The 40415-nt window shown below is 66.0% G+C and carries 31 protein-coding genes, 1 tRNA gene and 1 pseudogene; 17 read left to right on the top strand and 16 right to left on the bottom strand.

All coding sequences use genetic code 11. The annotated features are described in order from the left end of the window. Both P1X14_RS14035 and P1X14_RS14030 read left to right on the top strand, forming a co-directional pair. Positions 1-257 (top strand): annotated as a pseudogene (locus P1X14_RS14035) (hypothetical protein); the annotation flags it as partial. A gap of 48 nt (positions 258-305) precedes the next feature. Beyond that, positions 306-390, top strand: a tRNA-Leu gene (locus tag P1X14_RS14030). An 850-nt stretch (positions 391-1240) separates the two neighbouring features. Here the strand turns inward: P1X14_RS14030 and P1X14_RS14025 are convergent. Beyond that, entirely contained in the window at positions 1241-3160 is a 1920-nt protein-coding gene (locus P1X14_RS14025; protein ID WP_277316005.1) for an RHS repeat-associated core domain-containing protein, read from the bottom strand. 125 nt (positions 3161-3285) lie between these two features. Between P1X14_RS14025 and P1X14_RS14020 the strand changes: the two genes are divergently transcribed. Next, entirely contained in the window at positions 3286-4815 is a 1530-nt protein-coding gene (locus tag P1X14_RS14020) for a tryptophan halogenase family protein (RefSeq protein WP_277316004.1), read from the top strand. Between the two features lie 6 nt (positions 4816-4821). On the opposite strand, the gene P1X14_RS14015 is transcribed toward P1X14_RS14020, so the two are convergent. After that, complete coding sequence (locus P1X14_RS14015) at positions 4822-6030, bottom strand: alginate export family protein (protein ID WP_277316003.1); 1209 nt, start codon at positions 6028-6030, stop codon at positions 4822-4824. 82 nt (positions 6031-6112) lie between these two features. Then, the gene (locus tag P1X14_RS14010) at positions 6113-7471 is read right to left on the bottom strand and encodes a cation:proton antiporter (protein ID WP_277316006.1); all 1359 of its coding nucleotides are present in this window, start codon (positions 7469-7471) and stop codon (positions 6113-6115) included. Between the two features lie 191 nt (positions 7472-7662). Between P1X14_RS14010 and P1X14_RS14005 the strand changes: the two genes are divergently transcribed. Continuing rightward, a complete protein-coding gene (locus tag P1X14_RS14005) occupies positions 7663-7908 on the top strand; it encodes a type II toxin-antitoxin system Phd/YefM family antitoxin (protein ID WP_277316002.1) in 246 nt (81 codons plus the stop codon). Beyond that, positions 7908-8405: a type II toxin-antitoxin system VapC family toxin gene (locus P1X14_RS14000; RefSeq protein WP_277316001.1), complete on the top strand. Its 498-nt coding sequence runs from the start codon at positions 7908-7910 to the stop codon at positions 8403-8405. Before P1X14_RS14005 ends, P1X14_RS14000 begins: the two co-directional genes overlap by 1 nt. On the opposite strand, the gene P1X14_RS13995 is transcribed toward P1X14_RS14000, so the two are convergent. Beyond that, the gene (locus P1X14_RS13995) at positions 8406-9053 is read right to left on the bottom strand and encodes a heme-binding beta-barrel domain-containing protein (RefSeq protein ID WP_277316000.1); all 648 of its coding nucleotides are present in this window, start codon (positions 9051-9053) and stop codon (positions 8406-8408) included. It lies immediately after the preceding gene. An 81-nt stretch (positions 9054-9134) separates the two neighbouring features. After that, on the bottom strand, positions 9135-10013 hold the full coding sequence (locus P1X14_RS13990; protein ID WP_277315999.1) for a LysR substrate-binding domain-containing protein: 879 nt from the start codon (positions 10011-10013) through the stop codon (positions 9135-9137). A gap of 53 nt (positions 10014-10066) precedes the next feature. On the opposite strand from P1X14_RS13990, the gene P1X14_RS13985 reads away from it, so the two are divergent. From P1X14_RS13985 to P1X14_RS13975, 3 genes are all read left to right on the top strand, one after another. Further along, the gene (locus P1X14_RS13985) at positions 10067-11053 is read left to right on the top strand and encodes a LacI family DNA-binding transcriptional regulator (RefSeq protein WP_277315998.1); all 987 of its coding nucleotides are present in this window, start codon (positions 10067-10069) and stop codon (positions 11051-11053) included. A 413-nt stretch (positions 11054-11466) separates the two neighbouring features. Next, complete coding sequence (locus P1X14_RS13980) at positions 11467-14148, top strand: TonB-dependent receptor (protein ID WP_277315997.1); 2682 nt, start codon at positions 11467-11469, stop codon at positions 14146-14148. A 66-nt stretch (positions 14149-14214) separates the two neighbouring features. Continuing rightward, the gene (locus P1X14_RS13975; protein ID WP_277315996.1) at positions 14215-15390 is read left to right on the top strand and encodes a cytochrome P450; all 1176 of its coding nucleotides are present in this window, start codon (positions 14215-14217) and stop codon (positions 15388-15390) included. 274 nt (positions 15391-15664) lie between these two features. Here the strand turns inward: P1X14_RS13975 and P1X14_RS13970 are convergent, their stop codons facing one another. Genes P1X14_RS13970 through P1X14_RS13935 form a run of 8 tightly spaced genes read right to left on the bottom strand, consistent with a single transcriptional unit; the run spans position 15665 to position 25314 of the window. Next, a complete protein-coding gene (locus P1X14_RS13970) occupies positions 15665-17989 on the bottom strand; it encodes a 2-hydroxyacyl-CoA dehydratase family protein (RefSeq protein WP_277315995.1) in 2325 nt (774 codons plus the stop codon). Further along, a complete protein-coding gene (locus P1X14_RS13965) occupies positions 17986-19233 on the bottom strand; it encodes a CoA transferase (protein WP_277315994.1) in 1248 nt (415 codons plus the stop codon). The genes P1X14_RS13970 and P1X14_RS13965 overlap by 4 nt, the downstream gene beginning before the upstream one ends. Further along, the gene (locus tag P1X14_RS13960; protein ID WP_277315993.1) at positions 19230-20363 is read right to left on the bottom strand and encodes a CaiB/BaiF CoA-transferase family protein; all 1134 of its coding nucleotides are present in this window, start codon (positions 20361-20363) and stop codon (positions 19230-19232) included. Before P1X14_RS13960 ends, P1X14_RS13965 begins: the two co-directional genes overlap by 4 nt. Further along, entirely contained in the window at positions 20360-21370 is a 1011-nt protein-coding gene (locus P1X14_RS13955) for a CoA transferase (RefSeq protein ID WP_277315992.1), read from the bottom strand. Before P1X14_RS13955 ends, P1X14_RS13960 begins: the two co-directional genes overlap by 4 nt. Then, positions 21367-22497, bottom strand: a complete 1131-nt coding sequence (locus tag P1X14_RS13950; RefSeq protein ID WP_277315991.1) for a CoA transferase — start codon at positions 22495-22497, stop codon at positions 21367-21369. The genes P1X14_RS13955 and P1X14_RS13950 overlap by 4 nt, the downstream gene beginning before the upstream one ends. Beyond that, a complete protein-coding gene (gene dctP / locus P1X14_RS13945) occupies positions 22494-23522 on the bottom strand; it encodes a TRAP transporter substrate-binding protein DctP (protein ID WP_277315990.1) in 1029 nt (342 codons plus the stop codon). The genes P1X14_RS13950 and dctP overlap by 4 nt, the downstream gene beginning before the upstream one ends. A 5-nt stretch (positions 23523-23527) precedes the next feature. After that, on the bottom strand, positions 23528-24832 hold the full coding sequence (locus P1X14_RS13940) for a TRAP transporter large permease (RefSeq protein WP_277315989.1): 1305 nt from the start codon (positions 24830-24832) through the stop codon (positions 23528-23530). Further along, positions 24832-25314, bottom strand: a complete 483-nt coding sequence (locus P1X14_RS13935; protein ID WP_277315988.1) for a TRAP transporter small permease subunit — start codon at positions 25312-25314, stop codon at positions 24832-24834. Before P1X14_RS13935 ends, P1X14_RS13940 begins: the two co-directional genes overlap by 1 nt. A 169-nt stretch (positions 25315-25483) precedes the next feature. Here P1X14_RS13935 and P1X14_RS13930 point away from each other — a divergent pair, with 169 nt between their 5' ends. From P1X14_RS13930 to P1X14_RS13890, 9 genes are all read left to right on the top strand, one after another. Further along, entirely contained in the window at positions 25484-25963 is a 480-nt protein-coding gene (locus P1X14_RS13930) for a MarR family transcriptional regulator (RefSeq protein ID WP_277315987.1), read from the top strand. A gap of 102 nt (positions 25964-26065) precedes the next feature. Beyond that, positions 26066-27490: an aldehyde dehydrogenase gene (locus tag P1X14_RS13925; RefSeq protein WP_277315986.1), complete on the top strand. Its 1425-nt coding sequence runs from the start codon at positions 26066-26068 to the stop codon at positions 27488-27490. A 132-nt stretch (positions 27491-27622) separates the two neighbouring features. Next, the gene (locus P1X14_RS13920) at positions 27623-28459 is read left to right on the top strand and encodes a p-hydroxycinnamoyl CoA hydratase/lyase (protein ID WP_277315985.1); all 837 of its coding nucleotides are present in this window, start codon (positions 27623-27625) and stop codon (positions 28457-28459) included. Between the two features lie 3 nt (positions 28460-28462). Then, complete coding sequence (locus P1X14_RS13915) at positions 28463-30568, top strand: acetate--CoA ligase family protein (protein WP_277315984.1); 2106 nt, start codon at positions 28463-28465, stop codon at positions 30566-30568. Positions 30569-30573: 5 nt separating this feature from the next. Then, positions 30574-31455 (top strand): amidohydrolase family protein, encoded by an 882-nt coding sequence (locus P1X14_RS13910; RefSeq protein ID WP_277315983.1) that lies wholly within the window; start codon positions 30574-30576, stop codon positions 31453-31455. After that, positions 31455-32927, top strand: coding sequence for a hypothetical protein (locus P1X14_RS13905; RefSeq protein ID WP_277315982.1), 1473 nt, complete (start codon positions 31455-31457; stop codon positions 32925-32927). The genes P1X14_RS13910 and P1X14_RS13905 overlap by 1 nt, the downstream gene beginning before the upstream one ends. Next, the gene (locus P1X14_RS13900) at positions 32927-33679 is read left to right on the top strand and encodes a hypothetical protein (protein ID WP_277315981.1); all 753 of its coding nucleotides are present in this window, start codon (positions 32927-32929) and stop codon (positions 33677-33679) included. The genes P1X14_RS13905 and P1X14_RS13900 overlap by 1 nt, the downstream gene beginning before the upstream one ends. 18 nt (positions 33680-33697) lie before the next feature. Then, entirely contained in the window at positions 33698-35014 is a 1317-nt protein-coding gene (locus tag P1X14_RS13895) for an MFS transporter (RefSeq protein ID WP_277315980.1), read from the top strand. A gap of 31 nt (positions 35015-35045) precedes the next feature. Next, the gene (locus P1X14_RS13890) at positions 35046-35525 is read left to right on the top strand and encodes a MarR family transcriptional regulator (protein ID WP_277315979.1); all 480 of its coding nucleotides are present in this window, start codon (positions 35046-35048) and stop codon (positions 35523-35525) included. Between the two features lie 220 nt (positions 35526-35745). Here the strand turns inward: P1X14_RS13890 and P1X14_RS13885 are convergent, their stop codons facing one another. The 3 genes from P1X14_RS13885 to P1X14_RS13875 form a co-directional block, all read right to left on the bottom strand. Beyond that, positions 35746-37977 carry a TonB-dependent receptor gene (locus tag P1X14_RS13885; RefSeq protein ID WP_277315978.1) on the bottom strand — a complete coding sequence of 744 codons (2232 nt, stop codon included), beginning with the start codon at positions 37975-37977 and terminating at the stop codon, positions 35746-35748. Positions 37978-38092: 115 nt separating this feature from the next. Then, positions 38093-39439, bottom strand: a complete 1347-nt coding sequence (locus P1X14_RS13880; protein ID WP_277315977.1) for an MmgE/PrpD family protein — start codon at positions 39437-39439, stop codon at positions 38093-38095. Then, the coding region (locus P1X14_RS13875; RefSeq protein WP_277315976.1) for an MFS transporter at positions 39436-40415 on the bottom strand (980 nt) is incomplete at its 5' end. The genes P1X14_RS13880 and P1X14_RS13875, both read right to left, overlap by 4 nt.

Below are 40415 nucleotides of genomic sequence, written 5' to 3'. Positions count from 1 at the left end.
GTCCGCCCCAGACGCAAGGTCAGCCACAGGGCCAGCCACAAGGTCAGGGCCAGCCGCAATCGATGCCCTCGCCGACGTCGACACCGCCCAGCTTCCGCTCGCCCGCGCCCAATCGCGATCCGGTGCCCGCCCCGACCCCCGCGCCGACTTCGACACCCCGCCCGGTGCTGACCGACGGCCCGCCCCCGGGCCAGTCGCCCACGCCGTCTCCCAGCCCGACACCTACGCCGACACAGGGATACAAGCCGCCGAAGTGATCACAGGTTGATAGGCGGCGCGCGCTCGGCTAGGCACCTGCGCTCGCTGCCCCTGTGGCGAAATTGGTAGACGCATTCGACTCAAAATCGAACGCCGCAAGGCATGCTGGTTCGAGTCCGGCCAGGGGCACCATTTTCCGGTTCGCTAGAGCAGGCGGATGGCTGGGGAAGCGCGCAGAGGATGGCGCGCGGCCCGCGATCTGTTCCATGCCGTCATAGAAGAAGCGCTGCCCGACCGAGCTGACCTCGATCTTGTACAGGCGGCCCAGCGGATCATAGGACAGCGTCGAGCTGGTCGCGCCCACCGTTGCGCTGGTGAGCAGGTTTTCCGAGCTGTAGGTGAAGCTGTCGCTGCCCGACGCGTTCAGATTGCCACGGGCGTCATAGCCCAGGCTCGTGCCGCCCGCCGCGGTCAACTGGTTCAGCCCGTTCGAGCTATAGTTGCGGCCGACATTGTAGTGGCCGCCCCAGGCGTAGCTGTCATTGGTTCTGGTCTGGCCCGCGATCTGGCTGGCCGGGGTATAGCTGAAGCTGGTGGTGACGTCGTCGCCCGAGCCCGACAGATTGTGGCTCAGTGATGCAAAGCCCTAATTGGTGTATTCAGTAAACTGTCACCGTAATCTTAAATCATAAAAATGTATAAAAAATCCACACTTCCGTCTTAATGTAAGTCTTATTTTTTGAATCAAATTTCAATATAATTGAAATCTTTCTGTTCAATAGAAATTTATCAAGAGATGATTGTTTAGCAATTCCGGTGAATTGGTGCTGATATTGATCATCAACGGAATATTTTTCTGTATGCCTCCGCATGAATTGGTTCATTATGGGCATTTTAGATTTTGGTGGCACTTCGCTTTCGTCTAGAGTCATTATATGATTTCTAGTTCGTCCATCATAGATTGATAGAAAAATGGCTGGAACTAAGTAGAGGGATATTAAATAGCCTAAGATTATCAGGATTATTCTCATTTTTGACTTGCCTATGTGCATTTCATCGATGGATCGACATGGTGATATTTGTATCCTGGGGAGAACATTGCCGGTTCTGGAGGCTTGAATCCCATTCCGGAGAGAAGAGCCGCCGCGTAAGAATTGCTATTCTGAAAGAATCCTAGGTACGCGAGCTTGTTGTCATTTGTTACTTCTGCAAATGAAGTCATATACTGTGCGGCTTCATTGAAAGAAACATCCAGATATTCGACGGTTTGGATTCCCTTTACTGCCCCAAAATCCGGAAATCCAGCTTCAAACGGTCCGGACACTGCTATGAGCTGAAACGCAATTCCACCTCCGGGCCCTGACCCGGGTCCTCCGCGGGATGCAAATTTTTTACCGGTAGCTGGGTCAATCGCGACTATGAAAGCGTGACTGGTTCCATTTTTTACCGGGGTGTCTGTGAATCCCATTTGTATTATCAGGCCTTTACCTGATTGATTTGCGGCGGAGCAAGGGATGTTATTATTCTGGCCGTTGAACCAGCTATTTCCGAAAAACTCGGGTATGCAAAAAAGTATTTCAGTTGTAGTTGATAGCTCTCTAATTTGAGGGTCTTCGGGCCCGTATGATCTTTCAATCCAGCTTACTTCGATAGTTCTATTTATTCGTGAGGCACACTGCGAACTAAAGCCGGTAGGATCTCTACGATTGACTGAATCGTTGCCTGCATAAGCATACCAATTCATCCCATCGCTGTACCCGATCGGATCGGTCTGAACGAACCGCCCGAGCGTCGGCGAGTACATCCGGGCCTTGTAGTAATACATGCCCAGCTCAGGGATCCATGCCTGGCCGGTATATTGGAACCGTCCGGCATTGCTGCTGCCCGGGATGCCATATTCGTCATGGCTGTTGATCGCGGTCCTTGCACCGCTCGAGTCGCTGCGGGCGACGACCGAGCCGCGCTCGTCGGTCTGGAGGAAGGTGCGGTTGTTCGTGCCCGCGCCGGTATATTCCACCAGCACTTCGTCGGCGCCGGGGCCGCGGACATAACGGCGCTGCATGACGCCGGCATCGTTCATCTGGGCGATTTGCGCCATGCCATCATAGAAGAAGCGCTGTCCCACCGAGCTGACCTCGATCTTGTACAGGCGGCCCAGCGGGTCATAGGACAGGGTCGAACTGGTGGCCCCCACCGTCGCGCTGGTGAGCAGGTTTTCCGAGCTGTAGGTGAAGCTGTCGCTGCCCGACGCGTTCAGATTGCCGCGGGCGTCATAGCCAAGGCTCGTGCCGCCTGCGGCGGTCAGCTGGTTCAGGCCGTTCGAGCTATAGTTGCGGCCGACATTGTAATGGCCGCCCCAGGCATAGCTGTCATTGGTACGGGTCTGGCCCGCGATCTGGCTCGCGGGCGTGTAGCTGAAGCTGGTGGTGACGTCGTCGCCCGAACCCGACAGATTGTGGCTCAGCGATGCCAGCCGCGACACATTGTCCACCGTATAGGTGGTGACCACGCCATTGCCATAGGTCAGGCTCGTACGGCGGCCCAGATCGTCATAGGCATAGGTGGCAAGCACGCCCACGCCCGAACCCGCGCCATTCTCGCGGATCACGCTCGTCTCGCCGGTGACCAGATATTCGTAGGTGATGTACTGGCCATTCGGCCAGGTCATCTTCGTCCGCCGTCCCGCAATGTCATATTCGTAGGAGACGGTGCCGTCATAGCCGGAGGTATCGAACGCGTCGCTGTTGACGCTGAGCACACGATCCAGCGGGTCATAGGTGTAGGTCAGGGCGTTGCCGCTATGGCTGGCCCCGGTCATGCGGCCGAGCAGGTCATAGGTATAGGCGACGTCCGGCTCGCTGCCCGACAGGTTCTTCGCGGTCGGGCGGTTCAGCGTGTCATAGGTCGTCTTCTGTGCCCGGCGCACCAGCGCGCCTGCGCCATCGGGATCGGCGGAGATCACGCCGACCCGCCGGCGCGCGGCGTCGTAGCGGAAGGTGGTGGTGTCGTCCGACGGAGTGGCGGGAAATCTCGCGGCTGTTCCAGTGCGCGCTCGACGCTGTGGCGCGGCTGTTCTAGTCAGGTCGCATGGCTCGAAAGCGCAGCATCATGGTGGTCGGCGGGGGAACCGCGGGATGGCTGACCGCGGCCTATCTCGCGCGCTTCCTCGACATCGCCGACCGCGCGCAGATCGAGATCACCCTGCTCGAATCCCCGGAGGTGGGGATCATCGGCGTGGGCGAGGGGGCCTTTCCCACGATCCGGTCCACACTGAAATTCCTGGGCGTCGACGAGACCCGGTTCATTCGTGAGACTTCGGCGACGTTCAAGCAGGGCATCCGCTTCAACGACTGGCTGCATGCGCCCGAGGACGGCAAGCGGCACCGGTATCTCCACCCGTTCGAGCCGCCTTTCTATACCGAGGGGACCAGTCTGGTTCCCTATTGGCTGTTGCAGGACGAAGCGACGCGGCCCTCTTTCGCCGAAGCGGTGACGATCCAGAACCGCGTGGCGGAATCGCGCCGCGCGCCCAAGCGACCGGGCGAGGGAGCGTTCGCGGGGCCGCTCAACTATGCCTATCATTTCGATGCCGCGCGGCTGGCGCAAATCCTCGAGGAGCGCGCGCTCGAACTGGGCGTGACCCATCTGACCGGGCTGGTGACCGATGTGGTGCTGGCCGAGGACGGCAGCATCGACCATGTCGTCACCCGCGAGCAGGGCGAGCTGCGCGCCGATCTGTATATCGATTGCTCAGGCTTCCGCGCCGAGCTGATCGGGAAGGCGCTGGGCGCGCCGTTCAAATCGGTGAAGCACCAGCTGTTCACCGATAGGGCGCTGGCCTGCAAGATTCCGTACGACCGGCCCGACGCGCCGATCGAAAGCTATACCATTGCCGCGGCACATGCGGCGGGCTGGACCTGGGACATCGGGCTGGAAGGCGCGCGTGGGATCGGCTGCGTCTATTCGTCGGCGCATATGAGCGACGACGAAGCTGCGGACGTGCTGCGAACCTATATCGGGCATGACGATTATTCGGCGCGGATCATCCCGTTCGAGCCGGGCTATCGCGAGCGGCAATGGGTGAAGAATTGCGTCGCAGTCGGTCTGTCGGGCGGGTTCCTCGAGCCGCTGGAATCGACCGGGCTGGTGCTGATCGAGGCTGCGGCCGGGATGATCGCCGAGTTCTTCCCGCATAACGGGCCCGTCGATGCGCCCGCGAAGCGCTTCAACGAGCTGATCGTCGCCCGTTACGAGAACATCATAAACTTCCTGAAGCTGCATTACTGTCTCAGCCGGCGGACCGAGCCCTTCTGGCGAGACAATGCCGATCCGGCATCGATCCCCGAACGGCTTCAGGAACTGCTCGACGCATGGCGGCACCGGCCGCCCAACCGGTTCGACTTCATCCTCGATCTCGAGACCTTCGCCTTCTTCAACTATCAGTACATCCTCTACGGGATGGAATTCCGTACCGACCTGTCGTCGGGCCGGGGCGATTTCCCCAATGTGCGCGAAGCGGAGAAGCTTTTCGCGCGCATCCAGGCTTTCGGCCAGCGCGCGACCGAGGATCTGCCGGCGCATCGCGACATGATCCGGGCGATCCACGCGGCGGCGTGAGCGCCCTTACAGCGTCCAGTCGAACTGCAGCCAGAACTTGTCGGTGTCGGTCGCGAACGCGTCCGCGCGGTAGCGGCCATAGCGTGCGGTCAGCGTATAGTGCCCACGCTTCAGGCTGGCGCTCATGTCGATTTCGCTGCCGTAATGCAGGCTCAGCCGGTCGCTGGTGAAATCGTGATACGCCGCCGACAGCGTGATCGCGTCGAACGGGCCGACCTTCTTCCAGCCATAGCCCGCGCCCGCATAGGCGTCGCGCAAGCCGTTGGGCGGGGTGGGGTTGAACTTGCCGGTCCAGCCCTGCCACTTGAAGAAGGAGGCGAGCGGCGTCTGAACGCTGGTGAAGGCCGCACCGTTGCTGGCACCGAGGACTTCATAGCCGCCGGTCAGCGTCAGGCCCTTCGTGGCGAGCGTCGCTTCGCCGAGCCAATAGGTCGCGGCATAATTGTTGGGATTGCGGTGCCAGTCGCTCTGACGCGCCACGCTGGCGGTGTAGCCTAGCGTCACGCCCGGCGCGACCGGCGTGGTGCCCGCGAAGCGCAGGCCATAGGTCTGGCTGGACAGGCGGTAGCCCTGCACCGCGGCTTCGTCCTGATCGACCAGATAGGCGAAGGCGGTCAGCTTGCCGGGCTTCGCGGCATAGCCAAGCAGCGCGAAGACATTGTCGCCGCCCACCGCCTGCTGACGCGCGCCGGTGCCGTCGCGGCCGTTCACGGTCAGGTTGTTCCATGAATAGGTCAGATCGGCGCTGAACCCGAGCGGTTTGCCCCACTGGAAGCGAACCGCATCGAAGGTCTGCTCGTTCTGGCGGAAGGGTGCCGAACCGACGAAGCGCTGGTCGGCGAGTTCGATCCGCTGGCGGCCCAGCGTGACGCCGAGGCCATCGGCGCCGGTGTAGCGGATATGCGCGCGGTTCAGCTCGAGATTGGCGGGGTCGACCACCAGCGGATAGCCGGACCGGCCATTGGTGCCGCTATTGTAGTCCTCGACGATGGCGAGCGTCGCCTCGCCTTCGACCAGCACCGACCAGCCGCCCGACTTCGCCTCGACGCCCGGGCGCAGGCGCAGGGTCAGCGCATCGGCGGGCAGTGCGATCCCGTCCTGATCGACATGCTCATAGCGCAGGCGCGCATCGAGCGTCGGTTTCACAGTCACATCCTGTGCGCAGGCGGCACTGCTCGACAGCAGCGCGGCCAGGATCGCCAGCGTCCGTTTCATGCATCGCTCCATGATGTCGTCCGGCCCGTTCCGTGGGGGTGGAACGGGCCGGGTCCTGGCGGGGTGCCGCCGGGGGTGGGTGTCAGGCCGGGTTCGCCGACAGGCCGCCAAGCTCGCCGCTGGCGCGGGCCTTGCGGCCATAGACCAGCTCGAACAGCGGGCCGGCCATCACGGTGGTGACGATCGCCATCAGCACCATCATCGCGAACAGCGTGGGGCCGATAATGCCCTTTTGCAGGCCGATATTGATGATGATCAGCTCCATCAGGCCGCGCGAGTTCATGAGCGCACCGATGCCCAGCGCGGTGCGATTGTCCTCGCCCGCCAGCCGCGCCGCCGCCCAGCAAGCGCCGAACTTGGCGAGGATCGAGACCAGCAGGATGCCCAGCGCGATCGCCAGCAGTTCGAGCGAGTTCACCATGTCGAGCCGCGTGTTCAGGCCCGAATAGGTGAAGAACATCGGCAGCAGGAACACCACCGCCATCGGCTCGACCTTGCGCTTCAGCTCCTCGACGAACAGGCCGCGCGGCATGAAGGCGCCGAGCAGGAAGCCGCCGAACACCGCATGGATGCCGATCGCGTCCATCAGGAAGGCCGACATGGCATAGAGCATCAGGGTGATGGCGAGCACCGTGTGGCTCATTTCGCCGGCCTTCTCGACTGCGCGGCCCAGCGGGGCGAGCAGGCGCTTGCCGAAGATCAGCATGAAGACGGCATAGAGCACGCCCCCGCCGATCGCGAGGACCGCAACGCCCGGACCGCCGCCGAACGTCGCCAGTACGACTGCGAGCACGCACCACGACACCGCGTCGTCGAACGCGCCTGCGGTCAGCGACAGCGTGCCGAGCGAGGTGTTCGCCAGGCCGCGCTCATTGATGATCCGCGCCAGCATCGGGAAGGCGGTGAGCGCGATGCATGCGCCCATGAACAGGGTCGCGTTGAACTGGCTGATGCCCGGCGTGAACAGGCCCGGCACGCTCAGCAGCAGCGGCGTGATCAGGATCGCGAACACGAACGGCGCGCCAATGCCCGCCGCCGACACGCCGACCGCACTCTTCGCCTTGGACTGGAAGTGATCCAGCTTCAGCGTGGTGCCGACGAGGAACATGTAGAGCCCGACGCCGAACTGTGCGCCGACATAGAGGACGCTCTTGGTTTCCTTGGGAAACAGTGCCGTCTGGAATTCGGGGAACAGCAGGCCGAACAGCGAGGGACCGAGGATCACGCCCGCGATCATTTCGCCCACCACCTGCGGCTGGCCGAGGAACTTCTGGCCGAGCCAGCCGACCACGCGGCAGGCCAGGATGATGATCGCGATCTGCAGGAAGAAGTGGATGCTGTAGTCGCTGGGCGCGAATGATTTCGCGGCCTGAATCGCGGGGCCGTGCGGCGCCATGATATCGCTCAGCGCACGCCAGGCGTCGTTCAACAAATCGGTCAGCAACAGACATCTCCCCCTTATTTCTTCCCTCAGGGAGCGCGGACCGGCGGTGACGCGCAACCAGGAAATGCGCCGTTCGGCTTTCGGTCCCGCATTTTTCCGGCTGCTGCGGGCTTTTTGTTGCGCGCGCATCACACAGTAGTATTGTACCTACATGGTAGCGCAAACAATATAGCGATGTAGGTACAAAAATGAGGGTGATCAGCAGCCGCGATTTCAACCAGGATGTGAGCAACGCGAAGCGAATCGCGCGACTCGAACCGGTGTTCGTGACCGATCGCGGCAAGCCCACCCATGTGCTGATGAGTATCTCCGCCTTCCGCCAGCTGACCGGCGAACGGGAGAGCATCGCGGACCTGCTGGCGATGCCCGGTGCGGTGGCGGATATCGATCCGCCGGTGGTGGAAAGCTGGGGCCGGATCGGGGAGATCGGCTGATGTTCCTGCTCGATACGCCAATCGTCTTCGAGCTGCGCCACGCGCGCGCCGGGCGCAGCGATTCCGGCTTTACGCTGTGGGCTTCGGGCGTATCCGCGCAGACATTGTTCGTGTCGGCGATCGCGCTTCTCGAACTGGGCAGCGCGGTGGTGCGGGCAGAGCGGCGCGACAAGGCGGCGGCCAAGGCGCTGGAAAGCTGGATCGACGAACAGGTGATCCCGGCGTTCGGGGGACGCATCCTGCCGGTGGATACTGCCGTGGTGCGGCGGCGCGCGCAGCTGCCCTATCCCGAGACGCGCGACGGGCTGATCGCTGCAACCGCTCTGGAACATGGGCTGACTCTGGTGACGCGCAACACCGCGGCGTTCCGCGCCGGGCGGGTGAAGGTCTTCAATCCCTGGGGCTACACCCCCGACAGCGCCGACGAGGAACTCGACTGGCGCGAAGCCGCACGCGGCGGCCCGCAATGGCTGAAGAACCTGTTCGTGCGCGCGTGATTATTTCGCGCCACCACCGATGATCCGCTGCCACGGATTGAGGTCCGGTTCGCCGATCTTGGTCAGCGTGTTGCGGTCGCGGTGCAGGAACAGCTCGTCGCGGCCGCGGACCATCAGGCTGGTGTCCGACACATAGCTCCACGTCCCGTCATCGTGGAAATCGACGGTGATCTGGTAGGAATCGGTGCGGAAGGCCAGTTCGAGGAAGGTCGTCGAGCAGATGCCATACTCGGTCTGGCCGCGGGTGGCGGTGAGCACCAGTTGCTTCGCATCGGCTTCTGCATGGCCGGCGGCGATGGCGACCTGTCCGCGCGGGATCGACACGGTCTGCAGGATCAGTCCGGTCGCGGGTTCCCACAGCCAATAGCCGACCTGATCGTGGAAGGTGATGTCTTCCTCGGGCGTGTTCACATGGACGTGATAGCGCAGGCCGTAGAAGAGCTGCGGGCCATTGGCCTGCGGATCGATCGGCTGCATCTCGATCCGCTCATAATAGTCGCGCTGTTCCGGACCGTCGGCCTTCGGGTTCACATCGACGCCGCGCATCCCTTCCCAGATACCGGCAAGACGGGCGAGCGGGCCGAGATTGACCAGCGTGTTGGGATCGACGTCCTCGGGTTCGGTGAAGATGTCGTCCGGAATATCCACGCTGCCGTCCCCATGATCGATTCGATATCGTCACGGATGCCCCCGGCGCGGCGGAGCCGTAAAGGGCTTTTGTGCGGTGCGTCAGGCGAGCGTGGCGGCGAGTTCGCGGATCAGCTGCTCGATGGCGGCGAAGGAGGGGCCCGCGGGCGCATCGACGCGGCGGCACAGGTTGATCGTGCGGCGCAGCGGCTCGGGCGTCATCGGCCATGCCGCAAGCTGTCCCTCGGCGACCCCGGCGGCGACCGCGGAGGCGGGCAGCAGGCTGACTCCGCGGCCGCGCGCGACCAGCGCCAGTACGGTCGGGAGCGAGTTGACCTCGGCGATCACCCGCGGTTCGCGCTCGGCCTGAAGGAACCAGGCCGACAGGACGCCGCGGAGGATGTTCGGATAACGGGTGACGATCCATGGCAGTGCGGCCAGTGCGGCAGGCTCGGAGGGGGGCGGTGGCGCGCCCGCGGCGGTGACGATCACCATCTCCTCGCGCGCGATAGGCTCCGCGACGATCTCGGGGCCCGCGGGCGCGGAAGGGATCACCGCCATGTCGAGCAGGCCCGCGGCAAGATTGCCGACCAGATCGATCGCCGATGCCTCGGTCACATGGATGCGGATGCGCGGGTGATCGGCCAGCACCCGCTCGATCAGCGGCAGCCCGATCGGCATGACGAGCGTAGGCGGGATGCCGACGGTGACGAAGGTGATCGACTGGCCATCGGCATCGCCCATGGTCAGCGCCTCGAAATGGCGCAGCAGGGTCTGGGCGCGGGGATAGAGGCGGCGGCCAGCCTCGGTCAGCGAGACGCCGCTGTGCGAACGGACGAACAGCTCGGCCTTCAGCTCGGATTCGAGGATCGCGAGCTGCTGGCTGAGCGCGGGCTGGGCGATGCCGAGCGCCTGCGCGGCGCGATTGATGCTGCCCGCATCGGCGATCCGCACGAAATATTCGAGGCGTCTGGTCTCCATGTCCTGTCCTGCTAGGATTGTTTCATGATGCAACCAAGCCCGGCCTTCTCCAAGTGAGCGTTCCCAAGCTGGAGGATGTGGCGGCGCGGGCGGGCGTTTCCCCGGCGACGGTCTCGCGCTTCCTCAACAAGCCCGAGGTGGTGGCCAAGGCCACCGGCGAGCGCATTCAGGCGGCGATCGTCGAGACCGGCTATATCCCGAACCTGATGGCGGGCGGGCTGGCATCGTCGAAGAGCCGGCTGGTCGCGGTGCTGATCCCGTACATCTCCAACTCGATCTTCGATGCGACGATCGAGGCGATGGTGGAGGAACTCTCGGCGGGCGACACCAATGTGATGCTGGGCCTGACTGGCGTCGATCCGGCGCGGACCGACAAGCTGATCCGCGCCGCGCTCAGCCGCCGGGTCGATGCGATCATCACCACCGGCGAGATGACCGCCGAGCATCAGGCGCTGCTGCGCGCATCGAAGACGACCGTGCTGCAGATCTGGGATTTTCCCGCCGATCCGATCGACATCGCTATCGGCTTCTCGCACGTCGATCTGGGCCGCGACATTGCGCGCTTCCTCCATACGCGCGGCTATCGCCGGCCGCATGTGATCACCGCGGCGGGCAGCCGCGCCCGGCTGCGCCGCGACGGCATCGTCTCCGAATGGAAGGCGCTGGGTGGCGAGGGGATGACCGAGGGGACCGTGCCGATCCCGTCGCGCTTCGGCTATGCCCGTGGCGCGTTCGCCGACATGCGCCGCCTCGACGAGCGGCCCGATGTGGCGGTGTGCGGATCGGACTTCCTCGCCATGGGCCTGATCGTCGAGGCGCAGGCGGCGGGGCTGAAAGTGCCCGAGGATCTCGCGATAATGGGCTTCGGCAACAGCTCGAACGCAGGCGAGATGCGCCCGACGATCACGTCGGTCGACATCGACGGCAGCCGGATCGCGCGCGAAGCGATCTCGGTGATCCGCCGCCGGCTGAAGGGCGAGGACGTGCCCGAACGGCGAATCGATGTCGGCTTCCGCCTGATCGCGCGAGAGAGCGCTTAGCTTCCAAAATCCTCCCCCGGAGGGGGAGGGGGATCGCCGAAGGCGGTGGAGGGGTAGTCTCCGCAAGCGACCGGCTCGCTGGTGGAGACTACCCCTCCGTCATGCTTCGCATGCCACCTCCCCCTCCGGGGGAGGATTTGATGCCAGTGATCCCGTTGGTTGTCTCCACAAAAGGTTTTTCGATAAAACAGTTGCAACATTCCACTAAAAATGGTTTCTTCCATAACAAGCGCTGCCGAGGCTCCGACAGATGAGTCCCGGGCGCTGTGTGGAGGATGCCCGTCATGGCGTTGCCAGAACCCTGTTCGCGTCTGCGCGTTGCGCTGGACCAGGCTATCGGCCGCGCTGCCGCGCAACCCTCCACAACCAATCCGGCGCTCCATGGGAGCGACAACGGGAAAGGGAGGGACTGAATGAAGCCGATCCGTATTGCCGCACTGTGCGGTACCGCCTTGCTTTCGCTCGGCTGGAGCGTCGCCGCCCAGGCGCAGGACGCGCCCGCGAGCGATGACACCAGCGTCGAGCAGCCTGCCGAGAATACCGAGCTGGTCGTGACCGGCAGCCGCCTGCGCGGCGCCGCGCCGGTCGGTTCCTCGGTCACTGCGCTCGGCCGCGAGGATGTCGAGATGTCGGGCGCGGTCACCACCGATCGCCTCGTCCAGCAGCTTCCCCAGGTGTTCGACCTTGGCGTGTCCGAGAATTCGCGCGGCCAGGGCGGCGGCAGCGGCAACATCGCCTATGGCAACACGATCAACCTGCGCGGCATCGGGCCCTACGCCACGCTGATCCTGGTCGACGGCCACCGCGCGGTGAACAACAGCCGCGCGTTCGAGCCTTCGGTGATCCCGACGCTCGGCCTCGAGCGTGTCGAAGTCGTCGCGGACGGCGCATCGGCCATTTACGGTTCGGATGCGATCGCGGGCGTGGTCAACCTGATCCCGCGCCGCTCGCTCGACGGGGTGGAGGCGACTGCGCGTTACGGCGCCGGTGCCAACTTCAACGAATCGCAGATGGGCATCGCCATCGGCAAGAAGTGGGACAGCGGTCAGGTGATGCTGGCCTATGAGCGCGTCTATCGTTCGAACCTCAACGGCGACGACCGCGACTTCTTCCGTTCGGATCAGCGCCCGTTTGGCGGCAACAATTATCTCGTCACCCGCTGCGCACCGGGCACGCTGCGTGCCGGCGGCGTCGCCTATGCGATGCCGTCGCAACTGACCACGGCCAATGTCGGTTCGCTGGTGGCGGGCACCACCAACACCTGTAACGATCTGATCGGGCAGGACCTGTTCCCGCAGCAGAAATACAACTCGGTCAACGGCACCTTCACCCAGGAGATCACCCCTTGGCTGACCGTGTTCGCCGACGGCTTCTATTCGAAACGCGAATATGAGCGGCTGCCGGCCTATTTCAGCTCGACGCTGACGGTGCCGCAGACCAACGCCTTCTTCGTGCGGCCCACCGGCTTTGCGGGGACGAGCTATACGATCGACTATAACTTCATCAACGATCTGCCGCGCGACGTGTCGATCGGTTCGGCGACCAACTGGCAGGTGACGCCGGGCGTCCGCGTGAAGCTGCCGCACGACTGGCAGTTCGAAGCGCTGGTCACGTACGGCAAGGGCAACGACCAGTCGGATCAGGTTCGCGGCCTGAACGCGACCGCGCTGAACGCCGCGCTGGCGAGCAACAACCCGGCGACCGCCTTCGATCCCTATGGTCTTGGCCGCACTTCCGCCGCGACCCTGCTGGCAATCAGCAATTTCGTGACCCTTTCGCCCACGCTGAACGAGTTCGTCGGCTATGAAGCGCGCCTCAACGGCACGTTGTTCAGCCTGCCGGGCGGCGATGTGAAGCTGGCCGCCGGCTATGAAGGGCAGGAGATCAACACCCATCTGGGCAGCGCGCGTGGTGCCGCGGGTACGCCGATCACCTTCCGCCATTTCAAGCGCCGGGTGGACTCGGGCTATGCCGAACTGCTGGTGCCGATCTTCACCGGGCTGAACGCCATTCCGGGCTTCCAGAAGCTCGAGGTCAATCTGGCCGTCCGTTACGACAAATATAGCGATGTGGGCGACACGACGAACCCGAAGTTCGGGGTGAACTGGTCGCCGGTGCGGGGCCTGACCCTGCGCGGCAGCTATGGCACCTCGTTCCGTGCGCCCTTGATCTCGCAGATCTATGGCAACTCGAACAATCTGTTCGGCCAGACCTATCAGAACCCGGCGGGCGGCTCGCCGCTGACCGGCTTCGCCTATTCGGGGCCGAACCTGCAACTGGCGCCGGAAGAAGCGACCACCTGGTCGGTCGGCGGCGACTGGGACGTGACGCCGAACCTGCGGGTCAGCGCGACCTATTGGAACGTCGAGTACATCAACCAGGTCGACAGCTATCTCTCCGACCTCGCGATCCTGACGCGCGAGGCGCAGTTCGCGGGCACCGGCATCATCCTGACGGGCACGGCGGCGCGCGATCGCGTGCTGGCACTGCTGGCGTCGGGCGTGACGCTGGCGCGCGGCACCTTCCCGGGCGGCGATCCGAATAACGTCACCTTGTTCATCGATGGCCGGAACAACAATCTGGGCCAGTCGAACACCAGCGGCATCGACGCCAGCATCAACTGGCGGATCGAGACGGCCAATCTGGGCACGTTCAACCTGAACGCCAGCGGCACCTATCTCACCAACTTCAAGACCGCGGTGTCGCCGGCGGGCACGCCGATCGACCGGCGCAACACCATCTTCTACCCGCTGACCTTCAAGGCGCGCGGCAGTGTGGCGTGGAGCATCGATGCGCTGCTGGCGCAGGTGACGGTCACCCATGTCGGCGGCTATCGCAACACTGCGGTGACGCCGAACCAGAATGTGAAGAGCTTCACCCCGGTCGACCTGATCTTCGCCTTCGATCTGGGCAAGATGGGCGCGCCCAGCGCGGTGAGCGGCATCACTTTGGGCTTCGAAGTGCGCAACCTGTTCGACTCCGGTCCGCCCTATGTGAACCTGGCGCCGGGCGTGAACGGCGGCGGCGGTTACGATCCGTCGGCGGCAAGCCCGATCGGGCGGGTGATCGCAGCGTCGATCCGCGCCAAATTCTAAGGTCTCCCCCTCGCGAGGCGCGTCTCCCTATGGGCGCGCCTCGTTTCTTTTGTGGAGTAGCGTGACGTGAGCGTCGAGCAGGCAGACTGGGACCCCAACCTCAACAAGACCGTCGAGGATCGCGCGGCGGAATATGCCCGGCTGCGCGGCGGGTGCCCGGTGGCGCTGGGCTATGACGCATGGGGTGCGGACCGGTTCTGGGGCATGATGCGATATCAGGACATCGTCAGCGTGGTGCGGAACCCGAAAGCCTTTGCCAACGGCACCGCGCGGCTGGGCATTCGCCGCATGCCGCTGGAGAGCGATCCGCCCGAACACAGCCAGATCCGGAGACTGCTGAACCCGCTCTTCTCGCCCAAGGCGATGGCCGAGCGCGAGCCGCTGACGCGCGGCGTGGCGGCGGAATATGTCGATGCGTTCGTGAAGGCGGGCGGCGGTGATGCCATCGCCGAGATCGCCCGGCCGGTGCCGACCCAGGTGCTGCTGATGTGGCTGGGCCAGCCGCGCGAGGACTGGGAGCAGATCAAGGCATGGGCCGATGCCGCGCGCCCGCAACAGGTGCTGAGCGAGGAACAGGGCAAGCGCATCCACGACGCAGAACAGGCGCTGTGGGACTATAGCTGGGCGATGGCGCGCGACCGGCAGGCGAACCCGCGCGATCCCGCGGTCGATCCGGTCACCGCGATCCTGAGCGGCACGCTGGACGGCGGTCCGATGCCCGAGGAGCATGCGGTGGGCATGGTGCGGCTGGTGCTGGCGGCAGGGCATGACTCCACCTCGCAATCGGTGGGCATCGTGCTGCACTTCCTCGCGACCCACCCGGAGATTCAGGCGCAGCTTCGCACCGATCGCTCGCTGGTGCTGAAGGCTTCCGAGGAAATCCTGCGGCTCAACAGCCCGGTGGTGGCGATGCCGCGCACCGTGGCCGAGGATACCGAGTTCGGCGGGCGGCAGATGTGCAGCGGCGAGCGGATGATGCTGTTCTGGGCCTCGGCCAATCGCGATCCGGAAGTGTTCGAGGATGCGGAGGCGTTCCGCCTCGACCGCAGCGGCAAGCCGCACATGGTGTTCGGCAACGGCATCCATAGCTGCGCCGGCGCGCCGCTGGCCAAGCAGGAAATCGTCGCGGTGGTGAACGAGATGTTCGACCGGACGACCGGGTACGAGCTGGCTGGCGAGCCGACCTTGCAGCCGATGCAGCAATATGGGTTTGCGACCTTGCCGTTGCGGGTGACCCGCTGAGCGGTTCGCGGGTCCTGCGGCGCGGAACTTCACACTAGCTCCACACCGATCCGCCCGTTCCGGCGAAGGTGGATTTGCGGGTTCAAAGAGCGGCTTCGGGGTGCGGAGCGCCTTGAGCCGAGCAGGTGAAATCCAACATTTCAAGCTTTCAAATCCTACCCCGGAGGGGGAGGTGGCAGCGTAGCTGACGGAGGGGGAGTGCCACGGGCGATGTCGCTTGAGGCGTTCCCCCTCCACCGCCTTCGGCGGCCCCCCCCTTCCGGGGTAGGATTTTTTAGGCCGGAACGCCGAGCCGCTTCGCGCTCGCCTCGGCAGCGGGGCCTTCGAGAAACGCCACCACGCGGCGGTTGAGATCCTCTTCCGCACCGGGATCGCGGACATAATTGTCCATATCCAGTTCCAGCACCGGTATCCCCGCTTCGCGCAGCGCGCGCAGGACCAGCGGGTCGGCGTCGGACAGGGCCATGGCGCCGTCGACCTGATGTAGCAGCGCTTCCTTGACGTTCCATGCCCCAGCCCAGGTGGCCATGCGCAGTTCGTCGCCCATCGTCACAAAGCGGGCGGCGAGGGCACGCAAAGGATCGCGGCCGCGGTCGTGGCGGCGGATATAGCCATCGGCAGCGAGGCTGAGATACATCGAGCAGACGAACACCGCGCCATGGCTTTCCTCCCAGCGCTGGTAGAAGCCCATGTCGCCCCACACACCGCGGCCGACGAACATCAGGCGGATGCGCTCGGTGGGGCAGGCGGCGTCGCCATCGGCGGCGCGCTGGACGACTTCCTCATAGAAGTCCTTTGCCGCGTCGCGACCCCATTCGGTGCCGCGATGCCATTGCGGCACCATGGTCGCCGGCATCTGATCGACCACGCTGATCGGCGCGGGGACGGTACGGGCGACGAGATCGCGGGTCTCGCGGTAATAATCCTCCTGCTCGTTCACCAGATCCATGACCTCGGCGAGGCGAGCGGGATCGAAGGCCTTGCCGCTGATCTGCTCCAGCTCGGCGATGGCGATCTTCAGTTCGGCTTCGAACAGGTCGAGCCGCTCGGCTTCGATGAAATGATCCCAGTCCTCGGCAAGGCCGTCCCACCAGTCGATCGGGATTTCCCAGCGACAATCGACGGTGCGCTGGAAACATTGCAGCTTGGCGCCGGTCAGGTCGGACCATGCCTCGAACAGCTTCGGCCCCGCATCGGTGTGGAGGACGACGCCCAGCACATCCGGTTTTGGCAGGCCGCCCCAGGGCGCCTGTTCGGCATCGTGATCGAGCGCGGCGGCGGCACCCTGTGCGCTATAGGCTTCGGCGGCGGGGGGCAGGCCGGCGGCGGCGAGCAAGGTGGCATAGCGCGCGCTCTGCTGCTTGGCGGCGACGATCGAGGCCCACCATTGGTTGACCACGAACGGGATGCCGAGTGCGCGGAGCATTTCCTGCGGTGCGTTGGCGTTGACCGCGGCGAAGGTGTCGCCCGCGGCGGCCTGGGCGCGGATTTCGGCGAACCAGTCGCGCTGGTACGCGCCGAAGCGGGCGATGGCCTTCAATGACTTGCGGCTGCGCGGCGGCGGAGCGGGGCGGGGACCTTTGGGCGCTTCCGGTGCGGGCGCGGGCGGCTCGGGGGAGACGGCGAAGATCGTGCCGTGCGGGACGGCGCTGCTGATCGCCTTGGTTTCCCATGCGGCGGTGTCGGCATTGTCGCCGTGATAGTGGACGACCTTGTCGGGCCGGGTCTCGGCGATGCGGGCGGCGAGGCGTTCGCCGCGCTCGCGAGCCGAGGCGAAGCAGCCGGCGGTGGGGGATAGCGTCCAGCGGGTCAGGTCGGTGAGGGGGGCGAGGCGGGTTTCGCCCCAGCCATGGTCTTCGCCGATCACGGTGCCGTGTTCGCCTTCGAGCGCTTGGATCGGGCCGAGCGTTTCGATCTCGACGCCGCTCAGCAGCACGGTCGATCCGGTGGCGGGTGCGCGCGCTTCGATTTCGCTGCGGAACTGCGGGAGCAGGGTGAGAAGTTCGGCAGGCGAGAGCGTCGCGGCGGCGGCGAACAGGGCGTGCGCTTCGGTGCCGGTCAGGCGCGGACGCAGGGCGTTGAGCGTGCGGAGTTCGGCGCGGATCACCTCGCCGGTGGCCAGCGCGTCGGGGGCGTGCGTGCCGCCGAGACCGGCGAGCCAGTCCTGCGTCTGGGCGAGGCGGATCGCGTTGTAGCGGTGGGTCGGCTCGCGATCGATCACCAGAAGGTCGAGGAACGCGACCGGCGGCAGCGTCATCGCGCCGCAGCGGCCGAGTTCGCGCAGGGTGGCGAAGATCTGGGGCTGATCGGCATCGGCGTGCGAGATCAGCAGCGCGTCGCCTTGCGGGATCGCGGCGATGGCGGCGAGCAAAGCGAGGCCGCGTTCGGCCATGTCCGCCTTGCCGACCAGCGCGTCGATGGCGGTGCGGTCATGGCTGCCGGGGACGAGGCGGACGGGGGCGAGGCCATGGGCGTCGACCAGTTCGCGCGGGATATCCCAGCCGAGCGTCCACACGACGCGCTTCCCCGCGGCGCGATGTTCGGCGGCGATGGCTTCGGGATCGCGCACGGCGGCGAGGATGCGATTCAGCGCGCTCATGCGACCACGCCGGCGCGGGTCAGTTCGGCGAGCTTCTCGTCGTCATAGCCGAGGATATCACCATAGACCGATCCGTTATGCTCGCCGATCGCGACCGGCAGGACATCGTCGAATCCGGTGCGGGCGCCGGAGAAGCGGATCGGGATGCCCGCGGTGCGCAACTCGTCGCCCGAAGGATAGGCCGGGTGGGAGACCGCGTTGGTCTCTTCGCGTGCAACCACGCGAGGATCGACCAGCGCATCTTCCGGGTGGCGGACCTCGGCGACGGGGACGCCCTCGGCTTCGAGTTTCGCGACGACTTCGGCCAGGGGAAGCGTGCGCGACCAGGCGTTGATGCGAGCCTCCAACTGGTTGGCATTGGCGACGCGGCTGTCGCGGGTGGCATAAGCGGGATCGTCGATCAGGCCCGGCTCACCCATCGCGCGGAACAGGCCGGCGGCGAGCTTCTGGTGGACCGCGACCACCGCGACATAGCCGTCCGCGCATTCGAACACGCCGAACGGGGACAGACGCTGGACCGTCAGGCCGGTGCGCGCCGGCATATCGACTGCGCGCATCGCCGCCCAGTTCTCGATCGCGACGAACGAGGTGAGAGCGCCGAGCATTGACACGTCGACATGCTGGCCCTCGCCGGTGCGGTGACGCTGTTCGAGAGCGGAGAGGATGCCGATCACCGCGAAGACGGGCGCGAGCATATCGGCCATCGGGATGCCGATGCGGACAGGGGGATGGTCATGCTCGCCGCTGGTGTACATCGCGCCGGAGAGTGCCTGGATGACGATATCCATCGCCTTGCCGTCGGGCGCATCGGCGCCGAAGCCGCTGAGCGAAGCATAGACGATGCGCGGGTTCACTTCGCGGGCAAAGGCATAGCCGACACCGAGGCGGTCGGCAGTGCCGGCGGTGAAATTCTCGACCACGATATCGGCGGTGCGGACCAGATCGGCGAACACGTCCTTCGCCTGGGGGTGCTTGAGGTTCAGCGCCACGCCGCGCTTGCCGCGGGCGCGGGTGAGGTGGGAGATCGAGATGTCGTCCTCGTGCCGCCGCTCGATCACCACGCCGTCGCGGCCGACATAGGGGCTGTTCTCGCGCGCAAGGTCGCCGCCCTTGGGATCCTCGACCTTGATGACTTCGGCGCCGAGGCCTGCGAGCAGCAGCGTCGCATAGGGGCCGGCGAGCGCGCGAGTGAGGTCGATGACGCGGAGGCCTTCGAGCGGGCGGGGGTTGGTGGGGTCGATCATTGGAGGCCCAGTTCTTTCAGGATGGCGTCATTGTCGGCGCCCGCGATGCGTGCCGCGCGGGGCGGGACGGGGGGCGTATCGGAGAGGTGGATCGGCGAGCCGATCTGGCGGACCGGGCCGCCTTCGGACTCGACCGTGATCGCCATGCCGCGGGCGATATTGTGCGGATCGGCTAGCGCTTCCTCGATGGAGGATACCGGCGCGAACTGCGTGTCGGCGGCGGCGAGCAGCGCGAGCCAATGGGCGAGGGGCTTTTCGGCGAAGGCGGCTTCTAGGAAGGCGCGGATGCCGGGGCGGGCGGCCTTATCGTTCTGGAGCGGGGCATAGTCCGGGCGGCCCATGGCTTCGCAGAAACGCTGCCAGTAGCGCGGCTCCATGTCGGTGGTGACGAGGAAGCGATCGTCGGCGGTACGGTAGATGCCGATATCGGCGCGGTGGCGGCCGCGTGGCGGGGCCTTGGATAGGTCCGGGTTGCGCGAGATGACGTTGCCGATCAGCGCCATCGCGCTGTCCGACATGGCGATGTCGACGGCCTGGCCGCGGCCGGTGGTGGCGCGGGCGATCAGCGCGGCGAGGATGCCGATGACGGCGTTCGATCCGGTCAGCAGGTCGGCGGCGGGAACGCCGGCGAAGCCGGGTGCGTCGGGGTCTTCGCCGATCCGCGACAGGGCGCCGGCTACGGCGAGGGCGACCGGATCGTGGCCAGGCTTGTCGCGATAGGGGCCGGTCTGGCCGCACAGGGTGACCGAGGCATAGACGAGGCGCGGGTTGAGCGCGGCCATCGGCTCGTAGCCATAGCCCATGCTGGCCAGCACGCCGGGGCGGTAATCCTCGACCAGCACATCGGCGCGGCGGACGAGTTCCTCCAGCACCGGGCGCGAGGCATCGGCGCCGGGATCGATCAGCAGGCTGCGCTTGCCGCGGGCGAACACGTCCTGCGCGCGGATGCGGGCGCGCTCGGCTTCGGGGAGCTTGTCCCATCCGAACACCTGCGCCTGCTTGGCCAGCTCGCGCGGATGCTCGATGCGGATCACTTCGGCGCCCAGATCGGCGAGCAGCCAGGTGCAATAGGGGCCGGGGAGGAACTTCGAGAAGTCGACCACCCGGATGCCTTCGAGGGGACCCTTCATGGTCCGACCTCCCGGAACAGCATGCCCGGCACCTTGACGGTCTTTCCGGCGACGATGGTTTCCTCCCACAGGCCGCGCGCGGCGAGGTGGTCGCTGGCGAGGACGTCCTCGACTTCGCTGATCGCACTGAGGCCCATGCCGTGCTTGTTGGAAAGCACGGTGAGCGTCGCACGGTCTTTGGTCGCGAGCCAGGCTTCGACGATCCCTTCCCAGCGCTGGAGCACGTCCTGCGGCATGTCGGCGACGAGGATCGCGTCCCAGTCGACCTCGGCGAGTTCGCCGGCCATGCCGTCCTCGGCCATGCGCGCGACGGTGGCGCGCATCATCGGCTGGTTGTCGACCAAGGCCCAAGTGACCCAGCCATCCTTCGCGCGCCACACCTGACGCACGCCGGACTTGCCGCGGATCAGCAGGTTGCCGGTGCGCGTGCCGACCTTGCCGACCCATTCCCAGGTCAGCGGCTCGCGGTAATTGGCGAGCACGGCGGAGCGATAGGCCGAGACCTGCGCCTGCTGGCCCATGCCATCGGCGGCACGGGCGTTGAGCGCGGTGAGCGCGGCGATGGCGCCCTGGATCCCTGCGAGTGCCCATGCCTGACGGCCGGGCAGGGTCAGCGGCGGGCGGCCCGGATCGCCGACGATGGTCATCAGGCCGGAGCGGGCCATCAGCGTCAGGTCGGTCGCCGGGCGTCCGTCATTGGCGCGGCCCGCGTCGAAGGGCAGGATCGCCACGTCGATCAGCTTCGGGTTGCGCTTGGCCAGAGCCTCGGGGCTGAGTTCGGGCGGGCAGTCTTCGGGGCCGCGGAACACGATGTCGGCGGCGTCGATCAGGTCGAGCAACGGGGTGTCGCTGGTCGTCTTGCCATACTGGTCCATCGCCAGTTCGGCGGCATCGCGTTCGGTGGTGCCGGTCGTGACGACCTGCGCGCCCATCCGCGCGAGCAGCGTTCCGGCATAGGCGCCGAGATCGCGGGTCAGGTCGACCACCTTGATGTGGGAGAGCATCATGCGAGCACTCCCTCCGCGGCCAGCGTTGCGACCTCGTCGGCGCTCATGCCCAGAAAGCCTTCGAATACATGTGAATTATGCTCGCCCAGCTTGGGGGGCGGGGTGACCCTGATCTCGGAGCGCGAGAAGTGCGCGGGCGGGGCGGGCATTTCGCAACTGCCCAGCACCGCATCGTCGATACGGACATAATGGCCGCCCTCGGCCAGTTCGGGATCGGTGAAGACGTCGCGGCCGTCGAACACCGCTTCGGCGGGAATACCCGCGGCGGCGAGGCGGTTGGCGACGGCGTGCTTGTCCTGTGTGGCAGTCCAGCTTGCGAGGTCGGTGCCGCCGGTCAGCTGGGCCAGCGCGGCGGCGTCGGCATCGTCGCGAATGGCAACCGCGACCCACTGGTCATGCCCGCGGGTGGGATAGACGCCCTGACGGATGGTGGGGGAATCATTGCCGCGCTTGGGCGAGGGCGAAAGCTGTTCCTGCACCAGCACGTCGCCCAGCACATGCACCAGCGGCTCGACCTGCGAGACGTCGATATGGCGGCCCATGCCAGTGACGCGGCAATGCTCCAGCGCGGCGAGCACGCCCATCGTCGCGAACATCGGCGCGATCACATCGCCATATGCGAAGGGCGGCATGTGCGGCGGCGTTTCGGGCCAGCCCGACAGTGCTGCAAGGCCGGACAAGGCGGCGGCGCTGTTGCCGTAGCCGCGCAGGTCCGACATCGGCCCGGTGCGGCCCGCGACGCTGACCGAGAGCATGATGATCTCGGGCCGCTTGGCGCTCAGCGTCGCGTAATCGAGGCCGAGGCGCTCCATGAAGCCCTTGCCGAAATTCTCGACCACCACATCGGCCCAGTCGGTCAGGCGCTTCGCGATCTCGACGCCGCGCGGATCGCCCAGGTTGATCGTCACGCCCAGCTTGCTGGTGTTGGTGATGCCGAAAAAGGCCGAACCGTTCGGGTTGCGCTTGCCGTCCTTGAACGGCGGGCTCATCCGGCCGAGGTCGAGCCGCTTGGCGCTTTCGACCTTCACCACCACTGCGCCATGATCGGCGAGATCCTTGGTAGCGCGGGGGCCGGCGCCGACCCAGCTGAAATCGGCGATCTTCACGCCTTCGAGTGCCTGGCTCATTTGGGCGCTCCACAACCGGCGGGGACGCCGTTCCGGATCAGCTCCTCCGCGCGCTTGGCCATGGCCGGGCCATCGACGCCGAACGGCTCGAGATGCTTGGCGATGCGGAAGGCATTCTCGCGATAGAGGCCATCGAACCGTGCCTGCTCGGCGGCGGGCATCGGGATGATGTTCAGCCCGGCCTCGCGGGCATAGGCGAAGCCGTCGATCAGCCCCTTGTCGATCGAGGCGACCATGGCGTCTTCCCACACCTTTTCGCTTTCGATGAAGATCGCCTTGTCGGCGTCGCTCAGCCGGTTCCACACCTGCATCGACAGCGCACGGCCCGGATAGGCGCCGCGCGGGATCTTGATGGTGGAATAATATTTGCCGACGTCGGCGAGGTGCATCGAACGCAGCGCGTCGGCGGGGGCGACCACGCCGTCGATCACGCCCTTGGCCATGGCTGGATAGACTTCGGCCATCGACATGTTGACCACGTCCACGCCGAATGAGCGCAGCACGTCCGCCGTATCTGCCTGGGCACGCAGGCGCAGGCCCTGCAGGTCGGCGAGGCTGCGGATCGGCTTGTTTCTCGTCAGGATGCCGGGGAAGTTGCCCCCCTGCACCGCGATCACGCGCAGGCCGTTCAACTCGCCGTTCATCACCGGGAATTCGTCGGCCAGACAGCGATAGACCGCGATCTGCTGGCCGATATCGGTGACGCCCGAATAGAAGCTGGGCTGGATCCGCTGGATATGCGCACTGCGGGCATACATCGGCGTAACCATGCCGATATCGGCGACGCCGTGGCGGATCTCGAGCATGTTCTCGTTCGACGAGAGCAGATGCCCGCCCCAGTGCGGGTGGATCTTGATCCGGCCTTCGGTCTTTTCCTCGATCCATTTCATCCACACGATATCGGCGCGGCTGAAGGGATGGTTGGCGATGTAGGGGCTGGCATAGCTCAGCACCATCACGTTCGGATCGGGCTTGCCGCAGGCCGACAGGGCCAGCGCGGCGGCGAGGATGAGAAGGCGCTTCATCTGCATCACCCCTGGATCGACGGCAGCCACAGAACGACCGCCGGGAAGGCGATCAGCATGGCGAGGTGGAGGAAATCGCTGACGAGGAACGGGATCACGCCGCGGAAGATCGACCCCAGCGGAATGTCCCTCGCGCCGGCGTGGATCACATAGACGTTGAAGCCGAGCGGCGGGTGGACGAACCCGATCTCCATCGTGCGGACCAGGAAGATGCCGAACCAGATCGGGCTGAGGCCCAGGCTGTGCACCACCGGGAGCAGGATCGGCGTCATCAGCAGCATCAGCGCCAGACCATCGAGGAAGGAGCCCAGCAGCAGCAGGATGATCGCCATCACGATCACTGCCACGGTGGGCGATGCGCCAACCGATTCGACCAGTCCGGTCATGTGATCGGGGATCTCGGTCACGCTGACGAAGGTCGAGAAGATGATCGCGCCGATCACGATCGCATAGATCATGCCGGTGGTGCGCAGCGTCTCGAACAGCGCATGGGTCAGCGCTTCGCGGGTGAACTTGCGGCGTACGGCGAGGATGACGAGCGCACCGACGCAGCCGACCGACGCGGCCTCGGTCGGCGTGAACCAGCCGAGCACCAGCCCGCCGATCACGAACAGCACCAGCAGCGAGATATCGGCGATGCGGATCGCCGCCGCACCACGCTCGCGCCAGGTCGCGCGGGGTCCAGGCGGGGCCAGCTCGGGCTTCCAGCGGACCATGATCAGGATCACGGCGACGTAGAACAGCGCCTGAGTGAGGCCGGGAATGACGGCGGCGGCGAACAGTTTGCCGATCGACTGTTCGGCGATGATGCCGAACACGATCAGCGCGCCACTGGGCGGGATCAGCGAGCCGAGGGTGCCGCCCGCCGCGAGTGCACCGGCTGCGAAGCCGGGATGGTATCCCTGACGCCGCATTTCCGGGAGGGCGACGGCGCTGACGGTGGCGACGGTCGCGAGGCTCGATCCGCTGATCGCGCCGAAGCCCGCACAGCCGCCGATCGACGCGACGCCAAGGCCGCCGCGCTTGTGGCCGACCAGCTTGGCGGCGAGGCCGAAGAAATCGCCGCTGGCGCCCGCCGCGAAGCAGATCTGCGCCATCAGCATGAAGAGGGGAAGGACGCCCAGCTCATAGCGCGAGACCGTGTCGAACGCGATCACGCCGACCTTAATCAGCGCAGCCTCGGGCGAGAGCAGCATGGCGAGGCCGAGCGTGCCGATCAGCGCGAGCGAGGCGCCGATGGGAATGCCGGCCATCAGGATGATCAGCAGGATCACGAACGCGATCAGGCCGATGGTTTCGGGAAGCAGCATCACTTGCGTGTTCCCTTCACGAACTCGACCGCGAAATGGATCGCGGCGATGGTGCAGGCGGCGATCCAGATCAGGCGGAACGGCGCGATGCGGATGGCGAGCAGCTCGGTCATCTCGGTCGTCGGCCACAGGTCCATCGCGACCCATGCCGAACCGAAGGCGACCAGCCCGAAGGTGAGGGCGAGCGCGGCCCGGCCGATCTGGGCGAGGACCTTTTTCGTGCCGTCGGACGCGCGGCCGACGATCAGATCGACCGTGGCGTGGCGGTTCATCAGGCTGACCATCAGCACGCAGGAGGACAGGGCGACGACGATCGATACCTGGAAGATCTCGATCGATCCGATCACCGCGAACCCGGCATGGCGGCCCAGCACCGCGACCGCATCGGTCGCCATTGCCAGCAGCAATCCGGCGGAACCGGTGATAATCAGGAACCGCTGTACGCGACTTGGCGCCTCTGGCGGTCCGGCCGTATCGTCCATGACCCTCTCCCTGCGCGGACTCGTTCCGACCAGATTCGGATGTCCGTCTGGCAAATAAGTTTGCAGATATAACGATAGTTGTCATCAACTATCTTGAGTCGGGATTGTTTGCGAGACTCCATTTTCTGCGTTAGCGCTTTCCGCGACAGGGAAAAGTGACGCGAGCGCGATGGCGGACAAGACCGAAGACGATCTGGAACATGTCGGCCTGGGGCGGCTGGGCACGGCGCTGGGGTTCCGTTTCCGCCGCGTGCAGAACAAGCTGGCGCGCGATTTCGCGACCAACACCGCGGCATGGAAGCTGCGCTCAGGCATGTTCTCGTCGCTGGAGATCATCGCGACCAATCCGGGAATCTCCCAGGCGATGCTGAGCACCGAAGTCGGCCTCGACAAATCGGCGGTCGTTCCGCTGGTCGATGATCTGGAGCGGCGCGGCTGGGTGATCCGCACGCGATCGCTGGAGGACCGGCGGCGCAATCATCTGTCGATCACCGAAGCGGGCAAAACCGAACTGGATTCGCTCGCCCGGCTGATGGTCGAGACCGAATCGAAGGCGCTGGCGGTGCTCACCGATGCCGAGCGCGAGATGATCAGCGACGCGCTCGACAAGGTCTATAACGCGCATATCCGCACCTCGCGGAACGGCTGAACCGGCCAATAATCCAGCTTTGCAGACTTTTGCGCGGAGGCCTTGTGCTGTCCGGAGCAATAAGCTATGCAACATAACAATTCAGGAGCAGGAGAGGCTGAAATGTCCGATACGCTGGTCGCCGAAAAGGCAGCCACCTTCGATCGCATCAATCCGGTGACGGGGCAGGTCGCGACGACCGCCGCCGCATTCACCGTCGCCGATGCCGATGCCGCGTGCGAAACCGCCGCCGCCGCTTTCCCCGCATGGTCCGCCATGGGTCCGAACGCCCGCCGCGCGCTGCTCAACAAAGCGGCCGATGCGCTGGCCGGCAAGGCGGACCAGTTCGTTGACGCGATGATGGGCGAGATCGGCGCGACCGAGGGCTGGGCGCGCTTCAACCTGATGCTGGCGGTCGGCATGGTCCGCGAAGCCGCGGCGCTCACCACCCAGATCGGCGGCGAAGTGATCCCGTCGGACAAGCCGGGCTGCATTGCCATGGCGCTGCGCGAGCCGGTGGGCGTGATGCTGGGCATCGCTCCGTGGAATGCGCCGATCATCCTGGGCGTCCGCGCCGTCGCGGTGCCGCTGGCCTGCGGCAACACCGTCGTCCTCAAGGCGAGCGAACAGTGCCCGCGCACCCATTCGCTGATCGCCGAAGCGTTCGACGAGGCGCTGCCCAAGGGCGCGGTCACCATCGTCACCAATGCGCCGAAGGATGCGCCGGAGATCGTCGGCGCGCTGATCGACAATCCGAACGTCCGCCGCATCAACTTCACCGGATCGACCGGCGTCGGCCGGATCATCGCCAAGCGCGCGGCCGAGCATCTGAAGCCGGTGCTGCTCGAACTGGGCGGCAAGGCGCCGATGGTCATCCTCGACGATGCGGACCTCGACGAAGCGGTGAAGGCCGCGGCGTTCGGTGCGTTCATGAACCAGGGCCAGATCTGCATGTCGACCGAGCGGATCATCGTGGTCGAGAGCGTCGCCGATGCGTTCGTCCAGAAGTTCGCGGCCAAGGTTTCGTCGATGCCGGTCGGCGATCCGCGCGAGGGCAAGACTCCGCTGGGCGCGGTAGTCGACCAGAAGACCGTGGATCATGTGAAGTCGCTGATCGACGACGCGGTCTCGGCCGGTGCGGTGCAGGTCAATGGCGGCGCAGCGAACGGCGTGCTGATGCCGGCGCATGTGATCGACAAGGTGACGCCGGGCATGAAGCTGTTCCGCGACGAGAGCTTCGGCCCCGTCGTCGGCGTGATCCGCGCGCGGGACGAGGCGCATGCGATCGAATTGGCCAACGACACCGAATATGGCCTGTCGGCTTCGGTGTTCACCAAGGACACCGCTCGCGGCCTGAAGGTCGCCCGCCAGATCAAGTCGGGCATCTGCCACGTCAACGGACCGACGGTTCATGACGAGGCGCAGATGCCGTTCGGCGGCACCAAGTCCTCCGGCTACGGCCGCTTCGGCGGCAAGGCCGGGATCGACAGCTTCACCGAGCTTCGCTGGATCACGATCGAGACCGAAGCCGGACATTATCCGATCTGACCTTGCTCCCCTCCCGCAAGCGGGAGGGGCCGGGGGTGGGCGGTCGCTCTCCTCCAACGCATTCGCCCGCCGATACCGGGCGCCCACCCCTGGCCCCTCCCGCAAGCGGGAGGGGGATGAGAGAGAATTGCCATGACCGAATACAGCTCGAACGGCACCGTCGCCTATGATGTGGAAGACCGCATCGCCTGGGTGCGCTTCAATCGTCCCGACAAGCGCAACTGCATGTCGCCGACGCTCAACCAGGACATGATGGAAGTCCTGCACCTGCTCGAATATCGCGACGATGTCGGCGTGCTGGTGCTGTCGGGTGAAGGCACCGCATTCTCGGCCGGCATGGATCTGAAGGAATATTTCCGCGAGACCGAAGCCAAGGGTCTGGGCGCGACGCGTCAGGCGCAGCGCGAGAGCTATGGCTGGTGGCGCCGCCTGCGCTGGTATCAGAAGCCGACCATCGCGATGGTCAATGGCTGGTGCTTCGGCGGCGCCTATGGCCCGCTGTTCGCCTGCGACCTGGCCTTTGCCGCGGACGATGCGCAGTTCGGCCTTTCCGAGATCAACTGGGGCATCCTGCCTGGCGGCGGCGCGACCAAGATCGCGGTCGAGCTGCTCCCGTTCCGCAAGGCGATGTACCACGCCATCATGGGCGAGAATGTCGACGGCAAGACCGCGGCCGACTGGGGTCTGGTCAATGAATCGCACCCGCTCGATGCGCTGAAGGACCGCGTGACCGAAGTGGCGAACGTGCTGCTCAAGAAGAACCCGGTTGCGCTCAAGGCCACCAAGGACGCGATCCGCCGCGTCTCGGTGCTCAGCTATGACGATGCCGAGGATTACCTGATCCGCGCGCAGGAAGCGGCGAACAGCTACGACAATGACGGCCGCAAGGAAGGCATCAAGCAGTTCATCGACGACAAGACCTACAAGCCGGGCCTCGGCGCGTACGACAAGTCGAAGCAGGGCGCCTGAACGATGGTGGATACGCTGGAAAAGCCGCGTGCGAAGTCGCTCGAACGCCTGCTCAAGGCCCGATCGGTCGCCATTGTCGGCGCATCCGAGAAGCAGGGCGCGCTCGGCAATTCGGTGCTTCAGAATCTGGAGCGGCACGGCTTTTCCGGCCCGATCCACCTGATCAATCCCAAGCGTGACGAGATTGCCGGGCGTCCGTGCCTGAAGTCGGTCGCGGACCTGCCCGAGGGCGTCGACGCGGCGGTGCTGGCGATCCCGGGCGCGGCGGTGCTGGATACCGTGCGCGCGCTCGCGGCGCGTGGCGTGGGCGCGGCGGTGATCTTCTCGGCCGGCTTTGCCGAGGGCGGCGAGGAAGGCATGGCAGCGCAGCGCGAAGTCGCGCGGATCGCCGCCGAAACCGGCATGGTGATCGAGGGGCCGAACTGCCTTGGCATGACCAACTATGTCGAAGGCATTCCGCTGACCTTCGTCGAGACGCCGGTGATCGAACTGAGCGGGCCGGGCGTGGGCATCGTGTCGCAGTCCGGCGCGATGGCGGTGGTGCTGGGCACGACGCTGATGTCGAAGGGGCTGGGCATCTCGATCTCGGTCTCGACCGGCAACGAGGCCGCGTCGGGCGTCGAGGATTACGTCGAATATCTGCTGGACGATCCGAACACCGCGGTGATCGGCATGATCGTCGAGCAGTTCCGCAAGCCGGCCGTGTTCCTCGCCTTGGCCGATCGCGCGCGGGCGGCGGGCAAGACCATCGCATTGCTCCATCCGGGCAAGTCGAGCGCGGCGCGTGAGTCCGCCGCGACGCATACCGGCGCGATGGCGGGCGACTGGCAGGTGATGAAGACTTTGGTCGAGCGTGCCGGCGTGGTGCTGGTCGACGGGCTGGAGGAACTGGGCGATGTGATCGACCTGGCCAGCCGTTGCGGTTCGATCCCGGCGGGCGGTACTGCGGTGCTGACCGAGAGCGGAGCGTTCAAGGCGCTGACGCTGGACCTGTGCGAAGCGATCGGCCTCGATCTGCCCGCGCCGGGCGAGAAGACCAGCGCGACGCTGCGCGCGGCGATGCCGGATTTCATCCCGGTCTCGAACCCGATGGACCTGACCGCGCAGGCGCTGGTCGACCCCGATTTGTATCGCCGTACGCTGGCGCCGCTGCTCGATGACGACGCCTATGCCGCGGTCGTGCTGGGCATCATCCAGACCGACCAGACCACGGCGCGGCTCAAGCTGGTGCCGATCATCGACGCAGTGAAGTCGCTGAACCCCGCCAAGCCGGTGATCTTCGCGGGCCTCGATGAAGGCGCGCCGGTGGAGGCGCAGTATATTGCGGGTCTGCGCGAGCTGAACGTGCCGTACTTCCCCTCGCCCGACCGCGCCTTCCGCGCCATCGCGCTGCTGGGCAAGGCGCGCGACTTCGCCAAGTCCGACGCGGAAGCGGTTTCGGTCGAGGTGCCGTCGGGCGTGATCCCCGAATATCGTTCGAAGGAATTGCTCGCGCCGCTTGGCATCCCGTTCCCCAAGGGCGGGTTCGCCGCCACGGTGGAGGAAGCGAAGGCCGTCGCGGCGAAGATCGGCTATCCGGTCGCCCTCAAGGCGCAGTCGGCCGAGCTTTCGCACAAGAGCGATGCGGGCGGTGTGATCCTGAACCTTGCCGACGAAGCCGCGCTCGAGGCGGGCTGGGCGAAGCTGTACAGTAACGTTGCGGCCTATGCGCCGGGTCTGGCGCTGGACGGCGCGCTGATCGAGGCGATGGGCAAACGTGGCGCGGAACTGATCGTCGGCGCGCGCAACGATCCCGAATGGGGGCCGGTGATCCTCGCCGGGTTCGGCGGGGTGCAGGCCGAGATTCTTCAGGACGTGCGGCTGATGCCCGCCGACCTGACCCGCGAAGCGATCGTCGCCGAACTGCGCAAGCTCAAGAGCGGCGCGCTGCTCGACGGGTGGCGCGGCTCGCCTGCGCTGGACGTGGACGCGGTGGCGGAGATCATCGAAGGCGTGGGACGCCTGCTGCGCGGCACGCCGTCGATCCGTGAGATCGACCTGAATCCGGTGGTGGTGTTCCCCAAGGGCGAAGGTGCGGTGGCGCTCGACGCGCTGATGCTGGCGGAGTGACGGCGATGGACGTGGGCCATGATTGGGATGATCTCATCGCGATCGATATCCACGTCCATGCCGAGCATAGCTGCCGCCAGCCGCTCGACCCGATCCAGGCCGAGTTCGAGGAAGCCGCCAGCGTCTATTTCAAGACCGACGCGAAGCGGCCCTCGATCCCCGAGACCATCGCTTATTATCGTGAGCGGAAAATCGGCTTCGTGCTGTTCACGGTCGATATGGAGGCCGGGACCGGGATCAAGCGGATCGCCAACGAGGAGATCGCTGAGGCCGCGGCCGAAAACCGCGACATCATGCGCGCCTTCGCGTCGATCGATCCGCACAAGGGCAAGGCGGGTGCGCTCGAGGCGCGCAAGCTGATCGAGGACTATGGCGTCGCGGGGTTCAAGTTCCACCCGCCGCTCCAGAATTTCGATCCGGGCGACCGGATGGCGTGGCCGCTCTACGAAGTGATCGACCATTACGGTTTGCCCGCGATCTTCCACACCGGCCATTCGGGCATGGGCACCGGCATGCCGGGCGGCGGCGGCATCCGCCTGAAATATGGCCAGCCGATTCTGGTCGACGATGTCGCGGTCGATTTCCCCAACATCAAGATCATCCTGGCGCATCCCAGCTGGCCCTGGACCGACGAGGCGCTGTCGATGGCGCTGCACAAGCCGAACGTGTTCATCGACCTGAGTGGCTGGTCGCCCAAATATTTCCCGCCCCAGATCGTGCGCTATGCCAACTCGCAACTGGGCGGCAAATTCCTGTTCGGCAGCGATTTCCCGCTGATCCCGCCCGACAAGTGGATCGCGGCGTTCGATTCCGCCGGGTTCAAGCCCGAACTGCGCGAGCCGATCCTGAAGGGCAACGCGGCGAAGCTGCTGTTCGGGGACGCCTGATGCGGCTGGGCGTGCTTGCGCTGGCGGTTGCCGTTCTCGGCCTCGGGCTGACCACCGCGGCCAAGGACAAGCCCGATCGCTGGTGGGAACCGGGCGAAGGGCGGACCTTCCCCGCGAAGCTCGAGTACGAGAATGCCGGCGGCACGCTGCGGCTGCTGCTCGAAGGCGGGCCGATGGAGACGAAGGGGCATCCCTTCTTCGAACCGATCGGGCCGAACGGACGCGCCTGCGTCACCTGTCACCAGCCCGCCGATGCGATGAGCCTCGCGGTCGAGGATGTGCAGCGGCAATGGGATCGCAACGGCGCCAAGGATCCGTTGTTCGCTGCGGTGGACGGCTCCAACTGCCCCAGCCTGCCGCAGCAGGAGCGGGCATCGCATTCGCTGCTGATCGATCACGGCCTGATCCGCATCGCGCGGCCATGGCCCATCAAGGGCGCGGACTTCACCATCGAGGTGGTCCGCGATCCCTCGACCTGCAACCTCGACCCGGTCTGGGGCATCAAGTCGAAACACCCGCATATCTCGGTGTTCCGCCGTCCGCGTCCGGTGGCGAACTTCAAGTTCATCGAGGCGATGGGCTTTGCCTATGATCCCAAGGCGGGGATGCCGCTGGCGCTCGATCCCGAGACGGGCAAGCCGGTCGCGGGCAATCTGATGGCCGATGGCCGCGTGCCCAGCCTGACCGCGCAGATGCGCGACGCGGCGGCGACGCACCTGACCTTCACCGGCCAGCTCGACGCCGGCGACATCGCCCGCATCCTCGATTTCGAGCGGCGGCTGTTCGTGGCGCAGCAGCGCGACAGCAGCGGGACGATGCTCGATGCCGATGGCGCGGAGGGCGGTCCGCTCAAGCTGCTCCAGTCCGCCCCCGGCCGCCTCGGCAGTCAGGGTACGCCGGTGTGGAGCGAGTTCGAGGCTTGGGAGAAGCTGCCCGAGGCCGAGAAGGCCAAGCTGCCGAAGGATGTCCGCGAGTTCCGGGATTCGGTCGCGCGCGGCGCGCGGGTGTTCCGCGACAAGACCTTCCTGATCACCGACAGCGCCGGGATCAACTCTCCCGTCGGCTTCGGCAATCCGGTGCGCAACAGCTGCGTCTTCTGCCACAACATGTCTTACATGGGCATGGACGTGGCGCCGGGGCAGGTCGATCTGGGCACGACGAACCTGCCCTTCGCCGATCCGCTGCCGCACCTTCCACTGTTCAAGGTCACCTGCACGGGCAAGCCGCATCCGCATTATGGGCGCGTCATCTACACCCATGATCCGGGCTATGCGCTGACCACCGGAAAATGCGCCGATGTCGGCCGCATCACGCTGCAGACGCTGCGGGGCCTTTCCGCCCGCGCGCCCTATTTCTCCAACGGCAGCGCGAAGGATCTGCGCGGGGTGATCGACTATTACGACCGGCGCTACGCCATCGGCTATACCGAGCAGGAGAAGCGCGATCTGGTGAACCTGATGCGGGCGCTGTGATGAAGGCGGCGTTGCTCCTGTTCGCGCTGGTCGCGGGCGATGCGCAGCAGGCGGTGCGCTTCGTCGCCTGCCCGATCTATCGCGACACCGATGCCGGCAAAAAATCGGGCTGCTGGCTGGCCGAGGATCCGGCGAGCGGCGTGCGCTACGACATCACTTCCTCGCCGACCAAGGCGGACTGGAACCACGCGGTGCTGGTCGAAGGCTTCGTGGCGCAGGGGCAGGGCGATCCGTGCGGTGGCGTGGTGCTCGATCCGGTGCGCGTGTCGGTGCTGGAGGAAGGCTGCACGCGGCACATGCTGCCCGCCGAAGGCTATCCCGGCCGCCGCTTCGCCTTGCCCAAGCGCAACGTGCGGCCGCTCTACGAGGAACGGGTGAAGCCCGCGCAGCCCTTCGCGGCGCGGACCTTCACCATCCCGTTCGACTTCGGCAGCAGCTTCGTCACCTATCAGCTGAGCGACTATTATCTCGACGCGGCGATCAACTATGCGCTCGACGTCCAGCCCGCGACGGTGACGATCACCGGATTCGCGGCGACGGGCAGCGAGCGGATCTCGGAGCGCGACCTTAAGGAGCCGCGCGCGCTGGCGCGGACGCGGGCCGAGGCGATGGCGCGGGCGTTCGAGCTGCGCGGGGTACCGGTGGCAAGGGTTGCGACCGGCCGGCCCGGACCCAGCCGCGACGAAGCGTTCGATGGATTGAATGGCCCCTCGCTTCGGCGCGTCGAAATTAGTATTGAGCCAAAACAATAAGAATCCCCGGGGGAGCAGATGCCGTCCAACGACCCACAGGCCATTGTCGATAACGAGCCGATGTCGCGCTTCCAGTGGGGCGTGGTGGCGATCATGATCGGCCTCAACGCGCTGGACGGGTTCGACGTGCTCTCGATCAGCTTCGCCTCGCCCGGCATCGCCAAGGATTGGGGGATCGACCGCGCTGCGCTGGGCATCGTGCTGTCGATGGAGTTGATCGGCATGGCGATCGGATCGCTGCTGCTGGGCGGCATCGCCGACCGGATCGGGCGGCGCAACACCATCCTGCTGTGCCTGGTGGTGATGGCCGCGGGCATGTTCGGCGCCTCCACTTCGATGGACGTGTACCAGCTTTCCGGCTGGCGCGTGCTGACCGGGCTTGGCGTCGGCGGCATGCTGGCGGCGACCAATGCGGCGGTGGCTGAGGTCTCGAACCTCCAGCGGCGCAACCTGGCGGTGGTGCTGATGGCGGGCGGCTATCCGGTCGGCGCGATCATCGGCGGATCGATCTCGGCCTGGCTGCTGGCGCATTACAGCTGGCATGCGGTGTTCCAGTTCGGCGCGGTGGCGACGCTGGCGTTCATCCCGATCGTGCTGTGGCGCTCGCCCGAAAGCATCTCGTTCCTGCTGACCCGCCGCCCGGCCAATGCGCTGGAGCGGATCAACGCCACGCTGGCGCGCATGGGCCATGCCACTGTCGAGGCGCTGCCGCCGGTCGTTGCCGCGGCGAAGGCGGCCAAGGTGCCGATCGCGCGGCTCTTCTCCGGACCGAATCTGGCGCCGACCGTGCTGCTGACCATCGCCTATCTGGCGCACATCATGACCTTCTACTTCATCCTGAAATGGGTGCCGAAGATCGTGGTCGACATGGGCTTCGCGCCCGCTGCCGCCGCAGGCGTGCTGGTCTGGGCCAATGTCGGCGGCGCGACCGGATCGCTGCTGCTCGGCCTGCTCACCGCCCGCGTGAAGCTGGTGGCGCTGACCGTCGCGGCGATGCTCGCGTCGACGGTGATGATCACCCTGTTCGGCCGCGGACAGGCGACGCTGAGCGAGCTGGCGACCATCGCCGCGATTGCGGGCTTCTTCACCAATGCCGGCGTGGTCGGCCTCTATGCGCTGGTGGCGCGCTCGTTCGGGACCGAGGTACGCGCGAGCGCAACCGGCTTCGTTATCGGCATCGGCCGCGGCGGATCGGCGGCGGCACCGGCCATTGCCGGCTTCCTGTTCGCCGCGGGCTATGGCCTGCCGGTGGTGGCGATGATGATGGCCTGCGGATCGCTGGTCGCGGCGATTGCGCTGATCGTGCTGGCGCGGGTCCAGAAGGCTGCGGCTTGAGCGGCGCGCCGATCCTGACTATCCCCGAGGCATGGGGACGAACGGGGACTTGGGCATAGCGGATTCAGCCAGTGGCGAAGCGGTGACGCTTGGCCCGCTTTCGACGCTGGTCGGCTATCATTTGCGGCGCGCATCGAATGCGTTCGGAGCGGATTTCGCGCGGGCGCTTACCGGCACCGGGATGCGGCAGGTGTTGCTCGCGATCCTGTCGGTCGTGGCGAGCAATCCGCGCGCGAACCAGGGATCGGTCGGCCGGGTGCTGGGCATCCAGCGGGCGAACATGGTCGCGCTGATCAACGATCTGGTCGAACGCGGCCTGATCGACCGCCAGGTCGCCAAGGGCGACCGCCGCGCCTTCGCGCTGACCATCACTGCCGAGGGCCGCAAGCTGCTCGACGAATGCCTGTCGCGCATCGCCGCGCATGAGGCGGAGATGCTGTCCGACCTGTCCGAAGCCGAGCGCGACACGCTGATCGACCTGCTGGGCCGGATCGAGGCGAAGGAGCGGTAAGGGCGCGCAAGCCCCATACCCCTTCTTGCCTCCCCCAGCGAAGGCTGGGGCCCAGTTGCCAATGATGATGTAACGAAGCGATACGCGCGCCATCTGCCGTCCCGCACCCGGGCCACAGCCTTCGCTGGGGAAGACAGAATTTTTGTCTGTGTAACGCCATAAAAGAAAAGAGCGGCGAACCTCTCGGCTCGCCGCTCTCTTTCCAGCCATGGCCGGCGGATTACTCCCCGCCGAACTTCGCCACGAAGCGCACGCCGAACTGGCGAGGCGCGCCGAAGATGATGCCGCCCGCGGCGCTCGACGAGTTCTGGACCTGCGAGGCGATGTAGACCTTGTCGGTGACGTTGGTGACATAGCCTTCGATGCGGTAGCGATCGCCCAGGTTGAAGGTGATGCGCGCGTCGATGATGTCGCGGCCGGGCACGATCGACGAGATGCTGGGGAAGGGCGTCGCGATCTGTTCGCTCAGGTGCGACCACTGGACGCGCGGGGTGACCGAGATGTCGCCGCCCAGCGGGATCTCGTACTGGACGCCGGCATTGATCGTCCATTCGGGCGAGAAGGGCAGGCGGTCGCCCTTGGTGATCGCCTGAAGGGCGTTGGTCACCGTGTTCTGGATCATCGCGTTCGACGCGAATTCGGCGTTGAGATAGCTCAGGCCGCCATTGAAGCTGAGACCGCCGAACTGGCCGGTGATTTCCAGCTCGCCGCCATAGGCGCGGCCGCTGGCGGCGTTCTGGGTCAGCGGCGATCCGTTCTGCAGGCTCTGCAGCTGGATGTCCTTGTAATCCGAATAGAAGACGTCGCCGTTCACGCGCAGGTGGCGATCGAGGATCTCGGTCTTGAAGCCGACTTCGTAGACGAAGTTCTTTTCCGGCAGGAAGCCGGGGACCGGAACCGCGGGCGCGCCGGTGACGAGCGCGAGGTTGTTGCCGCCCGCCTTGTAGCCCTTCGACGCGGTGGCATAGAGCATCGTGTCGTCGGTGACGTGGAAGTTGACGCCCAGCTTGCCGGTCCATTCGCGGCTCGACTGGCTGGTGACGCCCACGGTCGGGCCGGTGGTCACGCCCTGGCCCGCGCCGATGCGGATGCGGTCATAGACCTGCTTGTCCCAGCTGTGACGCGCGCCGGCGATCAGCTCGAGCTGCGGCGTGACGAAGAAATTGACCTGGCCGAACAGCGACTTCGAATTGTTGTCGGCATGGGTGATGCTGGTGTTGGCCGGGGTCAGATAGACCACGGTGTTGGTCTGGTCGCGCTGGAGGCGGACCGGGATGCTTTCGTCCATCAGGAAGCCGCCGACCACCCAGTTCAGCGGGCCGTTGCCGCTGGAGAGGATGTTCACCTCGTGCGTCCAGGTGCGGAAGTCCGAACGGTTGCTGGTCGCGCGGCCGACGCCGTTGTTCGGGTTGTTGGCCGCTGCCGCGCCCGCGGGCGAGACCGAGGTGCGGTCGCCGTCCGCCTGATCGGCGACATAGGCGTCCTGCCACGACGAGATGGCGCGCAGGCGGATGCCGTCGGTGATGTCGGCGCGAACCTCGGCATTGACGCGATAGCCCTCGATCCGCTGACGCGAGACCGCGTCTTCGGAGATCAGGAAGGGATTGGTGCCGGTGCGGACGTTCAGCGTGTAATCGTTGCGGTTCTTGATCGCGTTATTGTCGGTGTCGTTGACGAAATATTCGGCGCGGACATTGATCTTCAGGCGATCGTCGCTGGTGCGGAACGCCATGTTGCCGCGGATCGCGAACAGATCGAGATTGCCCGGCTTGCTCGGGCTGGGGCCGGCATTGGTGCTGAAGCTGTCGCGCGTCTCGGTGATCGCGGCGATGCGCATCGCGAAATTGTCGCTGAACGGCAGGTTCGCGGCGCCCATCACGCGGATCAGGTTGTAATCGCCATAGCTGGCGTCGACCACGCCGCCGAACTGGTCGAAGCGCGGCTCGGGCGTGCGGACGAACACCGCGCCGCCGGTTGAGTTCTGGCCCGTCAGCGTGCCCTGCGGGCCGCGCAGCACTTCGATCGTGCCGATGTCGTAGAAGCTCTGGCCGATGAAGAACTCATGGGTGATCGACTGGCCGTCGATATAATAGGCAACGCCGGGGTTCGAGGTCGGCGCCGACTGGGCGATGCCGACGCCGCGGATGTTGATATAGGTCGAGCGGTTATAGGTGTTGATCGCGACCGACGGGGCGACCTGCTGGATGTCGTTGAGGTTGGTGATGCCCTTCTGGCCCAGATCGTCGCCGGTCAGCACGGTGGCCGAGATCGGCACGTCCTGCAGATTCTGATTGCGGCGCTCGGCGGTGACGACGATTTCGGTCAGCTTGCCGTCGTCGTCGCGGGCCTGATCGGCATCCTGTGCGAAGGCCGGTGCGGCGTGGAATGCCATGACGGCGGTGGCGCAAGCGGCGCCATGAAGCACAGCACGAATCTGCGAACGATTGATCATCGAACCCCTCCTGGAACGTTTCTGGGTGTAATTGTTATGACGCATATCTACCAATATGGGCCGGTTCGTGCAATCGCTTTCATTCGGTCGAGGCAGAACCGAAACGTTTCGCCGGTCAGTGCGGCAAATCGGCCACATCCGGGAGAGTGCGGAGGCCGCGCAGGGCGGCGAGCAGCCCCTCGATGTCCGGCGGAACCAGTGCCAGCGCGGCACACATGCGGAATTTCTCGTCCAGCGCGGCGTCGGTCAGCGGATTGCTCGGATGGCCGAGCGGATGGACGATTCGATGCGTGGCGGCGGTGCCGTCGGCGAAGCGCAGGTCGATGGTCGCCGCGGTCAGATCGGCGCTGCCTGCTTCCGGCACGAAGCTGACGCGCTCCGCAAGCGCATGCAGGCGCGGATCGGCGAGCGCCTCGGGCGTGAAGCTGTCCAGCGTCACTTCGCCATGGATCGCGGCGGTGGCGACGGTGAAGGGCAGGCTGAACTTGGCGTCGATCGCGGTTTGGGGGCGCTGCTTCTGCGCCGCGGGCTCGAACAGCATTTCGAGGAACGGCGCGGCGGTGATGGTGACCGATTCGATCGAGTCGGGATCGGGCGCGTGGGCGATGATCGCCTCGATCGCCGAATGGGTGCCGCGGCAGCTGGGCCAGGGTTTGAAGCTGAGCTGCTCGCCATAGAAGCGGGTGCCAAGGCCATCGAGGATCGGCGCGGGATCGTAGCCGCCGCGCGCATACAGGGCATAGAAGCCGGCCTTGCCCTCGATCGGCGCATCGAAGCCGCGCACGCCGCGCTTTGCCAGCAACACCGCCTGCACCGCCGCCTGCGCCGCGAAACTGTCGCGCACCGCGCGGACGGTGGAATGCGGGCTGTATTTCAGCTCGGCGCTGCAATTGTGCGAGCAGAGCAGCAGGGAGAAGGCGTCGACCGTCTGGGCGCTGGTGAGGCCCGCGATGCGCGCGCAGGCGGCGACCGCGCCGAATGCGCCGAGCAGGGGCGGCGGGTAGAATCCGAACTTGTCCGGACTGTCGATCAGCGCCAGCCCCATGCGGCAGACCAGATCGCAGCCGACCGCGATGGCGGTTATGAAATCCTGTCCCGAAACACCGCCCAGCGTTTCCGCCAGCGCAAGTGCGGCGGGAACCTGCGCGGCGTTGGGATGGGTCGGGGCGCCGTCGAACGCGTCCTCGAAATCCACGGCATGGGCGAGCGCGCCATTGGCCAGCGCGGCGGCGAGCAGCGGGGCGTGACCGGCGCGGCCGATGAGACGCGCCTGTGCCGGGCCGCCGTTTTCCAGCGCGAGATCGGCGAACGCCGCGGTGCCTTCGCCCAGCGACGAGGCCGCGAGCATCACCCCCATCGCATCGACCAGCGAGCGAATCGTCGCCTCGACCGTAGCCGGCGGCAAATCCTCATAGCGGATGCCAGTGACGTGATCGGCGATGCGGGCGGATAGGTTGGTCATGCGGGTTCCCGGGCGGGTGCGAACAGGACAGCGGCAAGTCCGGCGACGGAAATGCCCGCTGCCAGTGAGGCGAGCGTGGGTGCGGCGAAGGCGCTCATCAATGCGGTGACGGCGGCGGTGGTGATCATCTGGATCGCCCCGGCAAGGCTGGAGGCAGTGCCGGCAATGCCGTCCTCCGCATGCATCGCCCCGGCGATCCCGGTGGGCGCCGCGATGCCGCCGCCGGTGCCGACCAGCAGCATCGGCCCGATCAGTGCGATCGGGTTCGATGCGCCGAGCAGGGCGATGACCAGCATCAGCCCGCCGCCGCTGGCAATGGCGATCAGGCCGATGCGGAAGGCGTCGTGCCGCCGGTTGAGGCTGCGCACCATGAAGGTGCCGAGAATGCCGCACGCTGCCACGACCAGATAGCAAAGGCCGGCCTGCGCCGGCGACAGGTGCCATTGCCCGATCAGCAGGAAGGGCGAGCCGCCGAGGAAGATATAGAGCGCGCTGCTGGCCAGCGAATTGCCTGCGACATAGCCGCGGAATCGTCCGTTGCGGGCGAGCCGGGCATAGGCGTGCTGCAGGCGGGGCCGCTCGGCATGCGGAGCGTGACGCGGGATCAGGAACAGCGATAGCGCGGCGATTACCCCGCCGGTCAGCGCAAGCGCGACGAAGACGAAGCGCCAGCCCGCGAGCGAGACCAAGGCGCCGCCGATGGTGGGGGCGAGCGTCGGCGAGAGCAGGATCGCGCTGGTGAGCAGGGGAAGGTTCGCGGCGGCATCGGCGCGGGGCGAAAGGTCGGACACGATGGTGCGCGCTGCGACCACGGCTGCTGCCGCGCCGCACGCCTCGACGAAGCGAGCGACGAGCAGGATCTCGGGGCCGGGGGCCAGTGCCGCTGCTATCGATCCGGTGACGAAGATTGCGGTGCCCGCCAGCAGCACCGGGCGGCGGCCTATCGCGTCGGATACCGGGCCGGCGATCAGCTGTC

The organism is Sphingomonas sp. AOB5 (assembly GCF_029433115.1).
Lineage (GTDB): Bacteria > Pseudomonadota > Alphaproteobacteria > Sphingomonadales > Sphingomonadaceae > Sphingomonas.
This window is presented reverse-complemented; position numbering and strand designations above follow the sequence as displayed.

Bases quoted from the DNA above. Each gene is read 5' to 3' on its own strand.
- P1X14_RS13955 (WP_277315992.1), bottom strand. From the start codon at position 21,370: ATGATGCTCTCCCACATCAAGGTGGTCGACCTGACCCGCGATCTCGGC.
- P1X14_RS14020 (WP_277316004.1), top strand. From the start codon at position 3,286: ATGGCTCGAAAGCGCAGCATCATGGTGGTCGGCGGGGGAACCGCGGGA.
- P1X14_RS13965 (WP_277315994.1), bottom strand. From the start codon at position 19,233: ATGATCGACCCCACCAACCCCCGCCCGCTCGAAGGCCTCCGCGTCATC.
- P1X14_RS13900 (WP_277315981.1), top strand. From the start codon at position 32,927: ATGAAGGCGGCGTTGCTCCTGTTCGCGCTGGTCGCGGGCGATGCGCAG.
- P1X14_RS13970 (WP_277315995.1), bottom strand. From the start codon at position 17,989: ATGAGCGCGCTGAATCGCATCCTCGCCGCCGTGCGCGATCCCGAAGCC.
- P1X14_RS13935 (WP_277315988.1), bottom strand. From the start codon at position 25,314: ATGGACGATACGGCCGGACCGCCAGAGGCGCCAAGTCGCGTACAGCGG.
- P1X14_RS13915 (WP_277315984.1), top strand. From the start codon at position 28,463: ATGGTGGATACGCTGGAAAAGCCGCGTGCGAAGTCGCTCGAACGCCTG.
- P1X14_RS13940 (WP_277315989.1), bottom strand. From the start codon at position 24,832: ATGCTGCTTCCCGAAACCATCGGCCTGATCGCGTTCGTGATCCTGCTG.
- P1X14_RS13980 (WP_277315997.1), top strand. From the start codon at position 11,467: ATGAAGCCGATCCGTATTGCCGCACTGTGCGGTACCGCCTTGCTTTCG.
- P1X14_RS13920 (WP_277315985.1), top strand. From the start codon at position 27,623: ATGACCGAATACAGCTCGAACGGCACCGTCGCCTATGATGTGGAAGAC.
- P1X14_RS13885 (WP_277315978.1), bottom strand. From the start codon at position 37,977: ATGATCAATCGTTCGCAGATTCGTGCTGTGCTTCATGGCGCCGCTTGC.
- P1X14_RS13895 (WP_277315980.1), top strand. From the start codon at position 33,698: ATGCCGTCCAACGACCCACAGGCCATTGTCGATAACGAGCCGATGTCG.
- P1X14_RS13910 (WP_277315983.1), top strand. From the start codon at position 30,574: ATGGACGTGGGCCATGATTGGGATGATCTCATCGCGATCGATATCCAC.
- P1X14_RS13905 (WP_277315982.1), top strand. From the start codon at position 31,455: ATGCGGCTGGGCGTGCTTGCGCTGGCGGTTGCCGTTCTCGGCCTCGGG.
- P1X14_RS13990 (WP_277315999.1), bottom strand. From the start codon at position 10,013: ATGGAGACCAGACGCCTCGAATATTTCGTGCGGATCGCCGATGCGGGC.
- P1X14_RS13890 (WP_277315979.1), top strand. From the start codon at position 35,046: ATGGGGACGAACGGGGACTTGGGCATAGCGGATTCAGCCAGTGGCGAA.
- P1X14_RS13930 (WP_277315987.1), top strand. From the start codon at position 25,484: ATGGCGGACAAGACCGAAGACGATCTGGAACATGTCGGCCTGGGGCGG.
- P1X14_RS13880 (WP_277315977.1), bottom strand. From the start codon at position 39,439: ATGACCAACCTATCCGCCCGCATCGCCGATCACGTCACTGGCATCCGC.
- P1X14_RS14000 (WP_277316001.1), top strand. From the start codon at position 7,908: ATGTTCCTGCTCGATACGCCAATCGTCTTCGAGCTGCGCCACGCGCGC.
- P1X14_RS14005 (WP_277316002.1), top strand. From the start codon at position 7,663: ATGAGGGTGATCAGCAGCCGCGATTTCAACCAGGATGTGAGCAACGCG.
- dctP (WP_277315990.1), bottom strand. From the start codon at position 23,522: ATGAAGCGCCTTCTCATCCTCGCCGCCGCGCTGGCCCTGTCGGCCTGC.
- P1X14_RS14015 (WP_277316003.1), bottom strand. From the start codon at position 6,030: ATGAAACGGACGCTGGCGATCCTGGCCGCGCTGCTGTCGAGCAGTGCC.
- P1X14_RS13960 (WP_277315993.1), bottom strand. From the start codon at position 20,363: ATGAAGGGTCCCCTCGAAGGCATCCGGGTGGTCGACTTCTCGAAGTTC.
- P1X14_RS13925 (WP_277315986.1), top strand. From the start codon at position 26,066: ATGTCCGATACGCTGGTCGCCGAAAAGGCAGCCACCTTCGATCGCATC.
- P1X14_RS13950 (WP_277315991.1), bottom strand. From the start codon at position 22,497: ATGAGCCAGGCACTCGAAGGCGTGAAGATCGCCGATTTCAGCTGGGTC.